The organism is Phocaeicola massiliensis B84634 = Timone 84634 = DSM 17679 = JCM 13223 (assembly GCF_000382445.1).
Taxonomy (GTDB): Bacteria; Bacteroidota; Bacteroidia; order Bacteroidales; family Bacteroidaceae; genus Phocaeicola; species Phocaeicola massiliensis.
Genome location: NZ_KB905473.1, coordinates 576,714 through 634,384, shown reverse-complemented (window position 1 = coordinate 634,384; position 57,671 = coordinate 576,714). Strand labels below are relative to the sequence as shown.

Annotated in this window: 43 protein-coding genes (1 of these 43 only partly in view); 25 read left to right on the top strand and 18 right to left on the bottom strand. The window is 43.1% G+C overall.

The window, feature by feature from the left end; all coding sequences use genetic code 11:
* Positions 1 to 52 precede the first annotated feature (52 nt).
* Complete coding sequence (locus HMPREF1534_RS03655; RefSeq protein ID WP_005943269.1) at positions 53 to 433, bottom strand: ArsR/SmtB family transcription factor; 381 nt, start codon at positions 431 to 433, stop codon at positions 53 to 55.
* A 629-nt stretch (positions 434 to 1,062) separates the two neighbouring features.
* On the opposite strand from HMPREF1534_RS03655, the gene HMPREF1534_RS03660 reads away from it, so the two are divergent.
* Positions 1,063 to 2,421, top strand: a complete 1,359-nt coding sequence (locus HMPREF1534_RS03660) for a transposase (RefSeq protein WP_005935559.1) — start codon at positions 1,063 to 1,065, stop codon at positions 2,419 to 2,421.
* Between the two features lie 229 nt (positions 2,422 to 2,650).
* On the opposite strand, the gene HMPREF1534_RS03665 is transcribed toward HMPREF1534_RS03660, so the two are convergent.
* The 3 genes from HMPREF1534_RS03665 to HMPREF1534_RS03675 are packed head-to-tail and all read right to left on the bottom strand — an operon-like array spanning position 2,651 to position 8,216.
* Positions 2,651 to 4,021 (bottom strand): TolC family protein, encoded by a 1,371-nt coding sequence (locus tag HMPREF1534_RS03665; protein WP_005943265.1) that lies wholly within the window; start codon positions 4,019 to 4,021, stop codon positions 2,651 to 2,653.
* Positions 4,018 to 7,149 (bottom strand): efflux RND transporter permease subunit, encoded by a 3,132-nt coding sequence (locus HMPREF1534_RS03670; RefSeq protein WP_005943263.1) that lies wholly within the window; start codon positions 7,147 to 7,149, stop codon positions 4,018 to 4,020. Before HMPREF1534_RS03670 ends, HMPREF1534_RS03665 begins: the two co-directional genes overlap by 4 nt.
* Positions 7,149 to 8,216 carry an efflux RND transporter periplasmic adaptor subunit gene (locus HMPREF1534_RS03675; protein ID WP_005943262.1) on the bottom strand — a complete coding sequence of 356 codons (1,068 nt, stop codon included), beginning with the start codon at positions 8,214 to 8,216 and terminating at the stop codon, positions 7,149 to 7,151. The genes HMPREF1534_RS03670 and HMPREF1534_RS03675 overlap by 1 nt, the downstream gene beginning before the upstream one ends.
* 233 nt (positions 8,217 to 8,449) lie before the next feature.
* On the opposite strand from HMPREF1534_RS03675, the gene cls reads away from it, so the two are divergent.
* The 5 genes from cls (at position 8,450) to HMPREF1534_RS03700 (ending at position 13,941) form a co-directional block, all read left to right on the top strand.
* Entirely contained in the window at positions 8,450 to 9,706 is a 1,257-nt protein-coding gene (gene cls, locus HMPREF1534_RS03680) for a cardiolipin synthase (RefSeq protein WP_005943260.1), read from the top strand.
* 195 nt (positions 9,707 to 9,901) lie between these two features.
* On the top strand, positions 9,902 to 10,855 hold the full coding sequence (gene metF / locus HMPREF1534_RS03685; RefSeq protein ID WP_005943256.1) for a methylenetetrahydrofolate reductase [NAD(P)H]: 954 nt from the start codon (positions 9,902 to 9,904) through the stop codon (positions 10,853 to 10,855).
* 10 nt (positions 10,856 to 10,865) lie between these two features.
* Positions 10,866 to 11,993, top strand: coding sequence for a DNA polymerase III subunit delta' (gene holB, locus HMPREF1534_RS03690; protein WP_005943253.1), 1,128 nt, complete (start codon positions 10,866 to 10,868; stop codon positions 11,991 to 11,993).
* A gap of 18 nt (positions 11,994 to 12,011) precedes the next feature.
* Positions 12,012 to 13,484 (top strand): PSP1 domain-containing protein, encoded by a 1,473-nt coding sequence (locus HMPREF1534_RS03695; RefSeq protein WP_005943250.1) that lies wholly within the window; start codon positions 12,012 to 12,014, stop codon positions 13,482 to 13,484.
* Complete coding sequence (locus HMPREF1534_RS03700) at positions 13,423 to 13,941, top strand: gliding motility lipoprotein GldH (protein ID WP_005943247.1); 519 nt, start codon at positions 13,423 to 13,425, stop codon at positions 13,939 to 13,941. The genes HMPREF1534_RS03695 and HMPREF1534_RS03700 overlap by 62 nt, the downstream gene beginning before the upstream one ends.
* Here HMPREF1534_RS03700 and rodA read toward each other — a convergent pair.
* From rodA to purH, 6 genes are all read right to left on the bottom strand, one after another.
* Positions 13,938 to 15,392 carry a rod shape-determining protein RodA gene (rodA, locus tag HMPREF1534_RS03705; RefSeq protein ID WP_005943243.1) on the bottom strand — a complete coding sequence of 485 codons (1,455 nt, stop codon included), beginning with the start codon at positions 15,390 to 15,392 and terminating at the stop codon, positions 13,938 to 13,940. The two genes, HMPREF1534_RS03700 and rodA, sit on opposite strands and share 4 nt — an antisense overlap.
* Positions 15,373 to 17,223, bottom strand: coding sequence for a penicillin-binding protein 2 (mrdA, locus tag HMPREF1534_RS03710; RefSeq protein ID WP_005943241.1), 1,851 nt, complete (start codon positions 17,221 to 17,223; stop codon positions 15,373 to 15,375). The genes rodA and mrdA overlap by 20 nt, the downstream gene beginning before the upstream one ends.
* On the bottom strand, positions 17,224 to 17,724 hold the full coding sequence (gene mreD / locus HMPREF1534_RS03715) for a rod shape-determining protein MreD (RefSeq protein WP_005943238.1): 501 nt from the start codon (positions 17,722 to 17,724) through the stop codon (positions 17,224 to 17,226).
* Positions 17,725 to 17,733: 9 nt separating this feature from the next.
* Positions 17,734 to 18,582: a rod shape-determining protein MreC gene (gene mreC, locus HMPREF1534_RS03720; protein ID WP_005943235.1), complete on the bottom strand. Its 849-nt coding sequence runs from the start codon at positions 18,580 to 18,582 to the stop codon at positions 17,734 to 17,736.
* Positions 18,583 to 18,603: 21 nt separating this feature from the next.
* A complete protein-coding gene (locus HMPREF1534_RS03725) occupies positions 18,604 to 19,626 on the bottom strand; it encodes a rod shape-determining protein (protein WP_005943232.1) in 1,023 nt (340 codons plus the stop codon).
* 90 nt (positions 19,627 to 19,716) lie between these two features.
* Positions 19,717 to 21,240 carry a bifunctional phosphoribosylaminoimidazolecarboxamide formyltransferase/IMP cyclohydrolase gene (gene purH / locus HMPREF1534_RS03730; protein ID WP_005943230.1) on the bottom strand — a complete coding sequence of 508 codons (1,524 nt, stop codon included), beginning with the start codon at positions 21,238 to 21,240 and terminating at the stop codon, positions 19,717 to 19,719.
* A gap of 198 nt (positions 21,241 to 21,438) precedes the next feature.
* On the opposite strand from purH, the gene HMPREF1534_RS03735 reads away from it, so the two are divergent.
* Positions 21,439 to 23,691, top strand: coding sequence for an inorganic phosphate transporter (locus HMPREF1534_RS03735; RefSeq protein ID WP_018452559.1), 2,253 nt, complete (start codon positions 21,439 to 21,441; stop codon positions 23,689 to 23,691).
* Positions 23,692 to 23,812: 121 nt separating this feature from the next.
* Positions 23,813 to 24,895, top strand: a complete 1,083-nt coding sequence (locus tag HMPREF1534_RS03740; protein WP_005943224.1) for a phosphotransferase enzyme family protein — start codon at positions 23,813 to 23,815, stop codon at positions 24,893 to 24,895.
* Positions 24,896 to 24,953: 58 nt separating this feature from the next.
* Here the strand turns inward: HMPREF1534_RS03740 and HMPREF1534_RS03745 are convergent, their stop codons facing one another.
* A complete protein-coding gene (locus tag HMPREF1534_RS03745; RefSeq protein ID WP_005943220.1) occupies positions 24,954 to 27,401 on the bottom strand; it encodes a S9 family peptidase in 2,448 nt (815 codons plus the stop codon).
* 677 nt (positions 27,402 to 28,078) lie between these two features.
* Here HMPREF1534_RS03745 and HMPREF1534_RS20720 point away from each other — a divergent pair.
* Entirely contained in the window at positions 28,079 to 28,249 is a 171-nt protein-coding gene (locus tag HMPREF1534_RS20720) for a hypothetical protein (RefSeq protein WP_005943217.1), read from the top strand.
* A 233-nt stretch (positions 28,250 to 28,482) separates the two neighbouring features.
* Positions 28,483 to 28,677: a hypothetical protein gene (locus HMPREF1534_RS20475; protein WP_154653396.1), complete on the top strand. Its 195-nt coding sequence runs from the start codon at positions 28,483 to 28,485 to the stop codon at positions 28,675 to 28,677.
* A gap of 79 nt (positions 28,678 to 28,756) precedes the next feature.
* Here the strand turns inward: HMPREF1534_RS20475 and HMPREF1534_RS03750 are convergent, their stop codons facing one another.
* The gene (locus tag HMPREF1534_RS03750) at positions 28,757 to 31,363 is read right to left on the bottom strand and encodes a hypothetical protein (protein WP_258469370.1); all 2,607 of its coding nucleotides are present in this window, start codon (positions 31,361 to 31,363) and stop codon (positions 28,757 to 28,759) included.
* 110 nt (positions 31,364 to 31,473) lie between these two features.
* The gene (locus tag HMPREF1534_RS03755; protein WP_005943212.1) at positions 31,474 to 31,971 is read right to left on the bottom strand and encodes a helix-turn-helix domain-containing protein; all 498 of its coding nucleotides are present in this window, start codon (positions 31,969 to 31,971) and stop codon (positions 31,474 to 31,476) included.
* A gap of 868 nt (positions 31,972 to 32,839) precedes the next feature.
* Between HMPREF1534_RS03755 and HMPREF1534_RS03760 the strand changes: the two genes are divergently transcribed.
* The 3 genes from HMPREF1534_RS03760 (at position 32,840) to HMPREF1534_RS03770 (ending at position 36,894) form a co-directional block, all read left to right on the top strand.
* Positions 32,840 to 34,237, top strand: coding sequence for a PTS galactitol transporter subunit IIC (locus HMPREF1534_RS03760; RefSeq protein ID WP_005943209.1), 1,398 nt, complete (start codon positions 32,840 to 32,842; stop codon positions 34,235 to 34,237).
* Positions 34,238 to 34,276: 39 nt separating this feature from the next.
* Positions 34,277 to 35,233: a 5-dehydro-4-deoxy-D-glucuronate isomerase gene (gene kduI / locus HMPREF1534_RS03765; RefSeq protein WP_005943206.1), complete on the top strand. Its 957-nt coding sequence runs from the start codon at positions 34,277 to 34,279 to the stop codon at positions 35,231 to 35,233.
* A gap of 185 nt (positions 35,234 to 35,418) precedes the next feature.
* Entirely contained in the window at positions 35,419 to 36,894 is a 1,476-nt protein-coding gene (locus HMPREF1534_RS03770) for an MFS transporter (protein ID WP_005943203.1), read from the top strand.
* Between the two features lie 258 nt (positions 36,895 to 37,152).
* Here the strand turns inward: HMPREF1534_RS03770 and HMPREF1534_RS03775 are convergent, their stop codons facing one another.
* The 5 genes from HMPREF1534_RS03775 to HMPREF1534_RS03795 form a co-directional block, all read right to left on the bottom strand.
* On the bottom strand, positions 37,153 to 38,676 hold the full coding sequence (locus tag HMPREF1534_RS03775; RefSeq protein WP_005943200.1) for a M48 family metalloprotease: 1,524 nt from the start codon (positions 38,674 to 38,676) through the stop codon (positions 37,153 to 37,155).
* Between the two features lie 86 nt (positions 38,677 to 38,762).
* Positions 38,763 to 42,092 carry an AAA domain-containing protein gene (locus tag HMPREF1534_RS03780; protein ID WP_005943199.1) on the bottom strand — a complete coding sequence of 1,110 codons (3,330 nt, stop codon included), beginning with the start codon at positions 42,090 to 42,092 and terminating at the stop codon, positions 38,763 to 38,765.
* A 362-nt stretch (positions 42,093 to 42,454) separates the two neighbouring features.
* A complete protein-coding gene (locus HMPREF1534_RS03785; RefSeq protein WP_005943196.1) occupies positions 42,455 to 43,018 on the bottom strand; it encodes a DUF4858 domain-containing protein in 564 nt (187 codons plus the stop codon).
* 86 nt (positions 43,019 to 43,104) lie between these two features.
* Complete coding sequence (locus HMPREF1534_RS03790) at positions 43,105 to 45,570, bottom strand: bifunctional UDP-N-acetylmuramoyl-tripeptide:D-alanyl-D-alanine ligase/alanine racemase (protein WP_005943193.1); 2,466 nt, start codon at positions 45,568 to 45,570, stop codon at positions 43,105 to 43,107.
* Positions 45,546 to 46,532: a GSCFA domain-containing protein gene (locus tag HMPREF1534_RS03795; protein WP_005943190.1), complete on the bottom strand. Its 987-nt coding sequence runs from the start codon at positions 46,530 to 46,532 to the stop codon at positions 45,546 to 45,548. The genes HMPREF1534_RS03790 and HMPREF1534_RS03795 overlap by 25 nt, the downstream gene beginning before the upstream one ends.
* Before the next feature lie 92 nt (positions 46,533 to 46,624).
* On the opposite strand from HMPREF1534_RS03795, the gene dxs reads away from it, so the two are divergent.
* The 12 genes from dxs to nuoL all read left to right on the top strand — a co-directional run.
* The gene (gene dxs / locus HMPREF1534_RS03800; RefSeq protein WP_018452305.1) at positions 46,625 to 48,523 is read left to right on the top strand and encodes a 1-deoxy-D-xylulose-5-phosphate synthase; all 1,899 of its coding nucleotides are present in this window, start codon (positions 46,625 to 46,627) and stop codon (positions 48,521 to 48,523) included.
* A gap of 15 nt (positions 48,524 to 48,538) precedes the next feature.
* Complete coding sequence (trkA, locus tag HMPREF1534_RS03805) at positions 48,539 to 49,879, top strand: Trk system potassium transporter TrkA (RefSeq protein ID WP_005943185.1); 1,341 nt, start codon at positions 48,539 to 48,541, stop codon at positions 49,877 to 49,879.
* A complete protein-coding gene (locus HMPREF1534_RS03810) occupies positions 49,879 to 51,333 on the top strand; it encodes a TrkH family potassium uptake protein (protein WP_005943181.1) in 1,455 nt (484 codons plus the stop codon). Before trkA ends, HMPREF1534_RS03810 begins: the two co-directional genes overlap by 1 nt.
* Positions 51,334 to 51,442: 109 nt before the next feature.
* Positions 51,443 to 51,832, top strand: a complete 390-nt coding sequence (locus tag HMPREF1534_RS03815; RefSeq protein ID WP_005943178.1) for a hypothetical protein — start codon at positions 51,443 to 51,445, stop codon at positions 51,830 to 51,832.
* 110 nt (positions 51,833 to 51,942) lie between these two features.
* A complete protein-coding gene (locus HMPREF1534_RS03820) occupies positions 51,943 to 52,293 on the top strand; it encodes an NADH-quinone oxidoreductase subunit A (protein ID WP_005943175.1) in 351 nt (116 codons plus the stop codon).
* On the top strand, positions 52,284 to 52,871 hold the full coding sequence (locus tag HMPREF1534_RS03825) for an NADH-quinone oxidoreductase subunit B (protein ID WP_005943172.1): 588 nt from the start codon (positions 52,284 to 52,286) through the stop codon (positions 52,869 to 52,871). The genes HMPREF1534_RS03820 and HMPREF1534_RS03825 overlap by 10 nt, the downstream gene beginning before the upstream one ends.
* A gap of 3 nt (positions 52,872 to 52,874) precedes the next feature.
* Positions 52,875 to 54,431: an NADH-quinone oxidoreductase subunit D gene (locus HMPREF1534_RS03830; RefSeq protein WP_005943170.1), complete on the top strand. Its 1,557-nt coding sequence runs from the start codon at positions 52,875 to 52,877 to the stop codon at positions 54,429 to 54,431.
* Positions 54,432 to 54,461: 30 nt separating this feature from the next.
* Positions 54,462 to 55,538 (top strand): NADH-quinone oxidoreductase subunit NuoH, encoded by a 1,077-nt coding sequence (nuoH, locus tag HMPREF1534_RS03835; RefSeq protein ID WP_005943168.1) that lies wholly within the window; start codon positions 54,462 to 54,464, stop codon positions 55,536 to 55,538.
* Positions 55,538 to 55,990 (top strand): NuoI/complex I 23 kDa subunit family protein, encoded by a 453-nt coding sequence (locus tag HMPREF1534_RS03840; RefSeq protein WP_005943166.1) that lies wholly within the window; start codon positions 55,538 to 55,540, stop codon positions 55,988 to 55,990. Before nuoH ends, HMPREF1534_RS03840 begins: the two co-directional genes overlap by 1 nt.
* Positions 55,991 to 56,006: 16 nt before the next feature.
* On the top strand, positions 56,007 to 56,510 hold the full coding sequence (locus HMPREF1534_RS03845; RefSeq protein ID WP_005943164.1) for an NADH-quinone oxidoreductase subunit J family protein: 504 nt from the start codon (positions 56,007 to 56,009) through the stop codon (positions 56,508 to 56,510).
* Positions 56,511 to 56,518: 8 nt separating this feature from the next.
* Positions 56,519 to 56,827: an NADH-quinone oxidoreductase subunit NuoK gene (gene nuoK / locus HMPREF1534_RS03850; protein ID WP_005943162.1), complete on the top strand. Its 309-nt coding sequence runs from the start codon at positions 56,519 to 56,521 to the stop codon at positions 56,825 to 56,827.
* Between the two features lie 2 nt (positions 56,828 to 56,829).
* On the top strand, positions 56,830 to 57,671 hold the 5' portion of the coding sequence (nuoL, locus tag HMPREF1534_RS03855; protein WP_005943159.1) for an NADH-quinone oxidoreductase subunit L. It continues 1,045 nt past the right edge of the window; the window shows 842 of its 1,887 coding nt (coding positions 1–842); it begins with the start codon at positions 56,830 to 56,832; the stop codon falls past the right edge of the window.

The following is a 57,671-nucleotide window of genomic DNA, read 5'->3' as shown; positions in this document are numbered from 1 at the left end:
ATTAAACGTAATTCGCAAAACAACGAACATCAATATTAAAAAAGGGGGATTATCAGCAACACTCCCCCGATTTACAGATACATTGCCCGAAAAACTCTTTAAAGAGTTCACGAGCCAATTGCCAATTCTCTCGGTTGATACAGTATTTCACTTTAGGCGTTTCAACCTCTCCTTGTATAAGTCCTGCATCTTTCAACTCTTTCAAGTGCTGTGATACGGTTGCTTTGGCAATGGGAAGTTCTTCGTGAATATCCCCAAAATAACACGTTTTCTGCTTTGCCAAAAAGTGCATAATAGCAATTCGGGCAGGATGTCCCAATGCTTTGGCAAATCTTGCCAACTGTTCCTGCGTAACAGTATAATCTTTCTTTTCTTCCATATCTCGAATATTGTTCGCAAATATACGAACAATATTCGAGATAGCAAATTTCATCATATTTTTTTTCAGTGCAAGGTGCAAGTGCGTATATATATATACGCTTGCACCTTGCACTTGAACTATATATATTCATAATCAACCACTTGCATAATTCAAAAATAATGCGTACATTTGAACCCAAGATGTTGGCAGACAGACACCGGACAACAGCAGACAGTTTTTAAGGACTAAAGCGTGACGGATACAAAGCCAAAATTTCTGAAAGTACTGATATTGAGGAAGAAATAACGTTTGGTTCATAACCCAGGCGGATCACAGAAACGCTGGATAGAAATGGACAGTAAATGTACAACTCCTACAATATCAAGGTATTGTAGGAGTTTTTCTTTGTATAATGTCTGTGACCTAAGACACGAAAAGGGGCTCAGTCTGAAAACTTGGGGGAATTAGGGCGTCTGTAAGAACAGACATTATTTGCTATTGATTGAAGATAGAAGTATTCAAGCAGCATAGAGCTACTAATGATTGTTCTCATGAAGGGACATTCATTAAATATTACAAAATCAGCCAACTAATTCATACACAAATTATTGCGAATTAGTTGGCTTTTTTGTATCTTTAGGTATTCCCCCGAAAATAAGGTTTGACGGCCAAAACGGGGGAAATATCCAAACTAATAAGATATGGCAAAGATAGTGAATATTTCAGAAATTCACCCTACTTTGGGTTTTACAGAATTTGATATTCTGGAAAAATACCGCAAGAGTTTTAATGAGAGTGAGCTTGGCAAGCTTCATTCAGTCTTTCCGTTTGAATGTATGGCAAAAGCCGCAGGCCTGTCGGACCGGCGCCTGGGACGCAGGAACAGATTCAGTCCTTCCGCAAAGATCGCCCTTATGGTCCTGAAGGCATACACCGGATTCTCCGACAGGCAACTGGTGGAACATCTGAACGGGAACATACACTACCAGATTTTCTGTGGAATTATGATTCCCCCGTCCCTTCCCATAACCAACTTCAAGATAGTCAGTGCCATCCGTAATGAGATAGCATCCCGCCTTGACATTGATTCTTTCCAGGAGCTCCTGGCTTCACACTGGAAACCTTATCTTGATAACCTTCACGTCTGCATGACCGATGCCACATGCTATGAAAGCCACATGCGTTTTCCTACGGACATGAAACTCCTTTGGGAAAGCCTCGAATGGCTCTACAGGCATATATGCCGGCATTGCAAGGAGCTGGGCATAAGGCGTCCGCGCAACAAATACAGGAATGTGGCGGAATCCTATCTGTCCTACTGCAAGAAAAGAAAGAGGAGAGCTTCAAGGACAAGAATGCTTAAGCGCCGTATGATCAAGCTTCTTGAAAAGCTCCTCAGTCAAAGGGATGGAATCCATAGCGAGTACGGTGCTTTACTCCGATATACCCAGGATTATCATAAGCGTCTTTCCATCATCAGAAAGGTGCTTGTACAAGAAAAGGAAATGTTTGAAGGGCGGAAAGTCAGTGACCGCATCGTCAGCATTGACCGTCATTATGTACGTCCCATCGTCAGAGGCAAGGAAACCAAGTCCGTCGAGTTTGGTGCAAAGGTCAATAATATACAGATAGACGGCATATCGTTCATAGAACACCTCTCGTTCAAGGCATTCAATGAGGGTATACGCTTGAAGGACTGTATCCGTATGCAGCAGAAGCTTATGAATGTAAGGGTAAGATGTGTGGCTGCCGATTCCATATATGCCAATAATGCCAACAGAAAGTTCTGTACAAAATATGGGATATCCACATCCTTTGTGCGCAAGGGAAGGGCGGCCAAAGATGAGCCTTTGAGGAAGATGCTTAGAAGCGAACTCTCAAAAGAAAGGGCAACACGGCTTGAAGGAAGCTTCGGCACTCAAAAGCAACATTACTCGCTCTCAAGGATAAAGGCCGGAAACAGGAAGACGGAAATACTGTGGATTTTCTTTGGAATACATACGGCAAATGCCATACTGATGATAGAAAAAATCAGAAACAAAACAGCTAAAGCAGCATGATATGATTTTACTCACAGAATCAGAAGAGGTCATCAGACTTCTTCCGGAACGTCATGTCCTGTCGGATAGAATTATGTGAGAAAGCACGGAAAAATGGCAATAAGAATGGCATATGAAGTGATCATGCCCTATCATCTTCATATGCCATCTTATTTTTTAGAGACATTTACTGAATATCCCCATGAAACTCCCATTGTTCCCACGAATTTACATCTTTTTGAAAGACATTTCAATATGAACTGCTTTGTGACAAAGTTCCGGTAGCCTTTAAATATTCCACATAATTCAAATACAGACGGAAATGAGCATCCACTTGTACACTATAAGCCTGTTGCCATAAAGTTTGAGCTTCAAGATAATCCGATAAAGTTTCTAAACCCACCTCATACTGCTTCTTACTCACCCTCATATTCTCTTCTGCCTGTTGCAAAGAACGGTCGGAAAGTTCACTTTCTAAGCGAGCCTCATCCAAATTGTTAGCAGCCAAAGTCAATTCCAACAGCATTTTCTCATTCATATCAGCCTGCTCCAAACGAGTCTGTTCCAACTTAGCTTTGGCGGCATGCACTTTGTTGATACGCTCTCCAAAGTGAAAAAGAGGAACGCTGACATTCAATAAGACTGAAAATCCTCCTTTATACAAAAATGTTTCATCATTTACTTCCAAACCATGAATATAATTATATGAGCCTTTAACACCAACCTTAGGCAACAGTTCGCTACGATTCAATTTCACTTGCTGTTTTGCCATAGCTACTTGTTTATTTAAAATGCCATATTCAGGACGAGCCGTAATATCCGATACCTGCATCATTATATTCTCTTTCACTTCAGGATAGTCTCCCGACACCTGTATATCTGCAATTAAAGGTTTACCAATAAAATGACACAAATTCATTGTTGCCAAGCGCAATGCGTTCTCTGCTTTGCGCATATTGAGTTCACTTTCATTCAATTTTACCTGCACTTTCAGCACGTCATTCTGAGGCTTTAACCCATGACGATATGCACTTTCCACATTCTTATGCAACTCAACCAGCACAGTATGATACCTATCGGCCACATTCTTCATTTCCCTAGCTTTAACTACTTGGGCATATGCCTTATCGGTATTCAAAATAACTGTGGTAGCCGTCAGGGTTTCATTCATTTGCGCCATCTCCTTGCCCAATACAGACATTTTATAAGCCGCCGTAATTTTTCCACCCATATAGAGAGGTTGTTCAACTTCCACTCCTCCCATATAAATAAGCCCGATTTTATACTTTAAATCAATTCCCGGGAAATAAGAGAAACCGCCATTGGGCAGAAATTGACCGGATGAATTAGGCATAAACACCGGCAGATTTCCTCCTTCTATACCATAATGTCCACTGGCACTGCTATAAATACCGGTCCCACTCGCCGTAAAATTCGGAAAGAAATTTCCTTTATAACTTTTAGCCATATATCGCGCGCTTTCTGTCTGCCGGACAGAAGCTGCCATTTCTTTATTATATTGAAGAGCCATCTCACGACATTGCTTCAAGCTCAACACCTCTTGAGAAAATAAAGCTGATGAGCAAAATAAAGCACCAATCAAAATAGATATCTTTTTCATTTGTCAGTCTGTTTTATATGAAAAAATAATGCATAAAGAACAGGTATAAACAGTAATGTTATGAGTGTACCAAACAGTAATCCTCCCATGATGGCGGCTGCCAATGAACCAAACATGGCATCTGTCAGCAAAGGAATCATACCTAAGATGGTAGTCAGAGAAGCCATCATCACAGGACGTAAACGACTTTGCGAACTATCGATTAATGCTGCTGTCGGTTCAACTCCCCGGTTTATCTGCAACGTTATTTCATCCATCAACACAATACCATTTTTAATCAACATACCTATCAATCCCAGCGTCCCCACTATCGCAACAAAATTGAAAGTCTTTCCAGTGAGCAGCATGACTGCCACCACTCCCACAAAGACAAGAGGAATACAACAGAAAATAATAATCGGTTTGCGATAATCTTTAAACAACATAATCAGGATAGCAATCATCAGGATAATAGCCAATGGAAAATTCTTGAATAAATATTTCATAGAATCCGTACTGGCTATTTTTTCTCCTTGCCAACACAATGTATAACCTTCGGGCAAAGGAATATTTTCTATCTGCGAAGCAACAGCCAAACGTGCTTGTTCCGTTTCAAGTCCCGGAGCCGGTGAGCACTGCACACGCTGGCTTCTCTGTCCGTTATAACGCGGAACCACCGGGTCTTCCCACCTTACGTCCACTCCTTTACTAATTTGTTTCAATGGAGTGCTGCCCATAATACCTTCCACTAGTTCTTCTTTTGACAGTGAACCCGATTTCAACTTTACCATCATTTCTTCATTCAGCAGACCATTGAGTGACGGTATAGAAGAAAACACCTGTGTATTACCTAAATCTTCTATCGGATTCCCTTCTTCATTCAAACATTTCAAATAGATTGTATTGGCATGAATTCCCTCATAAAATGAACCGATGGGAATTCCTCCGGTAGCTGTCAGTAAAGAGAGACTGACATCGTTGCGGCTCAACCCCAAAGCACGTGCGGCCGGCTGGTCATATTCTATTGTCAACACCGGAACCTGCGGCTCCCAATCTGTCGTCACAAGGCGTACCTCAGGAGTATTTTCCATAATATGACGTGCACTGTCTGCCAAACGGTGCAACACCGCCGGGTCGGGTCCCATAAACTGTGCCTCAATAGGATACTTCTTGAACATCAGGTTATAACGCTTTAAATTGACATACGCATCAGGATATGCCTGCGACAGATAAGACTGAATCTCGTCCATATTATCCACCAATTCTTCCGGTGAAGTAAAGTCTATAATCAGTTCCCCATAAGAAAGAGAAGGATTAGCAATACTCCGCACCAAATTATAACGTCCGGGAGTTCCGCCAACAGAAGTCGTAACATGGGTTATTTCCTTCCTGCTCTTCAAATACGTTTCTATTTCCCGCAAATCATGGACAACTCGCGTCGAATTAGTCCCTTCAGGCAATTTATACTCCATATAAAGCTGATTGTAGACCATATCGGGGAAGAATCCTTGTTTCATATAACCATATCCCCAAAGAGAGAGCCCCAATAGACCAACCATGGCAAATACAAAGCTCCAGCGATGAGACAAGCCAAAGTAAAGAGCAGCTCTCAGATAAGCATAAACACGCCCTTTATACACACGGGCATTCGTTTCTCCTGTTGTCATTTCACTCTTCAGTCTCCTGTTTGCCATCAGAGGAACATGAATTAACGCCAATACCCAACTCAACAATAGCGATACCGCCAATACGATAAAGAGATCGCGCGTATAGACTCCTGCTGTATCCGGTGACATATAAATAGGCAGGAAAGCAATGATGGCAATCAGAGTGGCCCCCAATAACGGCATCGCCGTTTGTCTTCCGATGGCTGTCATCGCCTCCATACGAGGTTTACCTGCCTTCAGATCGACCAAGATACCATCGATAATTACAATGGCATTATCTACCAGCATCCCCATTGCCAGCACAAATGCCGCCAAGGACACACGCTGCATCGTGCCGCCGGCAAACAGCAAGAACAGAAATGAACCAAATACCGTTACCACCAGGCTGATTCCAATGATAACCCCACTCTTGAAGCCCATTGCCAACATCAGAATGAGTACAACTATAATCACAGACTCTATTAAGTTGATAACAAATGTACCCAACGAATCACCCACACGCTCCGGCTGATAAAACACTTTATGACACTCCACTCCTGCCGGTAAGCGGCTTCCTTTCAAATCGTCAAGCTTCTTTGCCACCGCACTGCCTACCTTGATGATATCCGTACCGCTGGAAGCAGCTACCAACAGTCCCAAAGCCTGCTCACCATCATAAAACAATTCATTACGTGTGGGATTCTCATAACTCTTTTCTATTCGCGCTATATCACGCAAACGTAACTGATCATCATCGTGTCCCTGAATAAGCATTTTTCCGATATCATCTACCGTCTTAAACTTATCGTTGACCGTTACACGAATACGATTATCTCCATTCTCATAATACCCCGTATAAGTCGTTTTGTTCTGCCCGTTCAATGTGGCAAGCACTTCGGCAGGCTTCACTCCCAAATTTGCCATCCGGTCTTGCAACAAAGAGATATTGATACATTCCGGTCTTGTGCCGTAGAGTTCTACCCTGTCCACCCCCTCAAGGTCACTAACTTCCCTCTTGATAAGTTCGGCATAATCAGACAACTCCCTATCCGTCAACCCATCTCCGGTCAAAGCATAAAACATGCCATATACATTGCCAAAGTCATCTTTCACCATTGGTGCGCTTGCCCCCGGAGGAAGCGAAGCACAGGCATCTCCCACTTTGCGACGCAACATATCCCAACATTGCTCCACATCCTCATCCTTCACCGTGCTCAACAATTCTATCTGAATAATAGATAAGTCATTATAAGAATAACTCTCCACATTATCTATATTACCCATGGTACGGATATTTTTCTCCAACACATCCGTTACTTCCAACTCCACCTGATGCGCCGATGCTCCCGGATAAGTGGTAACCACCATCGCCAATTTCACTTTAACCTCCGGGTCTTCCAGCTTACTCATCTCATAGCAGGAATAAACACCTCCCAAAAGAAGGACAGCCACCAAGAAATAAACCAGATTACGGTTTTGAAATGCCCACTTACTAATATCCATTATAACAGCCCTCCTACATTAGTTGATGTAATAGGCGGCAACGGTTTCACCACCTCGCCATCCTCTATATGATGCACTCCCGATGACACGACAAGTTCTCCCGGCTGCAATGCATCCGAAGTTATCACACTGCGTCCATTGGTCAGCAGTCTGAGTACAGTCACTTCACAACTTCTCACCGTTCCTTTCGACGGGTCATAAACAAAGACTGCTGCCTTTCCATTCTTTTGCAAAACAGCCCCGCTTGACACTGACAGAGAATGCATATCACCTGCACTGCAAAAAACAGTAACCATAGTATTCATTCCCGGGGACGGAGAAGGCTTACCATCCTGCACTATTCTCAATCTCATAGAATATAACTGATTGGCATTTGCCTTGGGCGTGATACTGATACATTCCAACGGATAAAACTTGCCCGGATAAATATCAAATGTAGCATGATAACGGGTAAACTGTGTACGACGAATATATTCTGCTGCCGGCAGATTTATTTCCACTTCCGGTGCTCCTTGGCTGATCATCGAAATAACCGGCATCCCCGCCCCCACCGTTTCATGTTCATCAAACAAATGCTTTTGTACGAATCCGTCAAACGGAGCATAGAGATTAGTATATTCCAACTGATCCTTGTGGTGTTGATACTTGGCAGTTATCTGCTTCAGCCCATACACAGCCTTGTCATTGGCATTGGGAGTCGTTCCATTATCCTTATAAAGAGCCATCACACGTTCTGCCTCAGCCTTAACCTGCTGATATTCGGCCTCGGTAGCTTCCAGCTGAATCCGATAATCGGTAGGATCAAGTTGTGCCAACAACTGACCTTTCCTTACCCGGGCTCCGTCTTCCACACAAATTTTGCCTATCGTTCCGCTTACTCTGAAAGACAGATTAACGTCCTGAGCAGCTTTTACCTTCCCCGGAAACTGCAAAGGAGTTTGCCCTTCGACAGAAAAAACTGTGTCTATTTTTACTGTCTGCATTCTTCTAGTCTCTTTGCTATTATGACTGCAAGAAGCCGACATTACCATAAACGCACCTAAAATAATACAACAAAATAATTTCATAGATTTAAGTTTTAGTGTTTTCCTGCAAATGTACTCTACTTAAATGAAGTAACAAAGGTCTATATACCAAATTAACTGTTCTATTTATCAATTTCTTCTATAAATTAATACAGAACAGAAAGAAAGTTTTTCCGATTTACCTGTTCTATTTTACGCTTTTAAATATAAATAATACCGATAACTTGGTCATCTTTAGAATAATAAATACCTTTGCGACCCTAATTTTAAAAGCAATGAAAATCGATATAACTAGACATACTCATCTAACCATTCTTTTCATACTGTTCCTTTCCATTTGCAGAACTACCCTTGCACAAGAAGCAAACAGCGATTCTATCGTAATCAGCTATCTGCAAGAATCAGGCATCCCCATCACCCAAAACAATCGCCTGAAACTGTTAAAAAGCGGACATACCAAATTTATCGACCTCTTTGAAGAAATAAGAAAAGCCAAGCATCACATTCATTTGGAATACTTTAACTTCCGTAATGACTCAATTGCTAATGCCCTGTTCGATTTATTAGGCGAAAAGGTAAAAGAAGGAGTGGAGGTACGAGCCATGTTCGATGCATTTGGCAACCTCTCAAACAACAAGCCTCTGAAAAAAGAGCATCTGAAAGCCATACGCAAAAAAGGAATTGAAATAGTGAAGTTTGATCCTTTTAAATTTCCGTATATTAACCATGCCCTGCATCGTGACCATCGCAAAATAGTGGTAATAGACGGCAAAGTGGGCTATACCGGAGGAATGAATATAGCCAATTATTACATTAAAGGTCTGCCTGAAATAGGTGATTGGAGAGATATGCATGTCCGCATCGAAGGTGATGCCGTAAACAATCTTCAGGATATCTTCCTTACAATGTGGAATAAAAGCACCAAACAGCATATCGGAGGAGCAATGTACTACCCTTTGCTCAATGATTCCATTGATACCGGTGGCAAGACGGTAGCAATAGTCGACCGAGTACCGCGGAAAAGCCCCAAAATAATGCGCCGTATGTATGTTAAGTCATTAGACGCCGCACAACATAAAGTGCAGATTGTAAATCCCTATTTCACACCTACCCACAGTATAAAGAAAGCTATCAGACGAGCATTGAAACGTGGAGTAGAGGTGGAAATAATGATTCCCGGCAAATCAGACATCCCCTTTACCCCTGATGCAGCTTTTTACACTTCAAACAAACTCAGAAAAAAAGGAGCTGAAATCTATATCTATAACGGAGGGTTCCATCATTCTAAAATCATGATGGTAGATAGTTTGTTTTGTACCGTGGGCAGCACAAATTTAAATAGCCGGAGTTTGCGTTACGATTACGAAGTAAATGCCTTTATCTTTGACAAAGAAACAACCCACGAATTGAGCAGTATGTTTGAAGATGACAAGAAAGACAGCACATTGCTCACCAAGGAAGAATACAAAAAGCGTTCCGCATGGAAACGCTTTGTTGGCTGGTTCGCCAATATGTTTACACCCTTCCTTTAAATAAACAGTTTTTTACTTTGGCAAAAAACACGGTTTTACATCAATGAAAGTTTTTTCCTGCCTTATGGTTTTCACCTTATTATAAGGCAGAGAAAAAATAAATCCTCTTTTCACCTCCTTAAACTACAATATTTTTCTTATTTTTGCCCCAATATGTAATTTTGCCGTAGAAGGCACAAGAGACGAGATATAAGAATGAGAGTAGTTGACTTAATAAAAAGCACCGATAAAACGGCGTTTTCTTTTGAGATATTGCCCCCTCTGAAAGGAACGGGCATTGAGAAGCTTTATAAGACGGTGGATACATTGCGTGAATTTGACCCTAAGTACATCAATATCACCACCCATCGCAGCGAATATGTATACAAGGACCTTGGAAATGGTCTTTACCAACGCGCACGTATGCGCCGCCGTCCCGGAACGGTTGCCGTAGCTGCCGCACTGCAAAACAAATACAATATAACAACTGTGCCACATATCCTATGCAGCGGATTTACCCGCGAGGATACGGAATATGTATTGCTGGACTTACAGTTCTTGGGCATTACCGACTTGTTGGTATTACGCGGTGACAAAGCCAAACACGAATCCGCATTTGTCCCCGAAGGAAACGGATACAGCCATGCATTGGAACTGGAAGGACAAATTAATGATTTCAATAAGGGACTATTCGTCGATGGTTCTCCCATCAAGGTGACAGGAACACCGTTCAGCTATGGAGTGGCCTGCTACCCTGAGAAACACGAAGAATCACCCAATATGGAACAAGATATTTATTGGCTAAAGAAAAAAGTGGAAGCCGGTGCGGAATATGCCGTGACACAAATGTTCTATGACAACCGTAAGTACTTTGAGTTTGTGGAAAGGGTGCATAAAGAAGGTATCAATGTACCTATCATACCGGGGATCAAACCTTTCGGCAAATTATCTCAATTGAGCATGATACCGAAAACATTCAAGATTGATCTTCCACAAGAATTGGCCTCAGAAGCCATGAAATGCAAAACCGATGAAGAAGCACGCGCCCTCGGAGTGGAATGGTGCATCCACCAATGCCGCGAATTGATAGCATACGGCGTGCCAAGTATCCACTTCTATACGGTGAGTGCCGTAGAAAGCGTAAAAGAAGTAGCAAAAGTAATATATTAAATATAGGCTGATGTTTTTTAAAGATGTAATAGGACAAGAAGAAGCAAAGCAACGGCTTATTGCCGAAGTGAAAGAGGGAAGAATCCCCCATGCCCAACTGATTTGCGGTCCCGAAGGTACTGGAAAGTTACCTTTGGCGATAGCATATGCCCGTTACATTTGTTGTGAAAACCGTGGAGAGCATGATGCTTGCGGCGTATGCCCCAGTTGCACCAAGTTCAACAAACTGGCACATCCCGATTTTCATTTCGTTTTCCCTGTCATCAAGAAAAAAGCCGGAAAGGATACAGTATGCGATGATTTCATATCGGAGTGGCGGCAATTTGTAATGAATAATCCTTATTTCAACCTTAACCATTGGTTAAAAGAGATGGGAGCTGAGAATCAGCAAGCGCAGATATTTGTCAAAGAAAGCGATGAGATTATGCGCAAACTCAGTTTGAAATCCAGTCAGGGAGGTTATAAAGTAATGATTATCTGGCTGCCCGAAAAAATGAACGTAGAATGCAGTAATAAGCTACTTAAACTATTAGAAGAACCGCCGGTACAAACCGTTTTCCTTCTTGTATCGGAAGAACCGGATGCACTCTTGCAAACAATTCAAAGCCGTACCCAACGATTCAACATTCATGGAATTGATGAAGCAGAAATAGCACAAGTGCTGCAAAGCAAATACGGATTGCAAGCGCAAGATGCCAATGATATTGCCCACCGCTCTGAAGGTAATTTTTTGAAAGCACTGGAAACCATTCATCTGAGTGAAGAGAACAAACTGTTTTTCGAACTATTTGTCAGTTTGATGCGTCTGTCCTACCAGCGCAAGATACGCGATATGAAACGATGGAGCGAAGGAGTGGCAAGCATGGGACGCGAACGACAAAAAAACTTCCTTACTTATTGCCAGCGCATGATACGTGAAAATTTCATATTCAATTTTCACCGACGAGACCTGGTATATATGAGCAATGAAGAACAAAACTTTTCTACTCGTTTCGCTCCGTTTGTCAACGAACGAAACGTAATGGGAATAATGAATGAACTAAGTGAAGCACAGCAACATATAGAACAGAACGTAAATGCCAAGATGGTATTTTTTGATTTCTCGCTTAAAATGATTGTGCTGCTGGTGCAGAAATAACATATATATAACAACACTATGAATAATGAGTTTAAATTAAAGAACGGAAGCGGCTGTTTGTATTGCAAAGGCTGCGGACGACAGGATAAACAGCTGAATACTTACGACTGGCTGGCTGATATTCCCGGAAATGCCGAGGAACAGGAGATGGTTGAAGTTCAGTTCAAGAATACGCGCAAAGGATATTTCAAGAACAGCAACAAATTGAAGCTGGACAAAGGCGATATTGTTGCCGTGGAAGCAAGTCCCGGACATGATATCGGAGTAGTGACACTGACCGGACGACTCGTTCCACTGCAAATGCGCAAAGCAAACCTGAAACCGGATGTCGAAATTAAACGAATCTACCGCAAAGTAAAACCGGTAGATATGGAAAAGTATGAAGAAGCAAAAGCCAAAGAACATGATACGATGATTCGTTCACGCCAAATTGCGCTGAACCTGAATCTGAACATGAAGATTGGTGATGTGGAATATCAGGGGGACGGCAACAAAGCCATCTTCTACTATATTGCCGATGAACGCGTTGACTTCCGTCAGCTAATTAAAGTATTGGCAGAGACTTTCCGCGTGCGTATCGAGATGAAGCAGATCGGTGCACGGCAGGAGGCCGGACGCATCGGGGGAATCGGTCCCTGCGGTCGCGAACTGTGTTGTGCCACATGGATGACCAACTTTGTTTCTGTTTCTACCAGTGCGGCTCGCTATCAGGACATCTCACTCAACCCGCAGAAACTGGCAGGACAATGCGCCAAACTGAAATGCTGCCTCAACTATGAAGTGGACGCATACGTGGAAGCACAAAAACGACTCCCGAGTAAAGAAATCACATTGGAAACCGTCGACGGCACTTTCTACTTCTTCAAGGCTGATATACTAAAAGGTTCCATTACCTACTCCACCGACAAAAATTTCATGGCAAACATTGTGACAATCCCTGCACGACGAGCCTTTGAAATCATCAATATGAACAGACGTGGCGAAAAACCGGAAAACTTGCTGGAAACCATCAAGAAAAACGAACCGCAACAACCGGTTGATTTAGTGGAACAGGAAAGCCTAACCCGTTTTGACAAACGCAAAGGCAATAACAACAATCGTAAAAAGAAAAGAAAAGGAGAAACCAACGGCAATAACGAAGGTACTACCAACGGTAACAAGCCTCAACAGCTCAAAGATAACCAGCCGAAAGGCGAAGGACGTCCACCCAAAGGGGAAAACAGAGCTCCCAAAGGGGAAAACAGAGCTTCGAAAGGAGAAGGTCGCCCACCCAAAGGGGAAGGAAGACCTCCACGCGAAAATAAAGAAAACAGAGCAGAGGGAAAACGCAACCGTGAAGACGGCCGCGAGCGCAACCGTAACCGGCGTCCAGGCAATGGCGAGAACACCGCTTCTGCCAACAATAAAAATGGAAATAATAACGGTAACAATGCCCAAACAACTCAGAACAACAATTCCAAGCCACAAGCTCCTGTGGCTGATAAAGAATAAAATAGCTTGCCTGCCGATAATATATTTACTATTGACAGCATGTCACAGTAATACGGTTTATCACTCTTATCAATCCATCCCTACAACGGGATGGAGTAAGAGTGATACTCTTGTTTATACCCTTCCGGCTTCAATACCTGCGGGAACGTATGAAATGACTATCGGCATCAGGCATCAGGAAAGCTATCCGTATCGTGATTTATGGATGAATATCAGCACAAATGTAAAAGACACATCCACCTATACCACAGATACACTGCAATTGTTCCTTGCCGATAAAACAGGAAACTGGAACGGAAATGGTCCCGGCGGACTATATCAATTTACCAAGCTCTATACACCCTCTTTTACAATCGCCCAAGACAGTGCTTCCAGAAATATCCGCATCGTTCATATCATGACAGACAATCCACTGAAAGGAATCAGTGATGTCGGAATCCGTTTGGAAAAACCTTAATGACTTCCTCGTGCCGAATCAATGCGCAAAAATACAAAAAGCAGGATGGTAAAACCCCATAAAGAAGAGCCTCCATAACTGAAGAAAGGCAATGGAATACCGATTACCGGCGTTAATCCGAGTACCATTCCTATATTGATAAAGAGATGAAACAGGAAGATGCTCAGCACCGAGTAACCATATACACGTCCAAAGCGTGTGTGTTGTCTTTCGGCAATAACTATCAACCTTAAAATCAGAGTCATAAACAGCAGTAACACAATAGCAGAACCCAGGAAACCTTCCTCCTCACCCACCGTACAGAAAATAAAATCCGTATCCTGTTCGGGAACATATTTCAACTTCGTCTGCGTCCCATTCAGGAACCCCTTTCCCAACAGTCCTCCCGAACCGATTGCAATCTTGCTTTGATTCACATTATACCCGGCCCCTGCCAAGTCCTCCTCCATTCCCAGTACCACTTTTATACGTACTTGTTGATGAGGTTCAAGCACATTTTCAAATACATAGTCGGCAGAAAAAAGGAAACCCACAGAGCCAATAGCAAACAGAGCAATATAAAAATAATCACGCATACGCTCGCGCATGGAAAGGAATATGAGATAAAAAACCAATGCCACACACAGTCCGTACTGAAACCACGTAATATCGAAAGGAATCACATAATAAGAAAAGAGCAACGCCAGTAAGGTCCCTCCAGAACCGAAACCGAGAATATACCACACCACCGGCTTCTTCTTACAATAAGAATTAACCAACAAGGCAGACAGTATCGTTATCAACAGCAAGACCGAAAATTCCCCGACCGATGTACAGTCATCTGCCATCATCTCCTGACTAAAACGAATGCCAACCACAAAATAAACCACAGCACAAATCCCGGCAAACAGAATGGAGCCGGGCATTCCTTCCCTGTACAGCATGAAGAAAAAAGCCAGATAGACCAATGCAGAACCTGTTTCACGCTGTAATATAATAAGCAACATGGGCAGTAATATCATCCCCGTTACCGGAAGAGAATACTTCAGCTTACTCATGGTGAATCCATAAACATTCATAAATTTAGCCAAAGCCAAAGCCGTAGCAAACTTGGCAAACTCAGCCGGCTGCAAACTGACAGGTCCAAACTTAATCCATGAATAAGAACCTTTCGTATCCTCGGCCAAAAAAGGAGTGACAAGCAATAGCAACATCATTGCCCCATAAAAAATATAGGCAAACATATCATAAAGCTTATCTTCGAGCATCAACAAAATAAATCCCAACCCCAATGAACAGGAAATCCACACCAACTGCTTACCGGCACGTGTATCGAAACTGAAGAAATCTATTTCACCGTAGTCATAACTGGCCCCGCATACACTGAACCAGCCGAAGATAACCAATGCTAAATAGATGCAAATAGTTATCCAGTCTATCGACTTCAACATATTATCGCTCGTGTATGCCATAATCTATCCTCCTGTTTTGTATATCATTAGCTTTCACCTCACTGTCAGGAGACAATTCTCCTTTCAAATACTGTTCCATCATCAGTGCTCCGATAGGCACCCCATATACCGCACCAAATCCTCCATTCTCCACATAAACTGCAATAGCTATCTTCGGATTATTCATCGGAGCAAACCCCATAAAAGCAGAATGGTCTTTACCTCTATTCTGTGCCGTACCGGTTTTACCACAAACTTCTATACCGGGAATATTGGCTCCCCGGCATGTACCACCCAATACAGCTGCACGCATCCCCTGCACCACCGTTTCATAATGCCGGCTACTCACCTTCGTATAATGTTTCGTACTATACAGAGTATCCAACGGCTCATCTTCCACTTCTTTTACCACATGGGGAGTAACATAATAACCACGATTGGCTATTGTCGCTCCCAAATTGGCAATCTGTAACGGAGTCAATGTCACCTCTCCCTGTCCGATGGCAATACTGATAATAGTCAAACCGTTCCAAGAGCCCCGATAATTCTTGTCATAATACTCTGCATTCGGAATCATTCCCCGCTTCTCTCCCGGAAGATCTACACCCAACGGATATCCAAACCCCATCGAAACCATATAGTCACGCCAGGTAGACATCGCATTCTGTACCGAACCGTATTTTTTCTTGGCTCCTATCATGTGATACAGTCCCCAGCAAAAATAAGCATTACATGAAGTAGCAATAGCCGGAACCAATGCCAGAGGAGAGCCATGGGCATGACAACCTACACGAAGGCCTGCGTGTACAAATCCATGATAACAGGAATAAGGCGTCTCGGGCACAATAATACCTTCCTCAAGAAAAGTAAGGGCTTGTGATGTCTTAAAGGTAGACCCCGGCGGAAACTGTCCCATAATAGCACGGTTCAACAAAGGTTTCCAACTATCGCGTGCCAAATCCAAGTGATTCTTTCCCCGTTGGCGTCCCACCATCAGCCTAGGGTCGAAAGTAGGTGAAGATACCATACATAATATCTCTCCTGTTTCGGGTTCGATAGCAACAATACTTCCTATTTTCCCTTCCAAGAGTCGTTCTCCAAGCATTTGAAGCTCAACATCAATCCCCAATTTCAAATTCTTGCCCGGTACAGGAGTCTTGTCATATTTTCCGTCCATATAGCGTCCCTGAATACGCCCGCGAGCATCACGGAGCAATATTTCCACTCCTTTTTCTCCACGCAATTGTTTCTCATAAGAGCGCTCCACCCCCTGTTTACCGATAAAATCTCCACGCACATAATAATCATCCGCCTCTATATCCCGTTTGGAAACTTCGGCAATATCACCTAAAACATGAGCAGCTGAATTATAATTATACTGTCGGATGGTACGTCTCTGGATATAAAATCCGGGGAATTTAAACAGTTTCTCCTGAAACACTCCACATTCTTCGGCAGAAAGCTGGGTCATAAAGACCTGATGAGTATAAGGAGAATAACCCGGATTAGAGCGGCGATCTTTCATTTCACGAATACGCCTTTTAAAGTATTCCGGAGTAATATTCAACGTCCGGCACAAATCAAGTGTATCAAGATTTACCACCTCTTTCATCACCATAGTGACATCGTATGCCGGTTGGTTGTAAACCAATAATTTCCCATTACGGTCATACATCACACCACGACTGGGATATTGTGTCTTATTCAGAAAAGCGTTGCTGTCTGCATTCTTTTTATAGTCTTCGCTCATAATCTGCAAGGTAAAAAGACGTATCAGGTAAATCAGTACAATAACAACAACCGATCCACCAATCACATATTTCCGCTTCTCCAGATTATAATCTCTTTCCACTTATTTCTTCCTCCTTATTGCCTCGGCACATAATATACAAACAATTGTAATGGAGGCATCTGTCAATATTTTCAATAATAATACAGGCAGATTAAAAAACGAGAAAGTATCTATCACCATCAAAATGCTACAAAACAGGAATGTACACAACAGAATATACCGAAAGTAAGGAGAAATCCCCATACTCTTGATGCCCGGCTCAAAGTCTTCGGCACTGTCGCGTAACGTCACCAGCCTGAGGATAGGCTCACGCATAAAAGCCAATAACGTAGCGGCGGCGGCGTTCATTCCGGGAGTATTACTGAAAATATCAACTGTCAATCCGAGTAAAAACGACCACACCATCAATGTGTTACGACTTACACCCGAATTATACTTCAGAATAAAATAAATAAAAAAGAAAGGAGTGGCATATCCATTCATATGCATACGATTTAATACCAGCACTTGCAACAGTACCAGCCCGATAAACCACTCTATTCTTTGCAGATAAGTAATCATCAGTCTACTCTACTTATTCGTTTTAACCTGTTTTTCTAATTCCAGCTGTTCCTCTTGCCCTTTCTCCGCAATAACGCGAACATCATTCAGACGAGCAAAATCTGTAAAGAGCTTGACTCTAAGCAAGTAAGACAGACCATCATGACTGTCGGCTATATCGTCTACTGTCCCTATCGGAATTCCTGAAGGAAATACGGCACTGTGTCCGCTTGTCACAATGGTATCTCCCAAAGAGAATAATGAATGACGAGGCATATCTTTTACGTAAGCATATTCAGACGAACCACCGTCCCATTTCAAGAAACCGAAATAATCACTCTTCTTTATTTTACAGCTGATACTGCTTTTAGAATTCAAAACGGGAATAACGATGGAATGATGAGAAGAAGTAAGATAAACAATACCTACCACACCACTTCCGTTCACTACCCCCATTTCACTGCGCACACCGTCTGCCGTACCTTTATTTATAGTAATATAATTATCGGCATGAGTAATGCTATTATTGATAACACTCGCCTTGAAGATGTCATACCCCTGCAAGGCTTCCTGTTTCATCTGCTCGATACCACTGCTGTCTCCCGTCGCTTCCGTCAAGGCTTCACGAAGGCGTTCCACTTGCAGTTCCAGTTCTACATTCTTTTGTACCAATTCATCATTGATGGTTTTCAAGTGAAAATATCCGGTGACATTATTGGCTGCGTCATACACCGCACCGGCAACCCGGTTGGCTGAGGTAAAGAATGCACTTCCCTGATAACTGTTGAAACGGAATAATAAAGCAAAACTGATTACCTCCAGTAAAACAAAGAGGAACCAGTAATTATACTTTAAAAAGAAATTCAGCAGATTTCTCATCTTTATTTCTTCATTAATATCTTATCGCATCAAGAATGAGAAACGGTCTACATTCTTCAGTGCAATACCTGTACCTTTGGCTACACTCAGCAAAGGATCTTCGGCTATATGGAACGGAATATTAATCTTATCGGTAAGACGCTTGTCCAAACCGCGTAACAAAGCACCGCCACCTGCCAGATAAATACCATTCAACACAATATCGGCATACAACTCGGGAGGAGTCTGCTCCAATGCGCTCAAGATAGCAGTTTCAATCTTGGCAATACTCTTTTCCAAACAATGTGCCACTTCCTGATAATTGACAGGTACTTCCATAGGGAGAGCAGTAATACGATTAGGACCACGAACAATATAATCTTCGGGAGCATCATCGCCTAAATCAGTCAATGCCGCACCTACATGGATTTTAATACGTTCTGCCATACGTTCACTCACCTTTACATTATGCTGACGACTCATATACTCCTGAATATCAGCCGTTAAATCGTCACCGGCAATACGAATCGAGTTATTCGACACGATACCGCCCAATGAAATAACGGCAATCTCGGTAGAACCACCACCTATATCGACAATCATATTTCCTTCGGGTGCTTCCACATCAATACCGATACCGATAGCAGCAGCCATAGGTTCAAAAATCAAATATACATCACGTCCGCCGGCATGTTCTGCACTATCGCGAACGGCACGGAGTTCAACTTCCGTACTGCCTGAAGGCACACCGATAACCATACGTAATGAAGGAGAGAAGAAACGATTACCCATGTTCACCTTCTTAATCAGCCCGCGCATCATCTGTTCGCAAGCATTAAAATCGGCAATCACACCGTCACGCAAAGGACGCACAGTACGAATATTCGGGTTCTCTTTCTCATACATCATTTTAGCCCGCTCGCCTACGGCAATCATCTTGTCAGTGCGACGGTCGAGTGCAACGACCGAAGGTTCGTCCACTACAATCTTTCCGTTATTCAATATGATGGTATTGGCAGTGCCAAGGTCCATCGCAATCTCTTGTGTAAAGGAGAATAATCCCATAATTTTTATTTAATTGACAGATATAATGAGAAGATGTGTCAAAGCCGGAATCGGTTATCTTCCTTTGACACACCCTCTCAAACTATTATATTAGTGTTTAAAATGACGGATACCGGTAGTAACCATGGCTACTCCATGCTCATTGCAATACTGGAACGTCAATTCATCTTTTACAGAGCCTCCCGGCTGGATAACAGCTTTCACACCTTCCTTATCAGCGATTTCCACACAGTCGGGGAAGGGGAAGAAAGCATCACTTGCCATCACTGCGCCATGCAGGTCAAATTCAAACGATTTGGCTTTCTCGATTGCCTGCTTCAGGGCATCCACACGTGAAGTCTGACCCACACCGCTTGCCAGCAATTGTTTGTTTTTAGCCAAAACGATAGCATTGCTCTTACTGTTCTTTACAATCTTGTTGGCAAACAACATATCTTCCACTTCGGCAGCCGTCGGAGCTTTCTCGCTTACTTGTTTCAAATCGGCAGCAGTTTCCACATCCAAGTCTCTCTCCTGAACCAACACCCCATTCAATAAAGAGCGGAACTGCTTCTTGGGCAACTTGGCTTCTTTACGCACCAAAATAATGCGGTTCTTCTTCTGCCCCAGAATTTCCAATGCATCCACATCATAATCAGGGGCTATGATAACCTCAAAAAAGAGTTTATTGATTTCTTCTGCTGTTTCCTTGTCGATAACCGCATTAGTAACCAATACACCACCGAAAGCAGAAACAGGATCACCTGCCAAGGCATCTTTCCATGCTTCAAGAACAGTAGGACGTGAAGCCAGGCCACAGGCATTATTATGTTTCAGAATAGCAAAAGTAATTTCATCAAATTCATCAATCAAATCAACGGCAGCATTGATATCCAACAAGTTGTTATAAGAAATTTCTTTTCCGTGGATTTGGTCAAACATCGCGTCCAAATTACCATAGAAATAACCTTTCTGATGCGGGTTTTCTCCATAACGAAGCTGCTTTTGATCTTCCATTGCACAACGGAAAGCAGAGCCTTCCCCACCGTCAAAGTAATTAAAGATAGCCGAATCATAATGAGATGAAACAGCAAATGCTTCTTTGGCAAACCAACGGCGCTCTTCTCTTGAAGTAGTGGCACCATGTTCCAGCAACATATCGCGGAACGGTTTGTATTGTGCCTGACTGGCAATAATAACCACATCATTGAAATTCTTTGCAGCAGCACGTATCAATGAGATACCGCCTATATCTATTTTTTCGATAATAGCCTGTTCTTCCGCACCGCTGGCTACAGTTGCCTCAAACGGATACAAATCTACGATGACCAAGTCTATTTCAGGAATTTCGTATTTCTCAATCTGTTGCATATCCTGTTCCAGACCGCGACGGCACAAAATACCTCCGAAAACCTTCGGATGCAGTGTCTTTACACGTCCGCCCAGAATAGAGGGGTAAGTAGTCAGGTCTTCTACCGCTTTGCACGGGAAACCCAATGATTCAATAAACTGTCGTGTTCCGCCTGTTGAGAGGAACTCTACTCCTTCTTCGTGTAGTTTGGTAATAATCTCATCCAAACCTTCCTTGTGATAAACCGATACCAATGCGGTTTTTATTCTCTTAGCCTCTGACATTTTTTATAGATTAAGTATTTGGGCTACAAAGGTATGAATTTTCAGTTTATATCTTCCACACAAAAAGGTGAAATATTATTTATCGGTTCATATTTGTCCTAAAACCCGGATTGTAACACAAATGTAACATATATGACATTTCATCATAACATAGCTCTTCTACCTTTGCACCCATTAAAAATAGAGTGAACAAAATTTATGGAAACAATGTTTTTGGGAATCGTCGTATTCCTCTTTCTGCTAGCCATATTCGATTTGGTAGTAGGCGTCAGTAACGACGCAGTAAACTTCATGAACTCCGCTATCGGTGCCAAAGCAGCATCATTCAAAACCATTATCGCCATCGCCGCCCTTGGTATCTTTATTGGCGCCACACTGAGCAATGGTATGATGGACATCGCACGTCACGGTATCTTCCGCCCTGAACAATTTTACTTTCAGGAGCTGATGTGTATCTTTCTGGCTGTTATGGTAACGGATGTCGTCTTACTGGACATTTTCAACTCTTTAGGAATGCCTACCTCAACTACTGTATCTATGGTGTTTGAACTGCTGGGAGGTACTTTTGTATTAGCCCTCATCAAGATAGCAGGAGACGAAACCGGCATGTTGGGCTTTGCCGACCTGCTGAATACAGAAAAAGCCTTGTCCGTCATTTTGGGTATTTTCCTCTCGGTAGCCGTAGCCTTCTTCTTCGGTACATTGGTACAATACCTCTCACGCCTTCTCTTTACCTTTAATTATACCAAGAAACTGAAATACACCATTGGTTTGTTTGGCGGTGTTGCCGTAACAGCCATTATCTATTTCATGCTGATAAAAGGACTGAAAGACTCTTCCTTTATGACCCCTGACAACAAGCATTGGATTCAAGAGAACACTCTGATGTTGGTAAGTTGCAGTTTTGTATTCTTCACCATTCTGATGCAAGTACTGCACTGGTGCAAAATCAATGTATTTAAAGTGGTCGTTATGTTGGGTACTTTTGCTTTAGCCATGGCTTTTGCCGGCAATGACCTGGTGAACTTTATCGGTGTGCCCTTAGCCGGTTTCTCCGCATATACCGACTTCATGGCGAATGGCAATGGTAATCCGATGGGTTATCTGATGGATTCACTGAATGGTCCCGCCACTACCCCATTCTTATTCTTATTTTTAGCAGGAGTCATTATGGTATATGCCCTGATAACCTCGAAGAAAGCGCAAAATGTTGTAAAAACGTCGGTAGACCTTTCACGCCAGGATGAAGGCGATGAAATGTTCGGTTCATCAGCCGTGGCACGTAGTATTGTCCGTTCCACCATGACCGCTTCAGAAAACATAGCCAAGGTATTGCCCGACAACTTGAAACGTTGGGCCGACAGCCGCTTCTGCAAAGATGTTATGATCATGGAAAACGGTGCTGCATTCGACCTGATACGCGCCTCAGTCAATCTGGTATTGGCAGGTCTGCTCATTGCTTTGGGTACTTCTCTGAAACTTCCTCTTTCTACCACTTATGTTACCTTTATGGTTGCCATGGGTAGCTCGTTAGCCGACCGTGCATGGAGCCGCGACAGTGCTGTCTATCGCATCACCGGAGTTCTTTCCGTCATCGGTGGTTGGTTCATTACTGCCGGAGCTGCCTTCACTATTTGTTTTGTGGTAACACTCATTATGTATTACGGCGGCACATTTGCTATGCTGGCTTTGATTGCACTCGCCATATTCCTATTGGTGCGTAGCAATATCAACTACAGCAAGAAACAGAAAGATAAAGGTAAAGACGATATATTCGCACGCCTCATTACCAGCAAAGACAAAGAAGAACGTTGGACATTGCTCCGCCAGCACGTTAATAATACATTGGTAGCCGAAATGACATTTACCAACGAAACTTATCGTCAAATAACCGACGGATTCATCAACGAGAATTTGAAAGCCCTGCGTAAAGCCGTAAGCAATACTGACAGCCAGAAGGAAATGCTGAAAAAAATACGCCGCAAAGAGATTCTGGGTCTGCGCCGCATAGACAACTTTACCGCCATCGAAAAGAACACCTGGTTCCATTTGGGTAGTAATAGCTGCGAACAAATGCTCTACTGTCTGAAACGTATCTGTGACCCTTGCAAAGAGCACGTAGACAATAAATTCACTCCGTTATCAGAACGCGCCACCAATGAATTTATCCCTGTCCGCGACGAAATGACCGCACTGATGGCTCGCGCTACAGAAGTGCTTGCCAATAAGGATTACACTCAAACCGATGCTTTGCTGCGTGAAGGAGCTTTGTTGAAAAATAAGATTTCCACCCTGCGAAAACAGCAAATGGACCGCATACAGGAACGTGACGTGAACGTAAAAGCCTCCATGGTATACCTTAACGTGCTACAAGAATCACAGGAATTGGTATCCTGCTGGCGTCATTTACTGCGCGCAGACCGTATGTTCCAAACTGATTTGAAGAAATAACACACCTATTCTTATAATAAATAATAAAATTGTGATAGCTTCTTTTCCTTATTTAAGGAGAAGAAGCTATCTTTGTCTCATTATAATCCGTGATTATTCATAATTATTACAATAACAATCTATGGAAAACCTCAATCAAATTATCAAGCAATTCCCCGAGGTGGGCGAAGTAAAAGAAGTAAAAGCACTGACTTCAGGGCTGATCAACCAAACTTATTTAGTAAAAACTGTCGATCCCCAAGAAGCTGATTACGTATTACAACGTATCAACCATCAGATATTTACCGACATCGACATGTTACAGCACAACATCGAAGTGGTGACAGGTCATATCCGCAAAAAGCTGGAAACACAGAACGAAACAGACATCGACCGCAAAGTGCTCCGTTTCCTTCCGGCTACCGATGGAAAGACCTTTTATTATGATGGCGAAGGCTATTGGCGCGTATCAGTATTCATTCCCCGTTCACAGACTTTGGAAGCTGTCACTCCCGACTCTTCTTATTTGGCAGGTTTGAAATTCGGCGAATTCCAAGCTATGTTGGCCGATGTGCCCGAACAGCTGGGTGAAATTATTCCTGATTTCCACAACATGGAATTCCGCATGAAACAGTTGCGCGAAGCCGTTGCCACCAATGCAGCCGGCAGACTGAGCGAAGTGCAGGACATCGTTGATGCCATTGAAAAAGATGCCGACGAAATGTGCAGTGCCGAAAGACTGTTCCGCGAAGGCAAACTTCCGAAACGTATCTGCCACTGCGATACTAAAGTCAGCAACATGTTGTTTGATGAAGACGGTAAAGTGCTTTGCGTTATCGACCTCGACACTGTCATGCCCAGCTTCATCTTCTCCGATTTCGGTGACTTCCTTCGTTCGGCAGCCAATACAGGCAAAGAAGACGAAAAGGATTTGAACAATGTCCGTTTTAATATGGAGATTTTCAAGGCATTCGCCAAAGGATACATTGAATCAGCCCGTTCGTTCCTGACTCCGGTTGAAATTGAGATGTTGCCATACGCTGCCACCTTGTTCCCATATATGCAGGCTGTACGTTTCTTGGCCGACTATATCAACGGTGATACGTATTACCAGACCAAATACGAAGGTCACAATTTGGTACGCACAAAAGCCCAATATAAATTATATCTGGAAGCAAAAGCTGCCGTGCCCGAAATGAAGGCTTACATTGCAGGTCTGCTGTAATAGATATTTTTTCATTGCAGGGGCTCAAGAACTGAGTCCCTGCAATGTATAATCTTCACTAACGTTTGGGAATATCCACAGACTTCTCACTCTTTCCTTTCAGATGTTCTGAGAAATAATCCACCAGTCTCCAATAGAAATATTCATTCATGTCACCGAATCCGTGGCGCTGCTGCGGTAAAATCAGCATATCAAAGCGTTTGCCGGCACGGATCAATGCATCAACCACGCGCAGTGTATTACCCGGATGCACATTGTTATCAATATCACCGTGAATCAGCAGCAAATTGCCTTTCAGCTGTTTAGCAATCTGAGGATTGGTCGCTATCTTGTAAACAAAGGTAGTATCTCCCTTTTCGCTTACCACTTCCTTTACTCCGTGATGCGTTTCGCTCCACCAACGGTTATAAATATTATTATCATGGTTTCCGGCACATGAAACGGCAACCTTAAAGAAGTCAGGATATTGACACATGGCAGCCGTACTCATAAATCCGCCTCCTGAATGTCCGTGAATACCCACTTTATCTATATCTATATAATTATAACGCATTGCCAACTGCTCGATAGCATATTTGTGGTCGGCCAAGGGATAATCGCGCATATTGCCATATCCATAGTTATGATACCACTTGGAACGGCTTGGATGTCCGCCACGTTGTCCTACCGAAATGACGATGAAACCGGCTTGTGCCAATCGGTCTGTACGCGGAGTCATACGGGTAAACGGATAAACCGTACCTTCAACCTGCGGCCCCGGATAAACATAGTCTACAATAGGATATACCTTTGTAGAATCGAAATTAAACGGTTTATACATCACACCATAAAGGTCGGTCACTCCATCGGCAGCTTTCACCTTAAAAGGTTCGGGAAACTTGTAACCGGCAGCAAAAAGCTGCGAGAAATCACTTTCCTGAATCGTCATCACTTTATTACCGTTCGTATCCAGCAAGTCGGCACAAGGCACTGTATTGACACGTGAAAAGTTATCCACCACAAAACGAGCCTCATCATCCACTTCCACGCGGTGGAAATAATCTCCCTTTGAAAGTTGCTTCAGTCCGCTACCATCCAAATTCACCCGATACAAGTGCTCATAATACGGGTTCTCGTTCGGGTTCATACCATTGGCAGTGAAATAAATGACACGCGCTTTATTGTCTACTTTCAATATTTCTTCCACATGCCAAGGTCCCTTTGTGATACGGTTTTTCAGATTACCTTTATCATCATATAAATAAAGATGCGCCCAACCGTCGCGTTCACTCCACTGTATCAGTTCTTTTCCATTGCTCAAAAGATGCAAAGGACGCGTTTCCTGATAAGTATTCATACGCTCTTTAATAACAGGAACAATAGAATCCTGCCCCACAGTGTAAGAACAAATATCTATCCGATGCAAGTCACGGCTTTTACGTGAAAGATAGAAACGGTTATTGTCACCCAGCCAGATTGAAGGCTGATCTTCCATATCACGCTGTTTCTGTAGCCACGGACTGTAAGAGAGTCCCAAAGTCTGATCTTTATAAGCGTCCACCTTTATTTCTTTCCGGCTGTTGTCACTCATATCAAACAAATACAAATGTTCTATCGGAGCTTCTTTTTCACCGGGCATCTGATATTTATAAGTTTCCAGGGTAGGACGCGGTTGTGCCATAGAGTTAATCACCCACAACTCTTTTACGGCCCGGTCATCGGAAACGGTCATTGCAAAATGACGGGAGTCGGGCGACCACACCCCATACACCCTGCGACGCTTGCCATTACACAGCGTATCAGTGTTGAGCGTACTGTAAGGAATACCGTAGCCAAAATCTTCCACACCGTCTTTGGTCAGCTGAATTTCGACAATAGTACTGTCCTTTTCATTCTTCTTTGCCTTCTCATAATCTTCACGGCTCATACGATAAAGATTCAGGTCTTTGGCATAAACCACCGTCTTTCCGTCAGGAGAGATTGACCCCCATCTGATTTTCTTGGGTTCTTTTTCTTTATCTTTCAGATGAGTGAGCTTACGGGTGGGATAATCGTAGGAAAAATAAAAGACTTCTTTCTCGGTCTTGCCTTTTTTATCTTTTTTCTCCTTATCCTCCTTCTTGGGCTTGGCATCCTGAGAAGATACCACCTCAAAAGTAAAAGTACGACCGTCTTCCTGAGCTTTCAAGTTTCTGATGGGAAGATGACGCGCTTCAAAAGGGTCTTTTACAATTTCGGTCAGCTGCGAGGCCATTTCATCACGGTCGAAAAGCTGCTTCTTACTGCGTACCGAAGGGTCTACCACATACCAAAAGGTACCTTCACTTGTTTTATACTGAAACCAGAAGTTATTCCCTTTCTGAAACCAATGAGGGTCTACCACAGTAGAGAACAACATGGTGTTCAGTTTCTCCTGAGTAAATTTTTCCGCCTGTAAGTACTCCGGCAACCTTTCTTGTGCCTGTACTACGGGTGTAGTTGTACATAATCCACCTACCAACAAGGTGAACAATAGCATTTTCTTCATAATATTTATTTGTTATCGTGTTAGTTTCTTCTTTATTATATCTTGTGGAAGTATGCTGCTTAAAACGTAACTCTTATCATCCTTTATAAGCCCGACAGGTACCAAACCGGTCTGTTTTTTCAAGTTCTTGAAAAGACTACTGTAAAAATCAGAGATATGTGTTCTTTCATGTAACAGATACTCAATAAAATAACGGTTCAAAAGTACATAAAAACAGCATACCCAACAAATATCAGAACATAAAAACAGTATTTTAAAAAGGGAAAATTACGAAAAGATGCAGCTGTTTCCAAAATAGAAACAACCTCTCATCCCGATGGGTCTTTGGCACAATGTTTCCCAAACAACAAGGCTTCACGCTTCGCGGCTTGGTTTACCAATAGCGATGAAACCATTGACGGCAAGAGTAGATCAAAAGCATACTTGAGATTTCAAGGATTTCTCCCTTTCTCCTTTCATTAGTCGTTGAAACGCCCTATTGATGGGGGGCCGGTAGTGAATGAACATTGTGTCACCACCCTTTCAGCCTCCTTTCATTCGTAAAACTTCTTCCGGCAGGATAAAGGCTGAAGGCAGCTTGTGAAGGGACTTGGGAAGCACGGCTGAAAGGAGGATGAAGGGATGTCCTGTCATTCTTAACAATCTGATTATCCGCACATTTCGGCTAAAATGAAAGGATGAACGGAGAAGAAGGAATAACCGACTTAGTGAGGGGATGCATTCTGCCCTTACAGGAAAAACATGCCGAGCTTTTTAAAAAAGAAGGTGGTGTTTTCAAAAAAGACCTTGATGTTTTTAAAAATCCTCAAGGTCTTTTTGCAACATACAGTGCAAGCTGCCTATTTTAAAATGTGTACGTACGCATCGGGCCACACATACGGTGGCATAAGCCCACACGTATATACGCATCGAGCTACACGTACGTACGCATGAACCTGCACGTATATATGTCATTGTGAAAATTGTATATCGCATCAATCAAATTCAATAAAAAATCGGGAAGTGAATAGAATCCGTTACCGAAGATATTCACTTCCCGATTGAATGGGATATAATTCTCAACTGAGAATGAGAAGGGAGTGTGTCAAAACTAAACCGGGCTATCCAATTGTCAGATGTAGGGGCAGGGTTTGCCTGCCCGAAGACACAAAGCAAACAGTTTTCGGGCGAGCCCTTAGAAGGAGTAGAAACAATAATATCGGCTACTTTACCCTTCACATCCAACAAACTGTATGAGCAATTGTCAGTCAGTTCCACTGTGGCAGGAGTAAAATGAATTCCCGGCTGCTACCATTCAAAAAAAAGAGCACCCCGAAGGATGCTCTTCCATATTAAAGATAAATACTAAAGACGTATTATTTCTTTTCCACCTTAATGCTTGAAGTATATACAATACCTGTAGCATCTTCAAATGTTGCAGTCAAGGTAGTTTCGTAAGTAGGAGAAGACAGATCGCTATTTGTGAACTCTAATCCATCAGTACCCTCTGCTACTGTTACTGTAGGAATACCTGTACTCCATGTTACTTTGATTTGCTTACCCGAAGCAGCTGCTGCATTGCTATTACCGAATGCATATCCTTGTAATTTGTTAGCATCAGCACTTGGATAAGAATCTGCAACATTAGTTGAATTTACAGCTAAGTCTGCGCTTAAGAAGTTAATAGCCAAACCTTGTTTTTTATTGCCAGATATGGTCAATCCGGCTATTTTACCATCAGCATCTATACCAACCGTACCGGTAACAACTGCATTATCTTTATAGAATACAATCTTACCACCATCAAAGATAGTCTGAAGTTTTACTGTAAACTTAGATGATTCAACAGTAAATGCTTTCTTAATAGCTGTTAATTTGGTGGTTTCACTACCTGAACCGGTATATGCAGTCATTGCGTCCAAAATACTATAAGAAGCAGTTGCTTTCAATTCACTGTTAGCAAGAGCCTTGTCTTTGTAAACTACAGCCTTATCCAAAGTTACCTGCTGAGCATTACCTACTGTACCAACAGCAACATTATTAATCTTATCAAAAGCATAAGCAATCTTATTGTAATTAGCATCTACTCCCGATTTAGCAGTGTATGCATTTGACATACTGATTAATGCATCATTGGTAGAAGGATAAATTCTAGCTCCATATACACCTTCTGTCCAAGCATCTGTTGCAGCAAACAAATCATCGAATGCAGGAACTGTCACATTTACAGGCATAGCAATCTTAGCGATTTCATTACCAACAGTAGTACCGTCCTTGATTACCAAATTCAATGTGTATTTACCCGGCTTAGCATCCTCAGCTACCTTATTATCAGATTTAGAAGTAGCTACAGCTATTTCAATAAAGCGAAGTGATTCAAGACCATCATTGCTAGCATCCCATACTTCACCTTTCTTACCCTGAGCATTAGCTTTGTAATAAATTGATGTAAACACATTAGCAGTACTAGCAACAATAAATCCTTCCTGGGTTGCAGCTTCAACTACAGAAAGCTGGTTTGCATTCTGTACAGCTTCAATTGTTGCTGCATCCAATTTACTCAATGCATCACCTAAGTCAATCAGGATAGCAGGTAATACTTTAGTGAAATCAGCGTTCGGCATAACCTTATACTCGGTAGCAGAAATTTCTGTCGGAGTATCGATAGAAGCACCTGCCAACTTCAAAGTGATAGTATTAGAAGTCGTAGTTTCTACACCACCGATATTCACCATGTGTACAGTTGCAACAAGAGTTTCACCACTTGCAGCTTGCGGAACAGTAACAGTCATACCATCTGCTTTAACACCTAATTTTTCAGCTTTTGCCTTATATGTTCCTTCAAAAGTGATATAAGAGTCATACAAGTTAGCAGCAGCATACTTCAATGTTGTCGTTCCTACAGGAAGTTCAATAGCATCAGTAGCGCCTTTAACTTCTGTACCTTCTGCATCTATATAAGACAGCTTATCAGCAGCAAAAGTAATCGCTGCAACAGATGTTTCAGGTGCTTTTGTTTTAATGGCAATATCATAAGCAGTATAAGGAATACCATTTACACACAAAGCATACAAAATTTCCTTATCAGCATTAGCACCTGTACCTTTAAATACCTTATTAATATTATCAGCAGTAACCTCATCAGTCATTTCCACCGTCAAGTTCCAATTACCGTTTTCAGAAGCTGCACGATCGCCAACAATAACGCTATTAAATGTATTAGGAGTAGCAATAACCTTAACAGGAGCTACATTACCCTTGCTGTCTACCAAAGTAAGTTTTTGAGCAGACAAATCGTAATTCTTAGGAGAAACAACCAAATCAGCAACACCAATCTGACCAACTAAGAATTGATCCTTTTCAATGGCACCTTTAGGACCTTTCCAATCTAATTTAGCAGCTTTCGCTGAAGAGATTGCCTCAGCATCAGCAGCAGCACCTGTAGCAACAGTATTACCGATTGTCAATCCGGCAGGCAAAGAAATAGCAGTCAACGCATTAGCAGTCAACGGTAATACGATAGATTGCATCTTACCGCTTTCATCCGGCATATGCAGAGTCACTACACCGTCTTTTACTACTGCATAAGCATCACCGGCAGCTTTGTATTCAGACTTCACAAAGTCTTTTGCTGCTTTGTCATAGAAATACCAATATCCGTCTTTTACATACGGAGTCATATCCACAGCTTCTTCACCTTCACCCGTAGTAGCAAACCAACCTGTAGCTTTGCCATCAATACTGATTTCACCGGTCTTGTCGTCAATCACAACCTTGCTACCGGGAGCAGCACTGGCAACGGTCAGGTTGTAAGAAGTACCGTCGCTTACCGATACTTTGAAACCACCGTCTACCGATTCAATCTTGGTAACATAAGCGCCACCGGCATTTACTTTACTTTCAAGATCTGAAAGTTTTGATTTCAGATCGGTCAGTTCCTTGTTGATTGCATCGATGTCATCGTCGTAATCCTTACAAGACACAAATGTTCCTGTTGACGAAACCATTAAGGCTCCGAACAGGATTGCACTTAAAAACTTTTTGTTCATAATAGAAAAACTTTAAATTTATAAATTTAAAAAACTAAAATTGGTTATACATAATTTATTGATTCTGAGTGCTGTGCTCTCATTTCATATTTCATATAACGTTTGGGAGAAACACCCGTCACCTTTTTAAAAGCAGCATAAAAAGCACTTCGCGACAAGAACCCGCAGCGTTGAGGCAGCTCCTCCGGCAGACACTTGCCCGAACGGAGCAGTTCCTTGGCATATTCCACCCGATACGTATTTACCAACTCTTTCAGATGACAACCGAAGTAGCGGTTGACCACATTGGATAAATAGGTTTGGTTCGTCTCAATCATATCGCTCAGCTTCTTCAGTGAGAGCTTCGGGTCAAGAAACACTTGGCGCACTTCCAAATAATACAATACATATTTATATAGCTCACAATCGACTTTTCTTGCTTTCTCCGGTTCGCGTCCTTCATACTTCTGCTCCCAATAAAGCCGGGCAGCCCGGAAAAGCAGATTCTTCTGCCTTTCGGAAGTAAAAGTGCGCTTGTCGCGGTGTAGAAACAGGTAGTCCATTGTAGTTTCTTTTTATTGTCTCTATTTCAGATAATTACTCACTTTTCAAACCTTTAAAAAGAGGTTGCGTTCTGTGCATCTCTTAGTAAGAGATACACAGAACGCACATAAACACTTTATTATTAGTCGTTTAAGCCCATAAAAAAGCGTCCTAAAACTTAAGACTAAAGATATTTTTGCATTTGTCTTGTGATTTTTCTTCTCAAAAAGTTTTAATTATCAAAACTTTGTGTAAATTTGCAGCGAAAAGTGTATCTCTTACTAAGAGATGCACTTTTTTTCTTTTCTCTCCCAAAATCTTATCCATCACATTATCAATCGATTAAATACAAACCAACATCTTCTTTCCTTTCAAAAAGCAAGCATTAAAAGTTGTAAAGGTATTATAAATAAAGAACTTAGGATTGTTTAGAAAAGAATGGATTGTTCCGAAAGGAGACTTAAGGGTTTTTCAAAAACGCTTTCCGGCCTATCCGAAAATGTACATTTGTTCATCAAACACTTTTAACCATACACAATAGAAGAGCAACCACCGGCAATCCAGATACAATAAAATTACAGATAAATTTACTTTCCATATAGTTGTTTTGCCTTAATAACAGACCTTCTATCTTTTATAAAACAAAAGTTATTGTTACCAAGAAAAGCACTGTGTTACTCTAAATAAAGAGAATACATCATTCGGTTTTTCGTGTGCGAAAACAATAAAATCGTGCGCGATAACAATAAAAAGTGTACAAAATTGTCCATTTTACTAATAATTAAGGTTTTCCCGTTTGATTAATTGAGAAAAGGTTTTATTTTTGGGGCAGTTTTTAATTTATACTATTGTAGAAACACGTTCATTTAACTATTAAATCACAAGAGAATGGAAGAAGTTTTCAGTTATATCATTGGTCTGGGTGCAGCTGTGATGATGCCTATTATCTTTACAATCTTAGGAGTTTGTATCGGTATTAAATTAAGCAAAGCATTAAAAAGTGGTTTGTTGGTCGGAGTAGGTTTTGTAGGATTATCAGTTGTTACAGCCTTGTTGACCAGCAGCCTCGGACCCGCTTTAAGTAAAGTTGTCGAAATATACGGCCTTCAATTAAAGGTATTCGATATGGGATGGCCTGCTGCCGCCGCTGTTGCTTATAACACTTCCGTAGGTGCATTTATCATTCCGGTTTGCCTGGGTGTCAACATATTGATGTTATTAACAAAGACTACCCGTACTGTTAATATCGACTTATGGAACTATTGGCATTTTGCCTTTATCGGAGCAGTAGTTTATTTTGCGACAAACAGCATTCTGTGGGGATTCTTTGCTGCCATTATCTGCTACATCATCACCTTGATTTTGGCAGACTATACAGCAGACAAGTTTCAGGGCTTTTATGAAAAGATGGAAGGTATCTCCATTCCTCAGCCTTTCTGTGCAGGATTTGTTCCATTCGCTATTATTATCAATAAAGTATTGGACAAAATACCCGGATTCAATAAACTGAATATTGATGCCGAAGGCATGAAGAAGAGATTCGGTTTATTGGGTGAACCGTTGTTCTTAGGTATTCTGGTAGGTTGTGGCATTGGCGCACTGTCTTGTAAAAACGGACAGGAAATGGTAGACAGGATTCCTTATATTTTAGGCTTAGGCATTAAGATGGGAGCTGTTATGGAATTGATTCCACGCATCACCGGTTTGTTTATTGAAGGTTTGAAACCTATTTCTGACGCTACCCGCGAAATGATTGCAAAGAAGTTTAAAGGTGCAGTGGGTCTTAACATAGGTATGAGCCCTGCTTTGGTCATTGGGCATCCTGCAACTTTGGTTGTATCCCTGCTATTGATTCCTGTTACTCTGTTATTGGCAGTAGTACTCCCCGGCAATGAATTCTTACCTTTGGCATCATTGGCAGGTATGTTCTATGTATTCCCATTGATATTGCCCATTACGAAAGGCAACGTATTTAAAACCTTTATTATCGGATTCATTGTATTGGCCATCGGTTTATATTTCGTTACCGATTTGGCTCCTTATTTTACCCAAGCCGCACAAGACGTTTATGCCAAAACTCAAGATGCAGCCGTAAATATCCCTCAAGGTTTTGAAGGTGGTGCATTGGACTTTGCATCCAGCCCCTTCTCTTGGGCTATATTCCACATGACTTATACATTCAAAATTATCGGTTCTGCTATTCTGGTATTAATAACCCTGTTTCTGATGGTATTAAACCGTCGTGCCATCATCAAATATCAGCAATCGGTAAAAAATGCCCAATAATAAAACAGAAAATAAGATAACTAATAAATAAGAACGAAAATGAAGAAATTAGCAATTGCAATGATGCTGGGCGTTTCTGCTTTGACAGCTTCAGCCCAAGTAAATTACAAAGTACAGACAGCTTGCCATCCGCAAGATGTAAAACACTATGATACAGAACGTCTGCGCAACTCATTCATGATGGAGAAAGTTATGGCGCCGGATGAAATCAATGTCACTTATACGCTTTATGACCGCCTCATCTACGGAGGTGCCATGCCGGTAAACAAAGTCCTGAAGTTGGAAACATTCCGCGAACTGGGCCCGGAAATCACTTACTTCCTCGAACGCCGCGAACTGGGCGTAATCAACATAGGTGGTGACGGAGTAGTGACCGTAGATGGTAAAGAATATCCTATGAAGTACAAAGAGGCACTTTATGTGGGTTGCGGCAACAAAGAGGTTACTTTTAAGAGCAACGATGCTACCAAACCTGCTAAGTTCTATATCAATTCAGCACCGGCTTATAAACCATATGTCACCCAATTGATTACAACCGATGCCAAACTCCAAAAGGCAAATCCCAAGAAATATGCTTTAGCTATATCTGACCACTACGGTAAAATGGAGGATAGCAACGACCGTATTGTAAACCAGTTGATTGTGAAAGATGTATTGGAAAGAGTAAAAGACGGTGGTACAAACCAACTGCAAATGGGACTTACCGAACTTGCTCCGGGTTCTGTATGGAATACCATGCCGGCACATACCCACACACGCCGTATGGAAGCCTATTTCTATTTCAATCTGCCCGAAGGAAATGCCATCTGCCACCTAATGGGTGAACCGCAAGAAGAGCGTCTGGTGTGGCTGCACAACGAACAGGCTATTACTTCTCCCGAATGGTCTATCCATGCAGCAGCCGGAACCAGCAACTATACCTTTATTTGGGGTATGGCAGGCGAGAACCTGAAATACAGTGACAAGGATGAAATCAAATATACAGAAATGAAATAAACAGATTCTACTCTCGTCTGATTCTCATTGATGTTTGTCATTCTGAATGTGATGAAGAGCTTTCATTATTATGATTAAGATTCTTCGGCACTTTTGGAATGACAAATTTGTTTTTTATCATTGTTGACCGAATAATACTTACTTTTGTGCCATTAAGAAAAACATAATCTACTAAATCTATTATTATGAGTACATCTCAAAGTTCTACCGGGAAAATGACAAACTTCAGATGGATAATCTGTGCCATGTTATTCTTCGCCACTACCGTCAACTATTTGGACAGACAGGTACTGTCGTTGACATGGAAAGATTTCATCGCTCCCGAATTCCATTGGACAGATTCAAACTATGGAGATATCGCAGCTATTTTTTCTCTTGTATATGCCATTGCCAACTTATTTGCCGGGCGTTTCATTGACTGGATGGGTACCAAAAAAGGTTATCTCTGGGCTATCGCTGTATGGTCGTTGGGGGCCTGTATGCATGCACTTTGCGGTTGGGCAACCGAACAGACACTGGGTATACACAATGCAGGAGAAATGATCTCCGCCACCGGAGCTGTTGCTTCTACCATTGCCATCACCAGCGTGTATTATTTCATTGCGGCACGCATCGTGCTGGGAATAGGTGAAGCCGGCAACTTCCCTGCCGCCATCAAAGTAACCGCTGAATATTTTCCTAAGAAAGACCGCGCTTATTCTACTTCCATTTTTAATGCCGGAGCTACTATCGGAGCTTTAGCTGCCCCCGTTACCATCCCGACATTAGCACGCTATTTCCAGAATATCGGTATTGGCAATGGATGGGAAATGGCATTTGTTGTCATTGGCGGATTGGGATTTATCTGGATGGGATGCTGGATGTTCCTTTACAAAAAACCGGCAGCCAACCCACGCGTCAATACAGCAGAACTTGAATACATCGAACAAGACAATAACGACGAAAACCAGACAACCGAACAACAGGCAAGCGCCAATGAATTCGACAATAAGAAAATCCCTTTCTGGACTTGTTTCAAATACCCTCAAACATGGGCCGTATTCATTGGCAAGTTCATGACCGACGGTGTGTGGTGGTTCTTTCTCTTTTGGGCGCCTGCCTATATTTCGGACGTATATGGATTTGCTTCCGACACCGGCACGGCACAACTGTTGATTTTCGTTTTATATGCCATCACCATGTTGTCTATCTATGGCGGCAAACTGCCTACCATCATTATCAATAAAACCGGAAAGGACCCGTATGCCGCCCGCATGCAGGCGATGTTTATCTTTGCCTTATTCCCTTTACTGGCATTATTTGCACAACCGCTCGGCAACTATTCCTATTGGTATCCGATTATTATCATCGGCATTGCGGGAGCGGCCCATCAGTCTTGGTCTGCCAACATTTATTCCGTAGTAGGCGATATGTTTCCCAAAAGCACCATTGCCACTATTGTAGGTATCGGCGGTATGGCAGGCGGCATCAGCTCATTCCTTATTAATATGGGATCGGGCAGATTATTCGACTATGCCGCACAAACCAATATGAAGTTTATGGGATTTGAAGGAAAACCTGCCGGTTATTTCATTATCTTCTGCATCTGTGCAGTAGCCTATCTGCTAGGTTGGATAATAATGAAAATATTAGTACCGAAATATAAACCTGTCGATGCTTAACATCCAATCGGCCGATTCATGATGCTCAATAATAAATGAGGGGTATGCCAAAACGTGGATGATGCTGTCATTTTACCCGTAGGGGCGAGGTTCTCTCGCCCGGAAACAGCTTGCTTTGTGTATTACTCCCAAAGTTGTAACCGCCGGTTCGGGCAGGCAAACCCTGCCCCTACAGTTGACTATTTGATAGACCATTTTACTTTCGGTCCCCTCATTTTCTGTTTAGTTTTAGTGTTGCATTCTCTGATTTATAGTCTTTTACATGATATACGTCCTATCCAGCAGTTTCTCTGCCCAAGTGTGCTCACCGGCAATCCATTGTGCATCTTCCTGAGTATGGGGTTGCTGATACATTGCGTTCAACATGTCCTGGTATTCATGCAACAAATGAACGGCATCCGCCTGTTTGTTTTCCCTGAGCAACAATAATATCTTCATCTTGCAAATATTCACATTGGTTATCTTAGACGTCTCATCCGCCTTATTCAGATACTCCAGACATTCAGCATTGCTTTCCTTGCTATTGGATAGTTTCATAATGCTGCGTGCCACCATCAGATAATCATCCGAACAAGCCATCGCATTATTGATATTCTTCATAGCCAAACGCCTTGATTCATTATATTTCTTATTATAATCCATCATACCGGCTTCATAGCTGACCACTGTAGAAGTTTTCTTTAAATAGTTCCGGTCTTCATCCAATGGAGTAAACTTACCCAGCTTCCCTACCCTTTCGGGCAATGAACCATACGCACCATACTTGGATAATGCTTCTACATCTTTATTACGCTGATAGTATTGATTGATTTTACTCAAAGCGGAAACCATTGCATCCTTGTTCTTTTTCATCAGCACCATAAAGTTCATGACTATATGGTCGGCTTCTTTCTCTTGTTTTTCCGAATAATCCAACCCCATACGATTGGCAATGTTATCATTCACCAATGCCTGAACGACATCATTCGTTGCAAAGACCAGCCCGGGAACATAATAATCATAACGATCGTACAGATATTCCTCTGTAGCGGCAACCACTCCGTCCGCTACAGCTCCCCAGAACTGTGCACGCTTGGCACGGACAATATTCTTGTTCACGGTGATAATGGCATGATCGAGTACATAATGGGCTACTTCACGGCTCATCACTGCATATAATTCCTCTTCGCTGTCCAAAGCAGTCAACATTCCCGTAGAAACCAACAGACAGTCGTTACCCAACATCAACATATCTGGAGCCGGAGATTTCAATACACGCACCAACGGAGTTCCTTCACGCAGGACAGCCATCTTTTCGGGAATGATACTTAACAGCATACATTGCAAATAATCCTCTATTGCAGCATCATCATAAAAAAGCTTAGCGTGCTCCAGTTCTTTCAAATAATCATCCGCTTCACGAGCCTGCTCTTGCCGCATTCCCCCTTGGTAGCCTTTCTTTTCATAATAAGAGATTAAATCGTTTGACAGCTGTGCAGTCTGCCAAAATGAAGTCTTATCTGCGGGAATAAGCTTCAGTACATCCAATTCCTCCATAGGAATACCTACCTGCACCCCGCCGACCACCACCACTGCCTGTAATGTAGACTCTTCCTGACCAATCGGCTTTTTCAACTTGATAACGCGCTGCAAAATACAAGCCGTACCTTTCTTCACATCTTTATAGTCCCGCTTAAACTCACCCGAAATATTCAGCATCGGACTCAATGGCCGGTTATTCTGCGAAAACATGATTCCGCATTCCAGCATTGCAACTAAGAGAAAAAGAATGTATCGTTTCATAGTGCCTTGATTTTAGAACACTACAAAAATAGGAAAAGAAAAAAATACATTAAAAGGAAAAGCCCTACAAACAGGTAGGGATTTCCCTAATTAATTGCCTGTATCAGACGACGATATATCAGGTTATGGCTCAATATATCGGGCACTCCCGTTATATACAACTGCCTTCGGGCACGCGTCAATGCCACATTTAATTTACGATCTATCCAAACTCCGTTCTCTTCCGTCAGATTAGGCAAGAATTTCAACTGATAAAGATAATTCACACAAAAAGAATAAATGATTACATCGCGTTCACTTCCCTGATAACGCTCCACCGTATCAACCGATATTTCATTCAAAGCCGATATTCCCAATGCCTGAATTTCTTTCCGAATCAATGCAATCTGACTACGATAAGGAGTGATCACTCCCAAGGTGCGGTTGACCTCGAAAGTCTCCTTATACAGATGATACACATCAGCAGCCAATTGAGCAACAATGCGCGCTTCATTCCGGTTCGTCTTCCCCGAAACACTTTCCGTATCCCGCTCTGAAGGAATAAACCGAACCGGAGCATCGACATTCTCCAACTGATGCGGCAAACCCAGTGCTTCTAACTTTCCGGCATAAAACTCTCGATTAGGAAATGATGCCACTCCGGGGTGCATGCGTCCCTGACGGCAAAGCATATCCACCGCCCGGCAATGCTCCTCCTGCAAATGAAAACGATAAAGCCGTTCAAAAAGAGAATCTTTCAGGTTATAAAGCCCTATCCGCCGCAACCCTTCATCATGCACCTCAGACTGTTCATTACTCTGCAACACCACAGCCGGCAATTGTTTATGATCACCAATCAGGATAAACTTCCCTATTCCGTTACGTCCGTCCTTAAACCGCGCACAAAGGATTCCCAACAACTGAGGCTCCAATATTTGTGTAGCCTCATCAACAATTGCCACATCAAAATGCTTCAGTTTGAACAGTTCCGGTTTAGATGCAATAGATGCAACTGTTCCCACATAAATACGGCAATCTGCCATGCGGATGTTTACCTCCCGACGATTGTTGCATTCTGCCAGCACATTTTCCAACAGATGTTTGCGGAAACGCGCATCACAAGACAATTCACTTCCCACCCGTATATAGTCCACTTGCGGCAAGATGGCAGAAAGCGACCGGCATATCTCGTCCACCGCCCGATTAGTATAAGCCAGCAACAGCACTTGTGTGGAAGGACAAGCATAAAAATGCTCCACCATCCTCCTCAAGGCACGCGAAGTCTTTCCGGTTCCCGGAGGTCCCACCAACAAGAAATAGTCACAGGCAGCCTCCGCTTTCAGCGCCACCCGTTCAAAGTCATCGGTCGTCCGGGCTATCCTGTCTTCATAAGCCATATCAAAACGAGGAGGACGCTGCCCCAACAACAACTCCCTGCGCTCAGGGTTCGCGTCCATAAAGGAAGACAATCCCAAATACATGCTTCGGAAAGTAGTATCCATCGTATCATGCTCCACGGCATAACGGCTGTTCTCTGGAAACACCAACGGATTCTGCTGTGCCGCCCGAAGGCGAATGCGCAATTCATTATCGGTTATGGATTCTATATTTCCCTTGAATACCATTTTGTTGGTCACATTATCCGTACCATTATTGCGTTCATAGAGCACCACCACGTCTCCATTACGAAAATTAGGCAGAAAAGTTTCTTCATATTGAGGAATAGACAAAATAATAAAAGCCTTATGAGCCTGCGATGCATGGTTCTCAACAATAGTAAGATCGTATAAAATTTCTCCTGCATCCCGCTTTTCATCCAGCGTACTGAGCCATAAAGCAGAAGCGCCCGTCCTGCTTTCACAATTCACATCACCCGACTTGGAGGTATAAAGTTCTTTTGTGATAAAGTTATAAAGCGTATAAAAATAAGTACGTTCCAGAGGAGTAAGCAGTTCCATGCGCTCACCGAAACGGGAGATGGAAGGCTTCAAGTACTGTTCCCAAAATCGCCCCTGCAACCCTTTTTGATTGAGAACAGAAGGATTGATCTGTGCCAACAGCCGTTGGGTAAACGAAGGATGATTATGCAACTGCACACCATACTCCGAAGCCACAATGCAGTTGCGCAAATTAATGATACGCCGCACTTGTGCCCAAGATGCACGTGCCGGATAAAGCAACGGATAACGAGTATACAACAAGTAGGGATGCATACTGCGACGCTCTTGCCCCATGCTATACTCCAGCAACGCCATATAAAGCAACATCTGTACACGATTATTCTCTTTCGGCTCCAACCTGCCCTGCATGGCATATTCGTCTGCTTTGCCCGACTTCATTTCTATAAAGCTGCTCATGTCACGCTGCATATAGTCTAAACGACCCTGAATGCCAAGTGCCTCACAAATATAAGAAGGTTCCAGCACAGCATCATTCTTATCAAGGTTATATCCCGGTTGTAAAAATGTCTTCTGCACCGTTTCACGGATATGTTCGAAATGCATTCTACAGTCTTGCGCAAACTCTTTCTCCTTCTGAGGATTTCGAAGTTCCTCACAAGCTGCCAGTTCGATAGGATACTGCCGAAAAGCCTTTTTCATACATTCAGTGTAATCAGGTTCTTTCTCTCCTGCATATATCCATTCATCCAGAAACAGATTGGCTATATTTCCCAACAATAAGGGACGGGCATTCTCAATAGGGACCAAACGACTCAGAAAATAATTGGCGGGATGACTGCCATAATCCTTATAACACTCTGCCAATGAGCTGATATCCAACAGATAATCAGGTTCAAGTACTATAAAAGAAGGAGTATAAACTCCATTATCATCGACAGTTACATCCAACAAATTCAATTGGGCATACCGCCAAAGCTCATCCACCGTATCTTTAAATTCCTCATTCACACCGGGCTTGTTATAATTCACCTTTACCGGTTCTTCTTCAAGCACATCTATCGGCCGGACATACAGATAGCTTTCATCCGCATAGTCAAAGCACACCCGGATACGACGAATCCGAGTCTCTTTCTCCCTCTTTACCGCAGGAGTCGTTTCCTGCTTGGGAAGCAACGTATAAAGTTTCGGTGGGATATCCTCATGAAAAATCTTCCGATAGGCATAAGCCACAGCGCGGAGATCCCGCAAGAATTCCTGTTCGGACGGCTCCTTGCGGTGATTCAGAATGTCATTCGAAGTCAGGCGGAATGTATGCAATTGGTTCTGCTCCCGGCCATCCAATGCAAATTGAGTCGCCACATAATTGATACGGGCAGCCAAATCTGTAGCTTGCAAGCCTGTTCCCATCATTTGTTGCCTCATCACCCGCTCCAATGCTTCACGCAACTGTCTGTAACGGCGCGCCAAAGGTTGTTCTTGTTCAACGGCACACAGATTATATAGTTCTTCGTAATATTCTGCTATTTCTTCATTCATGCTTTTTTTGATTTGCTCTCTCGAATACAAAGGTAGTAAAATGAAAGCAAATCACCCCCTATACTCATCCGGAATCGTCAGGCAGATGAAGCAATTCCTTACTAAAGGCTAAGACCTTTTGAACGGCAGATTATCGGTGTCAAAACGTGGATAATGCTGTCGTTTAGTACATAGGGGCGAGGTTCGCTCGCCCGAAAACAGTTTGCTTTGTGTATTCGGGCAGGCAAACCCTGCCCCTACAGCTGACGATGGGATAGACCGGTTTGGTTTTGACACACTCCCACGTTCTACTGTGGCAGGGACTAATAATCTACCGCATAAAACGGCTTAACAGAAAGGAAGAAAACGCTTAGTCCTGCAAGCTAATATCCTTCCCACGACTTGGCTTCCTTGGCATTCTTTACCTTGGCACGCATTTTCTTGCTGAATATGATGCCCAAGAGTTTATCCGCGTTAAAAGTGGTGCTGATACCGGCTCCCACCATCAAAGCACTAGGAGTGAACTTTCCTGCCGATGCCGGTTCGAGCCGCGGATCATAACCTGCCAGATATTCCTTATTAAGCGGAATCTCCACATAGATCTTTTCTTCTTCAGGAGATTCAAAAGGACCATAAGGCAAAAGACGGATATACCCACGGCCGTCAACCGTATCTACTTGGGAAATGTAATATCGGGGAAGTTCTGTCTCAAACTTCATATTCTTTTTAGGGAAAGGAGTAGATTTCATTTTCCACTTCTCAGGATTAAACAAGCGGTCTATCTCCTGCTGAGTTTCATCATCGATGACGATTTCCACTTGTCCATTCAACAACTGCTGCAAACGCAAGGAATCTTGCCGGGTCAATTGCCTTGACTCTCCTGCTTTCTGGGCAAAGGAGAAAAACGGCAAACACAGACATGCTAAAAGGAAGAATATACGTTTCATGGCATTCTGTTTTTGGTTTCTCCAAATATACAGAAAAGAAACGTAAATTCTTCCTTCTTCTTAAGATTATTAAGGTCTCTTTTTCGTTAATCCTGGTAATAAACTCTTTTCACCCGATTAGAAACACTTGTCAATATCTCATAAGGAATGGTTCCCAAAATTTCAGCCAAGACCGTTACAGGTAAATCATCACCGAATATCACTGCCTTGTCTCCTTCTTTGCAGTCAATATCCGTCACATCTATCATACACACATCCATACATATATTACCTACATACGGTGCTTTCTGTCCGTTCACCAAGCAGTAAGCATTTCCATTGCCCAATTTACGGTTTAATCCGTCGGCGTATCCGATAGGAATGGCAGCTATGCGGGAATCGCGTTCCAAATGCCCCTTCCGGCTGTATCCCACTGTTTCTTCCTTGGGAACATCATGTATCTGAAGAATCGTTGTTTTCAGTGTACTTACATTATGAATAATTTTATTGGTAAAAGGATCTACGCCATACAATCCTATTCCCAAACGAACCATATCAAACTGTGCGCCGGGATAACGCTCGATACCCGCCGTATTACAGATGTGGCGCAATATCTTATGCGGAAAAGCCTCCTGCAACTCCTGCGATGCCCGCTCAAAAGCCTCTATCTGGCGACGCGTAAAGGAATCAAACTGTTCGGCATCACTTCCCACCAAATGCGAGAATACGGAACGAGGAATAACAGCCGTCTGCTTTTTCAGGCGCTCTATCAACTCCGGTATCTCATCCGGTGTAAAGCCGAGCCGATGCATGCCGGTATCCAGTTTGATGTGAATGGGGAAATTGGTCACTCCTTCTTTTTCGGCAGCCTTTATCAATTCATTCAGTAAATGAAAACTATAAACTTCAGGTTCGAGCTTATAATCGAACATCGTTTTGAAGGCAGTCAATTCCGGATTCATGATGATAATGGAACTGGTTATACCGGCTTTTCTCAAGTCCGAGCCTTCGTCGGCAACCGCTACAGCCAAATAATCCACCCTGTGGTCTTGAAGGGTTTTGGCTATCTCATACGAACCGGCTCCATAAGCCGATGCCTTCACCATGCACACCATCTTTGTCTCCGGTTTCAGTTTACTACGATAATAATTCAAATTATCAACCAATGCATTCAATTTGATTTCCAGAATTGTCTCATGTACTTTCAACTCCAAGCGTTCCGAAATATCATCGAAATGAAAGCTGCGTGAACCTTTTATCAAGACCACCTCATTACGCAGATTGGGCAACAGGTCGGATTTCAACAAGTCTTCTGTGCTATGAAAAAAATACTTCTCTAACTCAAACCGGGAAGAAGCTGTACGAATCTCGTCGCCTACCCCGATAATCTTTTCCACACCACGACTATGAACCAGTTCGGCCACCTGACGGTAAAGCAACTTACTGCTTTGCCCCGTTTCCAGCATATCCGAAAGAATCAATGTGCGTTTTTTACCTTTATCTTCCGAACGGCGCGACATGAAATCAAGTGCAATATCCAAAGAGGCCAAATCCGAATTATAGCTGTCGTTGATAATAACACACCCATTTTTTCCTTCTTTCACTTCCAAACGCATGGCTATTTGCTCCAGATGCGCCATACGCTCTGCAATGTCCTCGGCAGGCACCATCATATACAAGGCTACTGCCAGACAATGCAATGAATTTTCAATCGATGCATCATCGATAAACGGTATCTTATATTCATTCGGCATCCCCAAATAACGATATTTCACAGTGGTGGAATCCTCACCCTTACAAATAGATTCTATAAATAAAGGACGTTCATTGTCTTTCTTAGACCAGGCTATCTCACGCGAAGTAAAAAGAGACTTGCTGACACAAGAGCTGATAAGTTCATTATCACCGTCATAGATAATCACATCACAATCCTTAAAAAGCGTCAGTTTCTCCATACATTTCTCCTGAACAGAGAAAAAATTCTCTTGGTGAGCACCACCGATATTTGTCAATATACCGATAGTGGGACGGATAATGCTTTGCAAAGCCTCCATCTCACCCATTTCAGAAATACCGGCTTCAAAAATAGCCAACTGGGTTTCTTCGTTCATCAACCATACAGAAAGCGGCACTCCGATTTGTGAATTATAACTGCGGGGAGAGCGGGTAACCACGCGATCCGGGCTGAGCAATTGGTATAACCATTCTTTCACTACCGTCTTACCGTTGCTGCCGGTAATGCCGACCACCGGAATAAGAAATTGTTCCCTATGCTTTTCTGCCAGTTTTTGCAGTCCCTTTAACGGATTGGCCAATTGCAGGAAATTGGCGGCAGTATAAGCTTCCTTGTTCTCAGGCAGTTCACTCACTACAAAATTACGCACCCCGCGCTCATACAAATCAGGAATATATTTATGCCCGTCGTTGCGTTTGGTTTTCAAAGCGAAGAATAAAGTTTCTTCGGGGAAGCATAACGAGCGGCTATCAGTTAAAATCCAATCAATCTGTGCATTGTGGTCGCCAAAGCGTTTGGCACCCAAAGCCTTTACTATATTTTCAATTGAGCTTGACATTGTTCTAATTCTTTTTGAAGTTCAAAATACGGGAACTTTTCTTTCATCCTGCTTATCTTTAACACTATTTGAGTTAAAAAACTACGGTATGCTTCCGAACGGACATCAAAAGGTTTATGATTCAACCCTTTGCGTATTTCTTCCCACTCTTTCATTATCTGCCGTGTCTGACTGCTGAAATAAGTATCTCCGAAACACTTCCATATATAAGATACAGCCATGGGCGAAGGATGAAACATATCATCCGCATAAAAGCGGTAATCGCGAAGTTCGTCCATCATAATTTCATAAGAAGGGAAATAATGGCACATCGGATAATGGTGTTGCAGAGTGTCTATCGCCAATAATAGAGTAGATTTACTTATCTGATTGCCATGCATCCCGTCTTTGGCGTGCCGGATGGGACTGACGGTGAACAGCACCTTCAGATTAGGGTTCAGCTCCTGCAACATTTTCAACAAGTCAAAATATTCAACAACTATCTCCTCTACCGAAAGAAGCCTGCGCGTAAACAGTTTATCCGGTTGCTTATGGCAGTTGCCCACAACCTTACCATTCTCTTTCAAAGAATAAACCCATGCCGTTCCCCATGTTATCATCAGCCAGTCGGTTTGCGGCAATTCCGCGGCGGCTCTCCCCAGCCTTTCGTTAATCCGCAACAAACATTCTTCTGCCGAATTGCCTGAAAAAGAGCCATGATGCATAAAGCTATGCCATCCCGCCCTATCGCAAAACAAATCCGCCTCATTGTAAGTTTTATAAGAGAGAGTTTGACGGATAGCCTCTGCCACAGATAAAGGATTATAGAGAATCCCAAAAGGGTTCACATCACACCGAAACTTATTTGCCAGCAACAAATTTCCGATATTTTCGGCAAAACAGGAACCAAATAGCATAATTCGGTCAGAATGACGGATTTCTGTTTCCTCTTTAGGCAGTTCTACTTGCGTTCTGAAATTCATATCAATAAGAGTCTATCTATTTTTTAAGGACAAATGTAATCATAATACACATAAATATGCTATTTTTGCAAGATATTTATCATATCATAGGAATGGAACAGGATACTTCATATATGTTGCTGAAAAGTTTAGATACACCGGAAGATTTGCGCCGATTAGAGGCAGACAAACTGCCCGAAGTATGTAAAGAGCTGAGGCAAAAAATAATAGATGAGCTCTCACGCAATCCGGGACATTTTGGTTCCAGTCTGGGAGTGGTAGAACTGACCGTAGCCTTACATTATGTATTTAATACGCCTTATGACCGCATCGTATGGGACGTAGGTCATCAGGCATACGGCCATAAGATATTGACAGGCCGCAGGGATACTTTCTGTACAAACCGCAAATTACACGGTCTGTGCCCTTTTCCTTCTCCTCACGAAAGTGAATATGACACTTTTACGTGCGGACATGCCTCCAACTCTATTTCGGCAGCGCTCGGAATGGCTGTCGCAGCTAAGAAGAATGGAGAAAACAACCGCCATGTGGTAGCCGTCATCGGCGATGGATCAATGAGTGGCGGTCTGGCATTTGAAGGATTGAACAATGCTTCCTCTACACCCAATAATCTCTTAATCATCCTGAATGATAATAATATGGCTATCGACCGCAGTGTGGGTGGAATGAAACAGTATCTTCTAAACCTCCAGATGTCTGAAGGTTATAATAAAATACGATATAAGCTCTCAAAAATGTTCTATAAATGGGGCATACTGAATGAAGAGCGCCGAAAGAGCCTGATTCGTTTCAATAACAGCCTGAAATCCATGCTCGTACAGCAACAAAATGTGTTCGAAGGAATGAATATCCGCTATTTCGGTCCTATTGACGGACACGATGTCAATAATCTGGCACGTGTCTTGAAAGAAATAAAAGATATGCAGGGTCCCAAGTTGCTCCATATCCATACCACCAAAGGCAAAGGATTCGGTCCGGCTGAAAAAGCAGCTACCATATGGCATGCACCGGGAATTTTCGACAAAGAAACCGGAGAACGCATTGTGATAGATACCGACGGACTTCCCCCTTTGTTTCAGGATGTGTTTGGCAATACGTTGTTGGAACTGGCACAGCAAAACGACAAAATAGTAGGAGTAACCCCGGCAATGCCGTCAGGATGCTCCATGAATATATTAATGAAAGCAATGCCCGACCGGGGATTTGATGTAGGCATTGCAGAAGGGCATGCCGTAACCTTCTCCGGCGGTATGGCAAAAGACGGATTAATCCCGTTCTGCAACATCTATTCGTCTTTCATGCAGCGTGCATACGATAATGTTATACACGATGTTGCCATTCAAAAGTTGAATGTCGTTCTTTGCCTTGACCGGGCAGGAATTGTGGGCGAGGACGGTCCTACCCATCATGGTGCATTCGATTTGGCATATATGCGCCCCATCCCTAACCTGACGGTGGCATCCCCTTATGATGAACATGAGCTGCGCAATCTGATGTACACCGCACAACTGCCCGATAAAGGACCTTTTGTGATTCGTTACCCCAGAGGAAGAGGGGTGCTGGTGGACTGGAAATCTTCTTTTGAAGAAATACAAATAGGCAAAGGGCGGAAACTGAAAGACGGAAAAGACATGGCAGTCATCACCATCGGTCCGATTGGCAATACGGCACGAAAGGCAATTACCCGTGCAGAAGCCGAAAGCAAAATGAGCATTGCCCATTATGACTTACGCTTTTTAAAACCGTTGGATGAAGAAATGCTACACGAAATAGGAAAGAATTTCTGCCGAATAGTCACCATTGAAGACGGTGTGTTGAAAGGCGGAATGGGCAGTGCTATCCTGGAGTTTATGGCAGACAACAGATATACTCCCACTGTTCGCCGCATCGGTTTACCGGATAAGTTTGTAGAACACGGCCCGGTGAAAGACCTGCATCGTTTATGCGGCATGGATGAAGAAGGTATTTATAAGGTATTGGTATCATTCTAAAAGAGAAAGATAAAAATGAAGATTATTATCGCAGGGGCAGGAGCCGTAGGCACTCATTTGGCCAAACTGCTCTCAGGTGAAAAACAAGATATTATCCTGATGGATGAAAACGAGGAGAAGTTGAGTAAATTAGATTCCAACTTCGACTTGATGACAGTCAATGCATCCCCGACTTCCATTTCCGGTCTGAAGAATGCCGGTGTAGCGGGAGCCGATCTTTTTATCGGAGTCATGCCGGAAGAAAGCCGTAACATGACGGCATGTATGCTGGCCACCAATTTGGGAGCCAAAAAGACCGTAGCCCGTATTGATAATTACGAATACCTATTGCCTAAACATAAGGAATTCTTTTCACATCTGGGTGTTCATTCACTGATCTATCCCGAAATGCTGGCTGCAAAAGAAATTGTAGACGCCATCAAAATGAGCTGGATACGCCAATGGTGGGAGTTCTGTGGCGGCGCATTGGTACTGATTGGTACAAAAATGCGTGAAACGGCAGAAATTCTGAATGTGCCTCTGCACGAACTGGGCGGACGTAATATTCCATTCCACATTGTAGCGATAAAAAGGGGCAATGAAACAATTATCCCGCGTGGAGATGATACTATCAAGCTACATGATATTGTTTATTTTACCACTACAAAAAAATATATTCCTTATATCCGTAAAATAGCCGGAAAGGAAAATTATGCCGATGTGCGTAATGTAATGATCATGGGAGGCAGCCGTATAGCCGTCCGTACAACCCAATATGTACCTGAATATATGCAGGTCAAAATAATCGAAAACGATATCAACCGCTGTAACCGGCTGACAGAAGTAGTAGATGATAAAGTCATGATTATCAATGGAGATGGTCGGGATATGGATTTGCTATTGGAAGAAGGACTTCGCAACACCGAAGCATTTGTCGCATTGACAGATAATTCGGAAACAAATATTCTGGCATGCCTCGCCGCCAAAAGAATGGGTGTTACCAAGACGGTTGCCGAGGTGGAAAACATTGATTATATCAGTATGGCAGAAAGTCTGGATATCGGCACGGTCATCAATAAAAAGATGATTGCTGCCAGCCATATTTACCAAATGATGCTGGATGCCGACGTATCCAATGTAAAATGTCTGACTTTTGCCAATGCAGATGTTGCCGAATTTACAGTAAAAGCCGGTTCACGTATTACAAAAGACGCCATTAAGGACATGGGACTTCCCAAAGGGGTTACCATCGGCGGACTAATCCGAAATGGAGAAGGTATCTTGGTAACAGGTAATACAATCATCCAACCGGAAGACCATGTAGTGGTATTCTGTTTGGGAATGATGATTAAGAAAGCAGAAAAATTCTTCAACTGATGATTAACTCTAAAATGATATGCAAAATCATGGGTTCCCTTTTCTTCATTGAGGCGGGATTCTTGATTTTATGCGCATTACTCGCCATATATTATAAGGAAACAGATTTAACCGCATTCCTTTCTTCCGCTGCTATCACAGCAGGAGCAGGTATTGTTTTCTCTATCTTCGGAAAGAACGCCGAAAGGAAAATCAGCCGTCGCGATGGCTATGTAGTAGTATCTCTTGCTTGGATCTTCTTTTCCCTGTTCGGAATGTTGCCGTTTTATCTGAGCGGATACATTCCCAGCATCACCGATGCTTTTTTTGAAACCATGTCGGGATTCACCACTACCGGAGCAAGCATTCTGGATAATATCGAATCATTGCCCCACGGATTACTTTTCTGGCGAAGCATGACCCAATGGATTGGAGGACTGGGGATTGTATTCTTTACCATCGCCGTGTTACCCATTTTCGGAGTAGGCGGTGTACAGCTATTTGCAGCCGAAGCTACAGGTCCCACCCATGACAAGGTACATCCCCGTATCGGTGTGACCGCCAAATGGATTTGGAGCATTTATTTGGGACTGACCATAGCAGAAGTATTCTTATTACTGCTGGGTGGAATGGATGTGTTCGACAGCGTGTGCCATTCATTAACAACTACTGCTACAGGCGGATATTCTACCAAGCAAAACAGCATTGCTGCTTTTCATTCTCCCTATATAGAATATGTAATCACGCTTTTCATGTTTTTGTCGGGTATCAACTTTACCCTGCTGTTTCTATTCTTTCTGAAAGGAAAGTTCAAACGGTTGATTGAGAATACCGAGTTCCATTGGTATTTGGGCACTGTAGGTTGTTTTACCCTGTTCACCACCGTCACACTGGTTCTTACCAGCCCGATGGGAATAGAAGAATCATTCCGGAAAGCTATTTTTCAAGTAGTCTCATTACAGACCACCACCGGATTTATTTCTGCTGATTACATGACCTGGGTTCCGGTACTATGGACATTGATGTGCATCATCATGCTTTTCGGAGCATGTGCAGGCTCCACTTCCGGAGGTATAAAATGTATTCGTATTGCCATCATGAGCCGTGTATCAAGAAACGAATTCAAACGAATCATCCATCCTAATGCAGTCTTGCCGGTCCGCATCAACCGTCAGGTAATTTCTTCTACAACCAAATCGGCTATATTGGCATTTACTTTCCTTTATATAGCTATTGTCTTTATTGGTTGGCTATTGCTTATGATATTAGGAGTAGGATTTGAAGAAGCATACAGTGTCGTAATTTCCAGTTTAGGCAATGTCGGACCGGGTATAGGCAAGTGCGGACCTTCTTATTCATGGAGCGGATTACCCGATATGGCCAAATGGATCAGTGCGTTACTTATGCTCATCGGCCGTTTGGAGTTATTTACCGTCTTACTGTTGTTTACTCCCGGATTCTGGAAGAAACACTAAGAAGTACGGAAATCCCTCTCCATTCACGAGAAGAGAAAAAAAACAATTTATAATGATAGAATTCCAAATTTATGGCTAACTTTGCGACCTCTAAATAAAAATCATCATTATGAACAATATACTGAAGATCTTTATTTCTCTTTTATTTTTCCTGCTCTTGATAACAACAGCGGGACAAGAAGAGTATGCGTCAGTAAAGAGTTCATTCTTTCAGAAATCAAACGTAACCTCTTCTTATCAGCAAACACAAAGTCCGTGTAAAAAGACCATGGATTTCCTGTTTATCAACCGTTTTGCCGATATGCCACAAGTAGCAATTGCTCTTGACAATCCGGATTTGACTTCCAAATCCAAATGTGCTCTCCGTCTGCTTGCTACACTGAATGATTTCTGGAAACAAGAGCTACAAACAAACAACATACATTTTCATTCATCCATTTCACATTACTCGCATGCCGTGGATTACTATATCTATGCACTACGGCGAATCATTATTTAATTTTATAAAGCCTTCAAGCTAAAAGCCAAAACAAAGTATCTTGCATTAAGCGTTATGTAAGTGGGCTTTGTGTTCATTCACTTTTTGTCTAATCAAAAAAAAGTTTAGATATGTATTTTACACTATTAGTTGTCGTTATCCTGACGGCAATTGCACTGGTTGCCGTGGCTTTGGGTATTGCCCGTGCCATTTCTCCCCGTTCGTACAATCCGCAAAAAGGAGAGGCTTACGAATGTGGTATCCCCACCCGGGGACAGTCATGGATGCAATTTAAGGTAGGTTACTATCTGTTTGCCATTCTATTTCTCATGTTTGATGTTGAAACGGTATTTCTCTTTCCGTGGGCGGCAGTCGTTCAGGATTTAGGAGTGTACGGTTTAGTCAGCATCTTCTTCTTTATTGTAGTACTCATATTAGGCCTGGCATACGCTTGGAAGAAAGGAGCATTGGAATGGAAATAAAGAAACCGGTCATAAAATCTATCCCTTATGAAGATTTCAAAGATAATGAGTATCTGGAGAACATGGTCAAACAACTTAATGAAGGAGGTACAAAAGTACTTATCGGTTGTTTGGATGACCTTATCAACTGGGGACGCAGCAACTCGCTGTGGCCGCTTACCTTTGCAACCAGTTGCTGCGGAATTGAGTTTATGGCAGTCGGTGCTGCCCGGTATGACTTTGCCCGTTTCGGGTTTGAAGTAGCCCGCGCCAGTCCGCGCCAGGCAGATATGATTATGGTAGCCGGAACCATCACACACAAAATGGCACCGGTATTAAAACGTCTTTATGACCAAATGGCAGACCCCAAATATGTGATTGCAGTGGGCGGATGCGCCATCAGCGGAGGTCCGTTTAAAAAATCCTACCATGTGCTGAACGGAGTTGACAAAATATTACCGGTAGACGTTTATATTCCCGGATGCCCCCCACGGCCCGAAGCCTTATTATATGGCATGATGCAACTGCAACGTAAAGTAAAACTGGAAAAATTCTTTGGCGGAGTAAACCGCAAGGAAGAAGAACCCCAAAAGGAATAACTTATGGATGATATTATCAAAATAGAACCTAACGAACTCCGCACCGAGATGCAAAAGTTACGCGCGGAAGGCTATGACTTTATGCGTTCACTCACCGGAATGGACTGGGGAGAAGAAGGATTGGGAGTAGTCTACCATCTGGAAAAGACAGCTACCGGCGAGAACAAAGTAATTAAAGCTGTCACTGCCAACCGCGAGAAAGCTGAATTGCCTACAGTCTGCGATATTTGGAAAGGCGCAGAATTCAACGAACGTGAAGTGTATGATTACTTCGGCATCCGTTTTGTGGGACACCCCGACATGCGCCGCTTGTTCCTGCGTGAAGACTGGATAGGCCATCCGCTTCGCAAAGATTATGACGAAAGCCTCAACCCGCTGCGGATGACCAACGAAGAGCCGGTCGATACCACCCAATACATGGAAGTACAGCATGACGGCAGCGTAATTGAAAAACGAGAAACCATCTTCGACGAAGATGAATACATTATTAATATAGGTCCGCAGCATCCGGCAACTCACGGAGTGCTCCGCTTTCGCGTGTCACTGGAAGGTGAGATTATAAAGAAACTGGATGTACACTGCGGATATATCCACCGCGGCATCGAAAAGATGTGCGAAAGTCTGACATATCCCCAAACACTCGCCTTAACCGACCGGTTGGATTATTTGGGCGCACACCAAAACCGCCATGCACTCTGCATGTGTATCGAAAAGGCAATGGGTGTGGAAGTGAGTGAACGTATACAGTATATCCGCACCATCATGGACGAGCTGCAACGCATTGATTCACATCTGCTTTTCTTTTCTTGTCTGTGCATGGACTTGGGCGCGCTAACTGCCTTCTTTTACGGATTCCGCGACCGCGAAAAGATTCTGGACATCTTCGAAGCAACCACCGGCGGTCGCTTAATCCAGAACTATAATACCATCGGCGGTGTGCAGGCCGATATCGCGCCGGACTTTGTGCAAAAGGTAAAAGACTTTATCGCTTATCTCCGTCCGACATTAAAAGAGTATCATGAAGTCTTCACCGGCAATATCATCGCACAGGAACGTATGAAAGGTGTAGGAGTGCTCAGTCGCGAAGACGCCATCTCTTTTGGTGCAACGGGGGGAACAGGGCGCGCCAGCGGTTGGGCTTGCGATACTCGCAAACGCCATCCCTACTCTATGTATGGAAAAGTCGACTTCAAGGAAATTGTCCATACCGAAGGCGATTCATTCGCACGCTACATGGTACGTATGGAAGAAATCATGGAAAGTATGAACATCATCGAACAGTTGATTGATAATATTCCTGAAGGAGCATTTCAGCAAAAGATGAAACCGATTATCCGTGTGCCCGAAGGTTCTTATTATGCTGCGGTGGAAGGCAGCCGTGGAGAGTTCGGCGTCTTTTTGGAAAGTCGTGGAGATAAATATCCTTACCGTCTGAAGTTCCGTGCCACCGGACTGCCATTGGTTTCGGCAATGGAAACCATGTGCCGCGGTGCCAAGATAGCCGACCTCATTGCCATCGGCGGAACAGTGGATTACGTGGTACCGGACATAGACAGATAAGATTAATAATAAAACGAAACGAAATAATATATGTTTGATTTTAGTATAGTAACCCAATGGATACACTCAATGCTTACCTCCTTCATGCCCGAAGGGTTGGCGGTATTTATAGAGTGTGTGGCTATCGGCGTATGCATCATGCTTGCCTACGCAGTGATTGCTATCATTATGATATTCATGGAGCGAAAAGTCTGTGCAGCATTCCAGTGTCGCCTGGGACCGATGCGCGTAGGACCTTGGGGCACCATACAGGTCTTTGCCGATGTATTCAAGATGTTGATAAAAGAAATCATCACCATTCGTCACGCCGACAATTTCCTTTATAACCTCGCTCCCTATATTGTGATACTGGCATCTATCCTGTCATTCAGTTGTTTGCCTTTCAGCAAAGGGATGGAAGTGCTCGACTTCAATGTCGGCATCTTTTTCCTGATGGCAGCCTCCAGCATCGGTGTGGTAGGTATCCTGCTTGCCGGATGGAGTTCCAACAACAAGTACTCACTAATCGGTGCCATGCGAAGCGGTGCACAGATGATCAGTTATGAACTGTCTGTCGGACTGAGCATTCTCACCATTGTCGTATTGACCGATACCATGCAATTTTCAGAAATCGTAGAACGCCAGGCCGACGGCTGGTTCCTTTTCAAAGGCCATATCCCGGCAATGATAGCCTTTATCATCTATCTGATAGCCGGCAATGCAGAGGTAAACCGTGGTCCATTCGACTTGCCCGAAGCCGAAAGTGAGCTGACAGCCGGATATCACACCGAATATTCGGGTATGCACTTCGGCTTATTCTATGTGGCAGAGTTTGTCAACCTGTTCATTATTGCCGGAGTAGCCGCCACTATCTTCCTGGGCGGCTGGATGCCGTTGCATATTCCCGGCTTGGACGGCTTCAATACCGTCATGGACTATATTCCCGGATTTGTATGGTTCTTTGCAAAGTCATTCTTTATTGTCTGGCTGCTGATGTGGATAAAATGGACTTTCCCTCGTTTACGTATCGACCAGATTCTTACACTGGAATGGAAATACCTGGTACCGATAGGTCTTTGCAATTTGTTGCTGATGGTTATTATTGTTGTATTTAAATTGCATTTCTAATGAAAGAAGAAAAACGTTCATATATAGGAGGACTGTTGCACGGTATCGGTACACTGCTCACCGGAATGAAAATCACCGGACGGGAATTTTTCACTCCGAAAGTAACCGAGCAGTATCCCGAGAACCGTGCTACACTGGAAATCTCTCCCCGTTTTCGCGGGCGTCTCGTCATGCCGGCAGACGAAAACGGGAACAATAAATGTATTGCCTGCGGGCTTTGTCAAATGGCCTGTCCCAACGACACCATTCATATCACCAGCGAAACACAGACTGATGAAGAAACAGGTAAGAAGAAAAAAACATTGGTGAAATATGAATATGATTTGGGCGCCTGCATGTTCTGTCAACTCTGCGTCAATGCGTGTCCGCACGATGCCATCTGTTTTGATACGGAATTTGAAAATGCAGTGTTCGACCGCAGCAAATTGGTTCTCACCCTGAATAAGAAATAAAAAAACAAACGATATTATGACACTACAACTAATTGTATTCATTGTGCTGGCATTGTTTATCGCTGTCTGTTCGGTACTGGCGGTCACCACATCACGCATTCTGCGCGCAGCGACCTATTTGCTGTTTGTACTATTCGGCACGGCAGGCATTTACTTCCAGCTCAATTATTCGTTTTTGGGAGCCGTCCAATTGCTGATTTATGCCGGCGGCATCACGGTACTTTATGTTTTCAGTATTCTGCTGACCTCCTCACAAGGAGACAAGTCCGAACGGCTGAAAAACGGTAAAATGGTGGCAGGAGTTGTTTCCACCCTTGCCGGGCTGGGCATCTGCCTGTTTGTTATGTTGAAAAACGAGTTTCTCCCCTCCCACTTCACTCCCGGCGAACTGCATGTGCAGACCATCGGCCACACCCTGATGGGAATGGGAAAATATCAATATGTACTGCCTTTCGAAGTCATCAGCATATTGTTGCTGGCTTGTATTGTGGGAGGTATAATGATTGCACGTAAAAGATAAGTCTGATTATGGTACACATGGAATATTACCTGGTGGTTTCCACCTTTATGATGTTTGCAGGCATCTATGGCTTCTTTACCCGCCGCAACCTGCTCGCCATGCTAATTAGTGTGGAACTGATTTTGAACTCCGTCGATATCAACTTCGCCGTGTTCAACCGCTACCTCTTCCCCAACGAACTGGAAGGAGTGTTCTTCGCCCTGTTCGCCATCGGAGTGAGTGCTGCGGAAACAGCGGTAGCTATTGCCATTATCATCAATATCTATCGTAACATCCGAAACATACAAGTGAAGAACTTAAACGAAATGAAAAATTGATTATGGAATATACTATTCTAATCCTCATCCTTCCTTTCCTCAGTTTTCTGATACTGGGACTGGCAGGTATGCGCATGAAGAACAGCGTGGCAGGTGCCATCGGCACAGCTTCACTGACAGGAGTGGCATTGCTTTCCTACCTCACCGCCTTTCACTATTTCACAGGCGGCCGTACGGCAGCAGGCACCTTCCCCACCCTCATGCCCTACAACTTTGAATGGTTGCCGTTCACAGCCGACCTTCATATCAATATGGGCATTTTGCTCGATCCTATTTCCATCATGATGCTGGTTGTGATTTCTACCGTGTCACTGATGGTACACATCTACTCCTTCGGCTATATGAAAGGTGAAAAAGGCTTCCAGCGCTATTATGCTTTTCTGAGTCTTTTCACCATGTCAATGCTGGGACTGGTAGTAGCAACCAATATTTTCCAAATGTACGTCTTTTGGGAATTGGTGGGCGTCAGCTCTTACCTGCTCATCGGTTTCTATTATACCAAGAAAGAAGCCATCGCAGCCAGCAAAAAAGCATTTATCGTCACCCGTTTTGCCGACCTCGGTTTTCTGATTGGTATCCTCATCTACGGCTACTACGCAGAAACATTCTCTTTCACTCCTGCCGCAAGCGCTCTGGTTGCAGCAGGAACAATGATTCCACTGGCATTGGGGCTGATGTTTGTCGGCGGAGCCGGAAAAAGCGCCATGTTCCCATTACACATCTGGCTGCCCGATGCCATGGAAGGCCCTACTCCGGTCAGTGCCCTGATTCATGCCGCCACCATGGTGGTAGCCGGTGTATATCTGGTAGCCCGTATGTTCCCATTGTTCATCGGTTACGCTCC

Bases quoted from the DNA above. Each gene is read 5' to 3' on its own strand.
- HMPREF1534_RS03785 (WP_005943196.1), bottom strand. From the start codon at position 43,018: ATGAAACGTATATTCTTCCTTTTAGCATGTCTGTGTTTGCCGTTTTTC.
- nuoK (WP_005943162.1), top strand. From the start codon at position 56,519: ATGGTACACATGGAATATTACCTGGTGGTTTCCACCTTTATGATGTTT.
- HMPREF1534_RS03675 (WP_005943262.1), bottom strand. From the start codon at position 8,216: ATGAAATTATTTTGTTGTATTATTTTAGGTGCGTTTATGGTAATGTCG.
- HMPREF1534_RS03760 (WP_005943209.1), top strand. From the start codon at position 32,840: ATGGAAGAAGTTTTCAGTTATATCATTGGTCTGGGTGCAGCTGTGATG.
- HMPREF1534_RS03725 (WP_005943232.1), bottom strand. From the start codon at position 19,626: ATGGGATTATTCTCCTTTACACAAGAGATTGCGATGGACCTTGGCACT.
- kduI (WP_005943206.1), top strand. From the start codon at position 34,277: ATGAAGAAATTAGCAATTGCAATGATGCTGGGCGTTTCTGCTTTGACA.
- HMPREF1534_RS03770 (WP_005943203.1), top strand. From the start codon at position 35,419: ATGAGTACATCTCAAAGTTCTACCGGGAAAATGACAAACTTCAGATGG.
- HMPREF1534_RS03670 (WP_005943263.1), bottom strand. From the start codon at position 7,149: ATGGATATTAGTAAGTGGGCATTTCAAAACCGTAATCTGGTTTATTTC.
- HMPREF1534_RS03695 (WP_005943250.1), top strand. From the start codon at position 12,012: ATGAATAATGAGTTTAAATTAAAGAACGGAAGCGGCTGTTTGTATTGC.
- HMPREF1534_RS03825 (WP_005943172.1), top strand. From the start codon at position 52,284: ATGGAAATAAAGAAACCGGTCATAAAATCTATCCCTTATGAAGATTTC.
- HMPREF1534_RS03830 (WP_005943170.1), top strand. From the start codon at position 52,875: ATGGATGATATTATCAAAATAGAACCTAACGAACTCCGCACCGAGATG.
- trkA (WP_005943185.1), top strand. From the start codon at position 48,539: ATGAAGATTATTATCGCAGGGGCAGGAGCCGTAGGCACTCATTTGGCC.
- HMPREF1534_RS03740 (WP_005943224.1), top strand. From the start codon at position 23,813: ATGGAAAACCTCAATCAAATTATCAAGCAATTCCCCGAGGTGGGCGAA.
- HMPREF1534_RS03795 (WP_005943190.1), bottom strand. From the start codon at position 46,532: ATGAATTTCAGAACGCAAGTAGAACTGCCTAAAGAGGAAACAGAAATC.
- HMPREF1534_RS03735 (WP_018452559.1), top strand. From the start codon at position 21,439: ATGGAAACAATGTTTTTGGGAATCGTCGTATTCCTCTTTCTGCTAGCC.
- metF (WP_005943256.1), top strand. From the start codon at position 9,902: ATGAGAGTAGTTGACTTAATAAAAAGCACCGATAAAACGGCGTTTTCT.
- mreD (WP_005943238.1), bottom strand. From the start codon at position 17,724: ATGATTACTTATCTGCAAAGAATAGAGTGGTTTATCGGGCTGGTACTG.
- mreC (WP_005943235.1), bottom strand. From the start codon at position 18,582: ATGAGAAATCTGCTGAATTTCTTTTTAAAGTATAATTACTGGTTCCTC.
- cls (WP_005943260.1), top strand. From the start codon at position 8,450: ATGAAAATCGATATAACTAGACATACTCATCTAACCATTCTTTTCATA.
- HMPREF1534_RS03810 (WP_005943181.1), top strand. From the start codon at position 49,879: ATGATTAACTCTAAAATGATATGCAAAATCATGGGTTCCCTTTTCTTC.
- HMPREF1534_RS03840 (WP_005943166.1), top strand. From the start codon at position 55,538: ATGAAAGAAGAAAAACGTTCATATATAGGAGGACTGTTGCACGGTATC.
- holB (WP_005943253.1), top strand. From the start codon at position 10,866: ATGTTTTTTAAAGATGTAATAGGACAAGAAGAAGCAAAGCAACGGCTT.
- HMPREF1534_RS03755 (WP_005943212.1), bottom strand. From the start codon at position 31,971: ATGGACTACCTGTTTCTACACCGCGACAAGCGCACTTTTACTTCCGAA.
- HMPREF1534_RS03790 (WP_005943193.1), bottom strand. From the start codon at position 45,570: ATGTCAAGCTCAATTGAAAATATAGTAAAGGCTTTGGGTGCCAAACGC.
- HMPREF1534_RS03775 (WP_005943200.1), bottom strand. From the start codon at position 38,676: ATGAAACGATACATTCTTTTTCTCTTAGTTGCAATGCTGGAATGCGGA.
- HMPREF1534_RS03845 (WP_005943164.1), top strand. From the start codon at position 56,007: ATGACACTACAACTAATTGTATTCATTGTGCTGGCATTGTTTATCGCT.
- HMPREF1534_RS03780 (WP_005943199.1), bottom strand. From the start codon at position 42,092: ATGAATGAAGAAATAGCAGAATATTACGAAGAACTATATAATCTGTGT.
- HMPREF1534_RS03745 (WP_005943220.1), bottom strand. From the start codon at position 27,401: ATGAAGAAAATGCTATTGTTCACCTTGTTGGTAGGTGGATTATGTACA.
- nuoH (WP_005943168.1), top strand. From the start codon at position 54,462: ATGTTTGATTTTAGTATAGTAACCCAATGGATACACTCAATGCTTACC.
- HMPREF1534_RS03655 (WP_005943269.1), bottom strand. From the start codon at position 433: ATGAAATTTGCTATCTCGAATATTGTTCGTATATTTGCGAACAATATT.
- rodA (WP_005943243.1), bottom strand. From the start codon at position 15,392: ATGGCATACACGAGCGATAATATGTTGAAGTCGATAGACTGGATAACT.
- dxs (WP_018452305.1), top strand. From the start codon at position 46,625: ATGGAACAGGATACTTCATATATGTTGCTGAAAAGTTTAGATACACCG.
- HMPREF1534_RS03820 (WP_005943175.1), top strand. From the start codon at position 51,943: ATGTATTTTACACTATTAGTTGTCGTTATCCTGACGGCAATTGCACTG.
- HMPREF1534_RS20720 (WP_005943217.1), top strand. From the start codon at position 28,079: ATGAACGGAGAAGAAGGAATAACCGACTTAGTGAGGGGATGCATTCTG.
- purH (WP_005943230.1), bottom strand. From the start codon at position 21,240: ATGTCAGAGGCTAAGAGAATAAAAACCGCATTGGTATCGGTTTATCAC.
- HMPREF1534_RS03700 (WP_005943247.1), top strand. From the start codon at position 13,423: ATGCCCAAACAACTCAGAACAACAATTCCAAGCCACAAGCTCCTGTGG.
- HMPREF1534_RS03665 (WP_005943265.1), bottom strand. From the start codon at position 4,021: ATGAAAAAGATATCTATTTTGATTGGTGCTTTATTTTGCTCATCAGCT.
- HMPREF1534_RS03660 (WP_005935559.1), top strand. From the start codon at position 1,063: ATGGCAAAGATAGTGAATATTTCAGAAATTCACCCTACTTTGGGTTTT.
- HMPREF1534_RS03815 (WP_005943178.1), top strand. From the start codon at position 51,443: ATGAACAATATACTGAAGATCTTTATTTCTCTTTTATTTTTCCTGCTC.